Raw genomic sequence first — 57,671 nt, 5'->3', positions numbered from 1 at the left:
AACAGACTGTTTTAGTACTGTGCCAATTCCAGAAGCGTAATGCTTGAAGATAAGAAGAGAAACTAGACACGGCGTTTAAACCTCTTCTTATCTTTATGGAAGAGGTTTTTTTATTCATAAAATTATTTTAAGGGGGTATGAAAATAACAGAGATAAAGTCTGCAACTGAATTACAAAAAGCAATTCAATCTTTATTATCTGCAAATAAAAACGAAAGAAGGAATTAACATGACAAAAACATTAGTAAAAGCACCCTTTAGAGCAGACCACGTCGGAAGTTTACTACGACCAGAGAGTATTCATCAAGCAAGAGCAGATTTTAACGATGGGAAAATTTCGGCAGAAGCATTACGGGAAGTTGAAACAAAAGAAATTAAACGAATAGTTGATAAACAAATTGAAGTTGGCTTGGAATTAGTAACGGATGGCGAGTTTAGAAGAAGATTCTGGCATACTGATTTCTTGGAACATCTGAATGGGGTCGAGGGTTATGTGCCTGATCATGGCTTTAAATTTGTCGATGTAGAAACAGAGAGGTATGATGTACGCAACATAGGGAAAATTTCATTCAATCCGGATCATCCTCACGTTAAGGATTTCATTGAGTTTAAAGAAATCGTCGGCGATAGAGCAGTAGCTAAACAAACAATTCCAAGTCCAAATCAGTTATTTAATGCAGGAATTCGCGACGAAGCTATTTATCCAGATGTAGAAGAATATGCAAAAGATGTTATTCAAACATATCGTGATGCAATTAAAGCTTTTTATGATGCTGGTTGTCGCTATTTGCAATTAGATGATGTATATATCGCCGGACTAAGTGCACCTGATATTCCTTTTAATGACAGCAACCTATCACGCGAATATTTAATTGAATTGGCATTACGTGTAATTAATGGAGTACTAGAAGACAAGCCAGAAGATTTAGTTATAACGACTCATTTATGCCGTGGTAACTATCAATCTACCTGGGCTTTTGAAGGCAGCTATGAATTGATTGCACCAACATTACTTGCAAAGGAAAAAGTCGATGGATTCTTCTTGGAATATGACGACGAACGTTCAGGAGATTTCAAACCATTAGAGCATGTGCCAAACGGTGGCCCTAGCGTTGTTCTCGGTGTCGTTACGTCAAAAAATGGCGAGCTTGAAGATAAAGATGCAATTAAAGCACGAATCAAAGAAGCAGCAAAATATGTACCACATGAACAATTATGCTTAAGCCCACAATGTGGATTTGCATCAACCCATCATGGGAATAAACTAACAGAAGAACAGCAATGGGATAAATTAAAATATATTGTTGACCTTGCAAAAGAAGTTTGGTAATACCATCCATTAATGAGAACAGATTGAAGCCATGGGAAATCAGCTTTAATCTGTTTTCTCTTTCTTTTGCTTATTCAGCAACTTGATAAAGTGAGAACGAAATAGTCGCAAAGTTTATTTTTGATTCTGACAGTCGCGCATACTTAGGGCTCGATCTGTTCTCACAGGAGCTTTCTAACTGCCGCTACAACCAACAGCTTTAGAGAGGCAATACCATCACATCTTATTAAAAAAAGCCAAAAATAATAACCGCACAATCTCAGCGGAAGAAATACACGGAGACTTCTGCGGGAAGAAGAGCCTAGGTGAGACAACGAAGCGCGTTAGCGCAAGTTGGCTCACCAGCTCCCCTAAGATGCGCGTAGTGTATTTCTGGAGCGGCTGGTCCGAGAGCCCTTTGTACATTACTATAAAGTTAGCTAATTATTATTAATGAAAGCGACTTCCAAACATTAATCAGCACATCATCACAGTCACAACGAAATATGTTACTATTATACTGAATAGAAAAATAAGCTTATAGGGGTGGAATATTTATGGTAAAAAAAATGAATGTAGAGAGTTTCAACCTTGATCATACAAAAGTAAGAGCACCATATATTCGCTTAGCAGGCGTAACAGAAGGTGCAAATGGTGACGTCATTCACAAATATGACCTTCGATTTAAGCAGCCAAACAAGGCACATATGGAAATGCCCGCACTTCATTCTCTTGAGCATCTAATGGCGGAATTAATCCGAAACCATCATAATAGTGTTGTAGATTTAAGTCCGATGGGCTGCCAAACAGGCTTCTATTTAACTGTGATTAATCACGATAATTATGATGAAATATTAGAGACAGTTGAGAAAACATTACAGGATGTATTAGCAGCAACTGAAGTACCCGCTTGTAATGAAGTTCAATGCGGCTGGGCGGCAAGTCACAGTTTAGAAGGTGCGCAAGAACTCGCTCGTGAAATGCTTGCTAAAAAGGATGAATGGAAAGACGTATTTGGCGAAAATCATTAATAAAAAGAATAGATGGGAATGAACTATTCTTCCCCATCTATTCTATTAAAATTTAAATACCTTCACCCACTCTGTAAACTCATCCAGTGCATCTTTATTTATCTCATAACCAATCCCTGGACTATCTGGAACATGGATTACACCATTCTCAGCGATTACTTCTGGTTGGATAATATCCTTTTCCCAATAATTCGCTGAACCTGCAGTATCACCAGGTAAAATAAATTGCGGCAATGTCGTAAGTGCAATATTATGCGCACGACCAATTCCTGATTCCAGCATGCCGCCACACCAAACAGGGATATCGTGTTCCAAGCAGAAATCATGAATTTTCTTTGCCTCTGTTAGTCCACCGACTCGGCCAATTTTTATATTAATAATTTTACAGCTACCTAATTCGAAAGCCTTTCTCGTATCTTCAAGCGAATGAATGCTTTCATCTAAGCAAATCGGTGTATGGATTACAGCTTGCAGCTTCGCGTGGTCAACAATATCATCATGCGCTAATGGCTGCTCAATCATCATTAAATGTAATTCATCTAGTTTTTTCAGGTGGTCAATATCTTCTCGTGTATAAGCAGAATTAGCATCCGCCATGATTAATGTATCTGGAAAATGTGAACGTACTTCTTGCAAAACCTCAAGATCCCAGCCTGGCTTTATTTTTAGTTTAATCCGTTTATAGCCTGCTTCCACACTTTGGGAGATAACTTCGATTAATGCTTCAACAGAAGATTGAATACCAATGCTAATACCAACATCAATTTGTTTTTTATCCCCACCAAGTGCTTCTGCTAGGGAAATACCTTTCTGTTTTGCATAAAGGTCCCAGACTGCCCCTTCAAGTGCCGCTTTTGCCATATTATTTCCCTTTATCGGTTTAAATAGCTTCGATACTTCATCGGGATGATTCATCTTGTTTGTCTGTAATATTGGAATTAAGAAATCCTCCATCACATGCTGATTCGTTGCAACTGTTTCTTCTGTATACCATGGTGACGAAAAAGCAACCGATTCACCGAAGCCATGGTTTCCATCTACATCGATAGCTTCCGTAATAAAGAATTCCTTCTCCTGTATCGTACCGAAACTCGTTGTAAAAGGGTGCTTTAAATTCATTATTAGTTTTCTAAGCTTTAATTGTTTGATTGAAATTGTCAATGAAACGTCCTCCTATTTCTCCAGTACGTAGAAACACTGCCCTTTTTCTTGATCACGAATGATATCCACTGCTTTATAACCATCTGCAAACAATGTTTTGAAAATCGTTCTCGTCGCCAATCGCCATGTTTTAGCAAGGGCTATATTTTCACTCTTTAACGTTTGAAAATCGTCTGGGAAAGCCATAAACCAAGCGGTGTTGCTTTGATCCCCAACCGAACCGAAAGCATCAGTAATTCGTGGTGATCCGTCTGGACCTTTTTCTAATAACACTTGTGATTGATGGAAAGATACATTCCTTTCTGTATTTGAATGATTGATTTCCCACCTAATATGGATCCGGTCTGATGGCAATCCTTCATTCAGCTCACCTTTCATCACACCATAATAATTCGGTTTATATAGAACTCCTTCTGCACCTAGCTTATGTAGATTTAAGTATGCATTTACACTTTCTAAGGGATCAAAAGTCCAAGTAAGCATTTCATATCCAGCTTCCTTTGCTAAGTTAGCTTGCATGCGCTTCATTCTCTCGCCAAGACCACCTTTTCGATAGGCCGGTAAAATACCTAGTTCATGTGAACATAAATAGGCGTTTTTCCCATCGAATCCCGCAAAACTATAGAGAAAACCAATCATCTTGGTATGATCAAATGCACCAAGTATAATTCCTCCATTTTTTAAAGCAGTAAATGTTTGATGCACAGGAATAGAGTCTGCCTGCCAAACAGACTCTTCTACTTTTTGCATCTCAATTAGCTCATCCATTGTAGAAAGTGGACGAATTCCTATATTACTCATACTTTCCTTACTCCTTCTGTTCATAACAATCCGCTGTATTTATCATTGCGTTTGTAATGATCTCGATTGCTCTCGGAATAATCTCGTGATTAAATGTCATTTCCGGATGATGCAATCCTGGTGTAAGATCACAGCCAATTGCTAGCATGGTAGCTTTAAGTGATGGACGCTTTATTGTATAAAAGTGAAAATCATCACCGCCTGTTGTCGTAATAATTGGCGCAAGTTTGTCCTCACCAACACTTGTCTTGATTGCATCCTTCATAAACCAAATGGCATCATTATCAAGTACTGCTGCAGCTACATGTGCAGATACCTTTAATTCTATTTCAATTTGATGAAAGGTTGCAAGCATCTTCGCAATTTGTTCTACCTTTTCTGTTAAATGATGCATTACTTCATTCGTTTGTGCACGAACATCGATTGAAAATGTTGCATTTCCTGGAATAATATTTGGGCTCTTGTCCCCTGCATGAAAAGCCGTCATCTTCACAGAATGAGGGAACATTGGATTTATTTGAATATTACTTAAGTGTTGTAAGAATTCCGCTCCAACCTGGATAGCATTTACATTCAAATGCGGTCTTGCACCATGTGCATCTTCACCCTTGATTGTTCCTTCGATGAATTTAGCGGCACCATGCTGAATTGCAGGTGCAAATTGTCCATTTTTTAATTCTTCAATTGGTCTTAAATGCAATCCGTACAAATAATCAACATCATCGACAACCCCATTTTCAACAAACGCTAAAGCGCCAGTCCCTTTTTCCTCTGCAGGTTGAAAGATGAAGCGAAACGTCCCAATATTAGGTTGCTTCCTTTCTAGTAACGTTAGTAATGTACCAATCACAATGGTCATATGGGCATCATGTCCACAAGAATGATTCGCTTGAAACGATCCATCAATCTCCTGCCATAATGCATCCATATCTGCTCTTAACGCAATGACAGGTTTACCTGAACCAATATCAATCACAAGGCCCGTTGTGTCATTAAACGTTGTAATCTTACAGTTTTTCTTGATGAATAAGGATTTGATATAGGATGTTGTTTGAATCTCTTCCCAACTAATCTCGGGATTTTCATGTAAATGATTAAAAACAGTTTGTAAATACGGTATCAACTGGTTTACTATGCCCTTCATGTAAATACTTCCCTTCCGATGCAAAAATCTCTTGGGCAATTTAGAAAAACTTGTGTGTAATTAAGATTTTATGTGGCAACCCTAATTGCATTAATAAAGTAAAACGGTGGATTCTTTTGATTCGATTTGTTTATATCTTCCACAGTATTTATTATTCCTTGTTATATAATAGACTATGTAGCACTACATCCTGAAGTGCTTTATCCCTATTAGAATCCGCGCGAAACAAGCCTTAATTAAGATTATTAGTCTAAATTATAGATATATACGGCTAAAACAATAATCGAGACCATAATGGTAATTCCGTATACCCATAGCAAACTTGGGATATTTCTCTTTAATGATTGGCTCTCATATTCATGTGAACGCTGAAGTTCATTTTCTACGGTGTCCCCTTCAGCTTCATATTGCTTTAATTTATTTTCTTCCTTTTTTAAAATTAGTAGTGTTGCAATCAATGCAATTACTAAGATAGCAACCAATAAGACAATAATCCATATCCAAGAATTTATCATAATAACTCCCCTTAGTAACCATAGTATATATGCACACCTTTATTATAGACGATTCAGATAACTTTCTCAGTACCCATTTTACATCAGTTGTGGATATTGGCATGCAATTTTGCTAGTACAATGCATTATTTACCGCTTCAGTAGAAAAATATGACTTTTTGATAACAGCCTAATTGCTACCATTAACCTAGAAAGATTTAATTTTATATGCCAAATGATATCAACCGATTATATCTGCGCTTTATTTTTCACTATTAAAAGACTCTATTGAACTACCCCCACTTTCACTTCATTTAGAAGTGGGGGATTCCTACGAACACCAAAGTATCCTCCAGTTATCTTAGTAGGCTATCCCCGCAGTTCCTACGGTTAGAAGTCTGATCGCTTCTTTCTTAAGATTTTGTCCTGCGTTAATGTCCCTATCGTGATGTACGCCACAAGATGGGCAGTCCCATTCACGAAGGTTTAGATTCTTAACGTCTTTATTTCGATAGCCGCAATTCGAACATAATTGAGAGCTAGCGAAGGTTTTTGACACAACGACGATTTCTTTTCCATACCATTTCGCTTTGTACGCAAGCATTGTTCGAAATTGTGACCAGGATGCTTCACTGATGGCTTTTGCTAGTTTGTGATTTTTCAGCATATTGGACACCTGCAAATCTTCTATTCCGATTACATCGTGGTTTTTGATGATCGCTGTAGAAAGCTTTTGCAAATAGTCTTTTCTTGCGTTCACGATTTTTTCATGTATGCGGGCTACTTTACGTTTTTGCTTTTGAACATTCTTCGCTTCATCCAGTTTACATTTTCGTTTTAAAGCTGTATGTTGCCTTCTGGAAAGAACACGCTGTGCAACAGCTAATTTCTTTTCCAATGTTCGAAACCATCTAGGATTGCCAAATACTTCACCAGTTGAAAGAATGGCAAAGTCCTTTATTCCAACATCCACACCAACAGTTGACCCTGTTTTCGGCAGCAACTGTACCTTTGCTTCTGCAAGAATAGAAATGAAATATTTTCCACTGGGATTCCGTCTGATTGTCGCATTCATAATACGTCCTTCGAGTTCACGGCTTTTGGCAAACTTGACTAAACCAAGTTTTGGCAGCTTGATTTTGTTCCCTGTTATCGCAATATTACCGTTCGTATGCTTGGTTGTGTAGGATTGTACGTTATTCTTTTTCGCTTTAAATCGTGGCGCTTTGTTTTGTTTCTTGAAGAATCGAGTATATGAATCAGCAAGGATTTTGAGGGAGGATTGAATCGCAATGCTGTCTACTTCTTTTAACCAGACCAATTCTTTCTTTAGTTGTGTTATTGTGAAGAACAGGTGTTATAAGTTAATCCCTTCCCAGTCTCCTCATAAGCATTTTTCCATTTTGCTAAAAAATGATTGAATACAAATCGGGAACAACCAATTGTTTTTGCGATCAGAATAGCTTGTTCTTTGTTTGGGTAGATACGAAACTTGTAAGCTTTGTTCACAAGCACCTCATTCACCTCACATTACACAAACATTCGTTCCTTTTATACCACTAGGCGCAAACTTTTGGCTACCGCCAACCGCCATTCATCTCCCACCTACTCATTCGCATTCCTTGAGGAGGGAGTCTTCTGTCGGGCAATGATAAAGACTGATTGAACAAATAAGTATATTCAACATAAACTTATTGCCCAACCAGCCCTATTTCATCATATTTACAAGTTAATCCAATAATCCTTCATTTCTAAGATATTCTGCTGCAACATCCTCTGCTTTGGCTCCATCGACATTTACCTTGTAGTTCATTTCTCTCATTTCGTCATCTGTTATTTTTCCAGATAGTTTGTTTAAGGCGTCTTCAATCTCAGGATGCTCTAAAGCAGTTTCTGTTCTTAACAATGGTGCTCCTTGATATGGCGGAAATAGTTCTTGGTCATCCTCAAGTACGGTTAAATTAAATTCTCGTAGCTCACTATCCGTAGAATAAGCATCAACTAAATTGATTTCGCCTGACTCTATTGCGGTATAGCGTAATTTCGGCTCCATAGTAATTACATTTTCAAATGCAATATCATATAAATTTTGGATTCCAATATATCCATCTTCACGGTCATTGAACTCTAACGTAAATCCGGCCTTCACTTCCTGCTCAAGTGATTTTAAATCAGATATTTTCTCAACATGATGACGTCCAGCGAATTCTTCTGATACCGCCAATGTGTACGTATTATTATAATCCATTGGTTCTAACAAGGTCAGATCATAGTCCTCTTTTATTCCTGTTTTTGCTTGCTCGTATACTTCTTCCCGGTCTGTGCTAACTGCCTTTTCTTTCATAAATTCTGAAATAATGGTACCACTAAATTCAGGGTAAATATCAATATCCCCAGAATTTAATGCATTAAAGACAAAGGAAGTTTTTCCAAATCCTGGTTCCAATACAACATTCAAATCTGTTTCATCTTCAATTAATAATTTATACATATTAATCAGGATTTCCGGCTCTGCCCCAAGCTTTCCTGCAATAACGATTGTATCTTCCTCTTCATTCGTTATAAAGGGTAAGAGGATAATGAAAATGGCTGCGAGTGCAATAAAACCTGTAGACACGACCATGTTCTTAAATGATAAATGTTCTATCTTTCGTAAAATAAAATCAAAAATAATCGCTAATAATGCTGCTGGAATTGCTCCAAGTAAAATCAGAGATGTATCCAGTCGATCTATTCCTAGAAGAATAAGCTCTCCTAGTCCCCCACCACCAATAAGTGCAGCTAACGTTGCTGTACCAATGATTAACACCATCGATGTACGTATACCAGCCATCATTACTGGTAATGCCAGCGGAAGTTCTACCTTTATTAATCTTTTTCTACTGTTCATCCCCATCGCTGTCGCTGCTTCAACTATGGATTGATCCACTTCCTTAATCCCTGTATATGTATTCCTTACGATTGGTAATAATGCATAAATCACAAGTGCGATAACTGCTGGCAGCTTTCCAATTCCAACTAATGGGATTAGTAGACCAAGCAGCGCTAAAGAAGGGATTGTTTGTAGCACTGCTGTAATTCCAATAATGTATTCCGCTAATTTTGGTTTCTTCGTTAAATAAATACCAAGCGGAATTGCAATAATAACTGCTAAAAACAATGCGATAAATGAGATCTCAATATGTTCTAGCAGTGTTGCAGCTAGCTGTCCCTGTCTCTCCTGAAAAGTAGTTAGTAAATTATTCATGTGCCTGACCTCTTTCATTCAATCGATCAGATAAATATTGAATTAGTATTTCTCGATTTATCACACCGATAATTTCGCCATTTTTTTCGACTGGAAGTTGTTCCTCTGTTGCCAGTCGTTCAAGAATCAATTGGATTGTTACTGTTTCAGGAAGTGAATGTGCTAAATTTTCGATTTTCAGCTCATTGCTATATGGTTTAACGAGTTTTTCTAATTTCACACTTTCGTTATGAAGCTTTCTCCCTTCGCCAACAAAATTAAAAATAAACTCATTCGCTGGGTGATTCAGTAATTCTTCTGGTGTGCCAATCTGTTCCATTTTTCCATTTTTCATGACACAAATACGATCACCTAATTTTAATGCTTCCTTCATGTCATGAGTGACAAACACGATGGTTTTATTGATGGTGCGTTGCAGCGCTAATATGTCATCCTGTAATTTTTCTCTCGTAATCGGATCAAGTGCACTAAAGGGCTCATCCATTAAGATTATTTCGGGGTCTGCTGCAAGTGCACGTATCACGCCAATTCTTTGCTGCTCCCCACCAGATAATTCTTTTGGCTTCCGTTTACGGTAAATATCTGGATCCAATCCTACCATTTCTAAAAGCTCTGTAACGCGATTTTTAATTTTTTCTTTGTCCCACTTTATTAATTCTGGAACGACTGCGATATTTTCCTCAATAGTCATATGCGGGAAAAGTGCAATTTGCTGGAGTACATAGCCAATATTCCAGCGTAATTCATTTATGTCATAATCGCTAATTCGTTTATCTGCAATGTAAATGGTGCCATCTGATAGTGGTATTAAACGATTAATCATTTTAAGTGTTGTTGTTTTACCTGATCCACTTGGACCGATAAGAACAAAGAATTCCCCCTTTTTGATTTCTAAATTTAGCGACTTTACTGCATATGTATCATTTTGATATTGCTTTGCGACATCTTCAAATCGAATCATAGGTTAACTCCCTCATCTAGTTTCTATGTATTTAGCATTATGTTATGTATCTATTACCTTTAGATCCTTCTTCTAAACTATATGTTATATTCCAACAAATTGACCTTAAATAAACAAATCGACCTACCAAACGTTTAAGTTAATAGGTCGATTTTTAATTATCATTTAATTACTGCAGTTTATACTGTTTTCGAATGACATCAAATACATTTTCCATCAGCTCTATATTTTGCTGATTGGTCATCAACAGTATTGCTCCTTCAATCATGGATACGATTGTCTGGGCATTCTTTTTCGTGTCAATCGTTGAATCTAACAGTTTTCTATTGATCATTTCGTCTAAAATTACTACAACGGAATCCATCCATCTGTTAAAAAATCCTGCAATTTTTGTTCGAAATGCTTCATCATGTTCACTCATTTCAATTGCTAAGTTTCCCATCGCACATCCGTGTTTAATTTCCATTTCAGCGTGAGAAGTCAGTGCCCACTCCAACATACTATTTAATTTCTGAGCAGGTTCATCTGCTGATTTAAGAATTCCTTCAATCAACTGACGATCCCAATCCGTGATAAGATCTTCAACTACAGCTAAACCTAAATCATGCTTAGATGAGAAATAATGATAAAATTGTCCTTTACCTATCCCTGCTGCTTGAAGAATATCGCTGATCGATGTTGCTTGAAATCCCTTAGAATGTATGACATTTCTTGCAATTGAAATAATCTCTTGCTTTTTTGACATATACTTTCACCTAATTACTAATTCTTATTCATTGTAGCTCTCGATCATGTTTGCCATATGTGCATATGCACCGCCAGCCTTTAATGCAGAGGTAACTAATACTGCTTCCGCTATTTGCTCGCTTGTAGCGCCATTTTTTTCTGCATTCTTAGAATGTACGTCGATGCAATATGGACATTGTGTAGCAATTGCCACCGCTACTGCAATGATTTCTTTGAATTGTGTTGTTAATTTCCCTTCTTTTGTTGCTGCGGCATTAAAGCCAGAATATCCCTTAAAGCCTTCCGGAGCAAACTTACCTAAATTACCTAGTTGTTTAAGGTTTGACCTTGCATAGAGAACATCTGATGCATCTGCATCCTTCGCATTATGAATATGTGTACTATGTGTCACAGCCCCACCAGCTTCAACTGCGGCAACAACGAATACAGCTTCCGCTAATTCCCCAAGGCTTGCACCGGCAGCTTTCGCCTTTTTCGTGTGGGAATCAATGCAATAAGGGCATTCTGTAACATGGGCAATCGATACAGCAATGATTTCTTTTTCCTTCTTCGTTAGTGCGCCTTCTTGAAAAACTGCGCGATCAAATTCAGAGAAAGCTTTCATTTGTTCCGGTGCCAAATCTTTCACCATTTTTAAATGACTTGCATGTCCTTTTTCATAAAAGTTGTTTGACATATCCATTACTCCCTTTCCATTTGTAATTTTAGTTTATCCTACTTTAGTAAACAGATACTTTACCTACCATTTGGTACAAAGCAATCATACCATCTCTTTTAAGCGAATATCAATTATTATGCACTGGAAAGTTTCACTTTGTCTCATACAATGAATTCTTTATCCCTCACAACATCCTTAAATGAGCAGAAGATAAAGATATTTCCTTTCTCTTCTGCCCGCCAAAATTTGCCATTCTCTATTTTCTAACTTGCCCTGTCCCTTTAATAACATACTTAGTTGAAGTTAAAGCATGCAACCCCATTGGTCCCCTAGCATGAAGCTTTTGTGTGCTTATCCCAATCTCTGCACCATAACCAAATTCAAACCCATCGGTGAACCTAGTTGAAGCATTATGGTAAACAGCTGCTGCATCTACATTTTGTAGGAACATTGCTGCATGGCGATCATCATTCGTAATGATTGCTTCGGAATGTTTCGTGCCATATTTATTAATATGTTGAATAGCTGCCTCAACGGAGTCAACCATTTTTATACTTACGGATAGGCCAAGGTACTCTGTATACCAGTCTTCCTCTGTTGCTAAATTGGAATCTGGAAACACGCTGTGAACCGTTTCATCCCCATAAATTGCTACTCCATGCTCTCGAAGTGCTTGAAGAAGTTCTCTGCCATATTGTTCAAACCAAACCGGATGGATTAATACCGTTTCAATCGCATTACAAACAGATGGGCGTTGTAATTTGGCATTTAAGACGATTTCCTGTGCCATATTTTGTTCTGCAGATTCATCGATAAAAATATGACAGTTGCCTGCCCCTGTTTGAATGACTGGAACAGTTGCTTCACGGACAACAGTATCAATTAAATTCTTCCCGCCTCTTGGAATCAATACATCCAAGTAATCGTTCAATCTAAATAACTCTTTCGCTGTCTCACGATTGGTGTCTTCAATTAATTGAACCGCATCTACGGGAACACTACTCTTCTCCAATGCACGATGAATTGAAGCAATAAGTGTGATATTTGAGAATCGTGCCGATGAACTTCCTCTTAGAATCACCGCATTCCCGGTTTTCAATGTAAGTGCGGCTGCATCAATCGTCACATTTGGTCTTGCTTCATAAATCATTCCGATAACGCCAAGTGGAACCCGTTGCTTTTCAATATGAAGGCCATTTTCCTTTTCAATTGTTTCCAGCGTCTCACCAATTGGATCGACTAGCTTCGTTACTTGGATAACCCCCTCGGCCATTGCTTTAATGCGCGCTTCGCTTAGCATAATACGATCCAGTATCGAAGTGGAAAGTCCTTTTTCTATTCCACTCTCAATATCCTTTTTATTTTCTTCAAGGATAATTGCTTGATCTGCGACAATCTGTTCGGCAATCAATGCTAGTGCAGCATTCTTTTCTTCCGTTGATAAACCTATCATTTGATAGCTTGCCATTTTCGCTGCTTTTCCTTTTTCAAATACCTCACTCATGTCAGTTCCTCCTTCATTTTCCTTGATTCTACCCATGCATCTCGATGAATGACTTCAGTAGAAGGGATCGGTATTTCCAACGTTTTCTCTTCTCGTGAGTCAATGTCTAGCTGCAACTCATTTGAAGAACATTTTACTTGCCCCTTACCTAAAAATCCCTTGGTGCCGAATACTTCTACAACATCCCCATGATTAAAGGTACCTTTTACCCTTACAACTCCAGCTGATAAAAGACTTTTTCCATTGAATAAAATCGCTTCCTCTGCACCATCATCGATATAAAGCTTGCCAACAGATTCTGAATGTAATGCAATCCACTGTTTTCTCGTATTAATTGTACGAAAGTTATGTTTCGCGATATAGGTTCCATTTCCTTTGCCATCAAGCACTTCAATTAATTTATTCGAGCCAGTTCCAGCACCGATAAAAACAGGGACACCGAGAGAAACAGCTGTTTGCGCTGCGAGTAGCTTCGACTTCATCCCACCTGTTCCAACTTTTGATCCTGTTGCATCTGTCACAGCTATCATTTCATCCGTTATATCTTTTATAAAATCGATTTTCTTAGCGTCTGGATTTGATTTTGGATTTCCATCATAAATTCCATTGATATCTGTTAAAATAATCAGCTGATCTGCATGCACAAATCCACTAACCAGGGCGGAGAGCATATCATTATCACCAAATGTCAACTCTGCGACCGAAACCGTATCATTTTCATTAATAATCGGTAATAACCCTCGTTCTAAAAGCTCGTTAATGGTTGCAAAGGCATTTTGATACCGTTCCTGATTTGAAAAGTCTGTACGTGTTAATAAAAGTTGTGCTGGCGTAATGTTATAAGGACTGAATTTCTCAATATAGGTTTGAATAAGAAGGCTTTGTCCCACTGCGGCAGCCGCTTGCTTCCCTTTTAGGGTAACAGGTCTGGAGGAATAACCTAGACGAGCAAATCCTGCTGCCACCGCACCAGAGGAAACTAAAATAACCTCATGCTTCGCCATTTTTAGTGCAGCGATTGCTTGAACATGATCCATTAATTTAGCTTGATCGATTTCACCCTTATCATTTGTAAGTGAACTACTGCCAATTTTGACTACGATTCGTTCTTTTGCCATGATCCATTACCCCCTAATCAATATTCTTCTAAGAGGAAGAAACTCTTTCTCCAACAAGACAGTCTTAGAAAAAGAGAAACAAAAAAGCCCATTCATCCTATATTAAAGGACGAAAGAGCTTTGCTTCCGCGGTACCACCATTTTTGAATGTTTGACACATTCCACTTTACCCCATAACGCTAGGGAGCGCCCATGTATTTTGCATGGGACTCTGAAGGTAGGTTCAGCGGAGTGTTTATGGCGGAATCTTTCAGCTAATAAATTCCACTCTCTTTGCAAAACAATAACCACATACTATTCCCTCATCAACGTTCAACTATAATTGATACTATTATCGCCAGTAGTTACGAAAATGTCAATAGGTATTCAATCATTTTTCATTAGTTTAGAAAATTTTAAAAATATGACTGTAAATAACCTTTTACTCATTTTCAGCCACATCCAGCGCCCGTGCTCCTAGCGAGACTTCCCTCACGTCCGTGAGGCGCAGTCCGTACACAGCTCAAACGGGTGCTTGCGCTTTTGTTCGTTATTCGCGATATTTCAGATAGTAATTTAATTATCTATCCTAACGAATTATACGTTCCACCCATAATATAAATGTGTGGAATATCTTTTAATTCTGTCTTGCTAAATCGGTAAGATAATTAAAGAATCGATCACGATCTGCTTCATAAACTAATTGAACGGGTCTTCCATTTGCTGAAAGCTCTGTTTTACCTTGATTCGGTCCATCTGGGTGAACAATTGACTTCACTTCTTTTTTCTTTACAAGACCTTCATCACCGATTGTTGCTGTCGTTAAGACATCCCAAAGGAAGTATGTAGAATTCGTCTGGAAATGCACGAGTGGCGGAACCATTGCATAACATTGTCCTACGAAATCAATTCCTAGATCTGTTCTTTCGGAAGCCCATCTATCTCTTATATCTAATGTGAGTGGCACCATATTTGTACTTTCAAGTGCAACTAGATCAATTTGAATGTTACTATCCCAAACTACCTTAACTGCTTCAGGATCCCAAAACGCATTCCATTCTGCAGTACCATCATGTTCTGGTTCTTCCACATTCCCTTTTTCTAGGAAAGTTCCACCCATCCAAGCGAGTTTCTCAATCTTCCCTTCTATATCTGGTGCCTCTACTAATGCACGGGCAAGATCTGTTAGAGGACCAACGAAAACTAATGTCACCTTCTCTTCACTATTGCGAAGCGCTTCAATTAAATGCTGATGAGCAGGTAATGCAGACTCTTTTGTTTTCACAGGCTTAAACTCATTTAATATAGGCAGTGCATCCACTAAAAATGCATGCATACGCCAATCTTTCGGAAATGGATTCTTTCCGCGTGATGTCGATGCTGCCACTTCAATCTCCTTGCCCTTACCGAAACGATCGATAATCTTCTTACTTGCTGAAACAGCAGGCTCTAAATAGCAATCTGCAGGGATCACACCAACCCCTATTAGATCTACATCCTCCATTTGTAATAATAAGAATAAAGAAATTAAATCATCTACGCCACCATCGTGGTTTAAGTATACTTTTTTTGTCATGTACTTTCTCTCCTTCTAATACGGTAAGTGAAGCTAGTAAGTCTTCATTAGCTTATGTGCCTCTTTATGTTATAGAGATTTTAATTAGTGGTCAAGGAGAAATAAACCGGACTGTATAAGTGGTGGATTGATACAGAAGTAATAGGCAAACAGCTAAAAATCTCTGCTTGCCTATTTATCATTGACTAGAAACTTGGAAATTATATTGCATTCGTATATTCTCAATTATGAAGAAGCATGCTCTTTATGCTTCTAATTCATATCCCTTTACTTCTGCTAATCGATTCTTTGGATTCCTAAGGCCTAGATGATTGCGTAGTGTGTCACCTTCATAGTCCAAACGGAATAAACCTCTATCCTGTAATATCGGAACAACTAAATTAACAAAATCCTCCAAACCACTCGGCAGCAAAGGAAATTGAATCATAAACCCATCCGCTGCTTTTTCCGCAAACCATTTCTCCATTTCATCCGCTACTTGAGTTGGTGTTCCAATGAACTCATCCCGCTTCGCAGCGCCAAAAAACCTCGTATATAAATCGCCAACCTTTAGATCCTCTTCGTCAATAATCATCTTCATTTCATTAAATTGGCTTTGAATGCTGTTTACTTCCGGAAAATCAACTTCTTTAGCAGGAGTATCTAGGGTGTATTTTGAAAAATCCACGTTTCCCATATAGCCGGAAACAAATTTCAAACTTTCATACGGGTCGATAAGATTTTGTAAAGCTTCGTATTTTTCAAGTGCAACCGCCTCTGTCTCACCGATAATTGGCGATATTCCATGTAAAATGTGAAGTTCATCTTCATTTCTACCAAAATCCTTTAATTGCGATTTAAGGGCTTTGTAGAATTGCTTCGATTGTTCGATATTATCCCAGTGAGTAAAAACAACCTCTGCTGTGCGTGCTGCTAGTCTCTGTCCTGGAATAGACGCTCCTGCCTGAATAATAACTGGTTGCCCTTGAATCGATCTTGCAATATTTAACGGTCCTTTTACAGAGAAATACTCCCCTTTATAATGAAGTTCATGAACCTTCTCTTGATTAAAGAACTGCCCTGTTTCTTTATTGTAAACAAAGGCATCGTCCTCCCAAGAATCCCATAACCCTTGGACAACATCAACGAACTCCTCAGCACGTTCATAGCGGTGGTCATGTTCCCAGTGCTTTTCGCGACTGAAATTCAAAGCTGTTTGACCAGTTGCATCTGCGGTCGTTACAACATTCCATGCGGCACGACCGTTACTTATATGGTCAACAGAAGAAAACTGGCGTGCAAGCGTATATGGTTCACTATACGTTGTCGAAGCAGTCGCCCCTATCCCAATTTTTGTAGTGGCAGTAGCTAAAGCAGTGATTAATACAATTGGATCAAAGCGATTTAATATTTGTGGATGTGATTCATGATTAATCGCCAAACTATCAGCAACAAATGCTATATCAAATTTTCCCTTTTCAGCAATTTTGGCTTGCTTCGTTAATTCATCAATATCAATACTTGCTTTGGGATTTGAAGTTTGATGTCGCCACGAAGAAACATGCATGCCTGATCCAATTAAATACGCTGCAAGTTTTATTTGTCTATCTTGGGTCATTTTCATCTCTCCTTTACCAATCTGAATATCTACTATCTGAATTCTTTTGGAATGAACCAATATCCATCCGGATGCATAGCTTATCTATTCCCCTCAATCAGTGGAATACGTATCTTTATAGCTGCTCAATTCTTCCAGCGTTATAAAGGTTGGAAGATAGTTACCTTTATATGTTTCCTCGATGAATTCGGCAGTTTCGTCCGATTGATAGAGTTCAACCACTTTTTGGAATGTTTCATTATCCTTTTCGTCACTTCTAGTTGCAATGACATTAATATATGGTTTTGCTGTTTTACTTTCATGAATCAATGCATCTTTTAAAGTTAGACCTGCCTCTAATGCAACGCCATTATTAATGACGGAGCCAGCCGTGTCCTCCATAACACGTGGAGCATTTGCACTGTCTACAGGGATAATTTCTATATTATTTGGATTTTCTTTGATCTTATCTGCTCCACCATTACCATCGAAATCATCGACTACCGTTAATATTCCTGCTTCTTGTAAAAGCAGCAATGCTCTTCCCCAGTTAGGGGCATCGTTAGGGACTGCAATTTGCGCCCCAACTGGAATTCCATCTACGGAATCATATTTGTCAGAGTACAAGCCAAGCGGAGCAATAATCGTCGTTCCGATTGGAATAATTTCTGAATCCGTATTTTCATTAAAGGAATCCAGATATGCTACATGCTGGAAAGCATTGATATCAATATCCCCTTCCACTAACGCTTGGTTAGGATCATATGCAGATGAAAAATTGACAATTTCGATTTCTAACCCTTCTTCATTTGCGCGCTCCTTTAAATATTCCCATGTTCGTAGCTCTGAATTTCGAATACCAACCTTTACTTTTGACTGTTCTACTTCCGCACCTGTTTCATTGGAACACGCGGCTAGAAATAAACCAAAAACTAGTAATATAGGAAAAATCCATTTTTTCATCATTAGAATCCCCTTCCTGTTAATTTCTCTATTACACCCTTCTTAACTTTCTTTCAAGGGTATTTCCTAAACTTTGAATTCCTTGAACTAAAATTACTAATATAATAACGGTAACTAAAATCGTAATTGTACTAAAACGTTGATAACCATAAGTTATCGCTACATCGCCTAAGCCTCCACCGCCAATTGCTCCTGCCATCGCCGTCGCTCCAATTAAACCAATTGTTGCGGTCGTTATACTCAAAATTAATGAAGAAAAAGCTTCAGGAAATAAAAACCGGTGAATTATTTGCAATGGTGTAGCCCCCATCGCCTTAGCAGCCTCAATAATTCCTTCATCCACCTCTAATAGGGAATTTTCCACAAGTCTTGAAAAATAGGGCCCAATATGGAGCACAAGAGGAACAATCGCCGCTGTCGTGCCGATTCCAGTTCCTACAATTAACCTTGTTAAAGGGATAATAGCTACAAGTAGAATAATAAAGGGAATCGACCGAAAAATATTAACAATTGGATTGACAATCGAAAATATAAAAAGGTTTTCCAAAATATGCCCTTTCCTCGTCACAACTAACAAAACGCCTAAAAATATCCCAAGAATTCCTCCAAAGAAGAGTGAAACACTAACCATGTAGAGCGTTTCCCACAAGGCGTTCAAAATCAACTCTGTGCTGACTTCCATCCTCAAAAACCTCCCTCACTTCAATATCTTGATTAATGATAAACCGTAATGCTCGTTCAATTTCGTGATGATCACCACCTAATTCAACAATTAAATTGCCAAATGGAATCTCTTGCAGTTCCGTGATATTCCCAAACAGAACATTGATCTCTACATTATAGGTTTTCGCCGTATTAGAAACGATTGGCTGCCCTGAGTCCGTTCCGAAAAATTCAATCTTGAAGATTCGGCTATTATTCGCGTTTTCTTTTAATATTTTATATACACTTTTGGGCACTTCGTCTCGGACAACAGATTTAACAAAATTGCGTGTCGTATCAGTTTTTGGATGTGCAAAGATGTCAAAGACACTGCCCGTTTCAATAATTTGACCATTTTCCATGACCGCAACACGATTGCATATTTGTTTTATTACTTCCATTTCATGTGTAATTATCAATATCGTAATCTTGTATTCCTCATTAATTCTTTTTAATAAATCAAGTATTGATTTTGTCGTTTGTGGATCTAAAGCAGATGTTGCTTCATCACATAATAATATAGACGGGTTCGTAGCTAATGCTCGAGCAATTCCGACCCGCTGCTTTTGACCACCAGATAACTGATCTGGATAATTCTTTGCTTTATCCTCTAGTCCGACAAAGCGTAGGATTTCATGCACTCGTGCTTCAATATCTTTCTTTTTATTTTTGCTTAATATTAATGGCATTGCTACATTATCAAAAACGGTCTTTGAATTTAATAGATTAAAATGTTGAAATATCATCCCAATATTTTTCTTTGCCTCACGGATTTCCTTTTCAGACATATTAGCAAGGTTTTTCCCTTCGACAATAACATCACCTGATGTTGGATATTCCAATAAATTTACGGTACGAATGAGGGTGCTCTTTCCCGCCCCACTAAAACCAATCACACCGAAAATATCTCCTTTTTCTACGGTTAAATTAATATTCTTTAATGCTGCGACTTTATTCTCTCCGCTATCAAATACTTTTGACACTTGATGAAATTCGATCAATGTTATACCCTCCTATCCTCATAATCTATTTTATTAATATGCAGGTACTACAGCACCCTCATATTTTTCCAGAATAAAATCTTTAACCTTTTCAGTTGTTAATGCAGCAGCAAGCTTTTGAATTGATTCACTGTCTTTGTTGTCAGGACGAGATACTAATACATTGACATATGGAGAGTCAGCTCCTTCAATGATTAATGAATCTTCTAATGGTTTAAATTCTGCTTCTAACGCATAGTTTGTATTGATTGCCGATGCTTCTACATCCTCAAGTGAATGAACTAAAAGTGGGGCATCAACCGGAACGAACTCTAAATTCTTATCATTTTTAGTAATGTCTTCGATTGTATAATCACCAGATTTTGCTTCATCTAATTCGATAATTCCATTTTCCGCAAAGAGCGTGAGTGCTCTTGAAAAATTGGATGGATTATTTGGAATAGCTATTTGTGCTCCATCAGACAAGTTATCTATTGAATCAATCTTTTTAGAATACACACCAAATGGCTCAATATGAATGCCCTTGACAACAACTAAATCTAACCCGCTGTCCTTATTCACTTGTTCTAAATACGGCGTATGCTGAAAGAAGTTTGCATCTAAATCGCCATCAGCTGTCTGTTGATTTGTTTGAATACCGTCCGTAGAACTCACTATTTCCAGCTTCACACCATCCTCTTCCAAATCAGGTGCAATAAACTCCAAGATTTCTGCATGTGGTACAGAGGCAGCGCCGACCTTCAATGTCACTTCCTCATTTTCAGCAGCTTTCCCTGCTTCATTTCCGCAACCTGTTATCACAAACAATCCTATAGTTAAAAATGCTAATATAAAACCTTTTCTAATTTTCATTTTCATCTCTCCAATTTTCCACTTATATTTTTTCGTCCTATTTCACTGCAGAAGTCACAGAATATCAAACCGGTAACATTTGGATAGAATATTATTTCTCGAAAAATCCTTCGAAACATCCCTTACGAAACCAAACTTTTCATAAATTTGTATAGCATTGACCATGAAGTCGGTTGTATGCAGATACACATTAGATTTCCCAAGAACCTCGGCATTTTCTATAACTGCTTTTAATAATTCTGTAGCAACACCACGCCCCCTTGCATTAGGATGAACTGCCAGTAAACGAATAATAGGTGCTTGAATTTGAAGTTCTGGTTTTTCATATGCCGTTTCCGCTGACTGGAATAGCTGCAAGCTGCCAAGAATGTCATTATTTAGTTTGGCTACTAATATTTTATCTACATTAGGATTATCTATAGAGGAGACAATTATCTTTGAATAATCCTTCCACCCTTGTGGAGAATAATAATCCTCGTACTGTTGATAACTATCAACCAAAACACGGCGGACTATTTCAATTTCATCTTGATCTAACTCTTCGACAATAATTGGATTGCTCATTAATTTACTCATTATTCCCCCTATGCAGATGACTTTTATAGGATTTAAAGAAAAATGATTACCATTTGTCAACGCTCTTGTATTGTGTTGTTTCAATTTTTGCCGTTAACTGAAGCGGACTCATTAATTGAAAAGAACGAAAACGCTCGGTTTCTCTTTGAATTGGTGTATGCAAAATAAATTCATCTATTTGGTACGTATTATGAAGCCGTGTTAATTCCTCATTCACATATTTTTGCGTACCAGCAATTATATTCGCCTCTCTTTCTTCTATTTCAAATGGTCCTTCCGCTTGTTTTTCAAATGCCTGTACTTGGCTCTCTGATTGCACCGTTAGTGTCCGCCCATCATGAAGATGAAGCGTGAATAATTTGTGATCTTTTACTAACATCTCTGCCTCTTCTTGAGTGGGGGCTGCAAGTGCTGCCACAGCTGCAATAAAATGCCCTTCATTAAAGTTATCTCTATACGCATGGGCAGCTTCCTTTAGTACTTTCTCATCACTATTTAGGAAATTTGCAAATACAAAATTAATTCCTAAATCAGCGGCGAGTTCAGCGCTATTTGCACTTCCTCCAAGCAAATAAATTTCAGGTTTCTTTGCTGGCTTTGGTAAAGCTTGAATGCCTGATAGGGCATGATTATGTTCAACGGAATCGTCTATTAGTCTTTTCAAAAAGGTTAAACGCTCATTAAAATCTTTTCCATCAATTTTTTTCCCATTCTGTAATGCTTTTGTTGATAAAGGAAATCCTCCCGGTGCCTTGCCAATACCAAGGTCTACCCTACCAGGAGCAAGCGTTGATAAAACTTGAAAATTCTCTGCTACTTTATATGGACTATAGTGTTGGAGCATCACACCTCCTGATCCAATTTGAATAGAATTTGTTCGTGCTAACAAATGTGAAATTAATACTTCAGGTGAAGAACCTGCCACTTGTTCCATATGATGATGTTCGGATACCCAGAATCGCGAGTACCCCCACTCCTCGGCTTTTTTGGCTAAATTAATAGTAGATTGCAGTGCATCCTCAGCTGATCTTCCTTTAAAAATAGGACTCTGATCTAGGATTCCAAGTTTATAACTCATCTATTTTCCTCCAATTATTCATTCACGGATATTGTCCTTGCGATAAAGTGAACCTTCATTCAGTGGGGGTTTCCTTCATCCCCCACTTACAATTCTTGATTTTTCTCGAATTTTTGAAATGTGGGTCTTACAGCCAGTTAATTCGGGATAAATGTAAAAAGAGACATCCTCCTATCCCAAATCGAATAAGAAGATGCCTTTAGTTGTCTAATCGGCATATTTTATTAATCTAAAGTATTCAAAAAACTTAGGAGCTGATTTTCTTTGTCTTTTTCCCCTGTATCGTATACCGTTTCTTTTCCGTTGTCTCCACCTGCGTTATTTCACCGTCGTGTACTGTAATGACTAAAGAACCGTATTCAAGATTACTAATCGCTGATACAATGTCTTCAATTTTCTTATTATCAATAATCGCCAAAATAATTCCCCCTTTATTTGACTTGTATTGTATACAAAAAAACCTCTTCTCGTAATTGATAAGAAGAGGGAAAAGATCGAGTCCTGTACTCTTCTTATCTTTCAAGCATAATGCTTGCTGGAATTGGCACAGTACCGATATGGTCTGTTGCCGAGGTATCAAAGGGCCAGCCCCTCCACCTCTCTGGATAAGAATAAATTTATTTAATTGTTATTATACTATGGTACTTTCTTTTAACTGTTAACTGGTTTCTTAATTCCATATCACATTAAAATGATATGATTAATTAGTATTCATTTTCTACATATTATCTTCTGTTTCAATATCTGTCAAGAGTGAATTTTGAATAAAGTTGAACAGAATCGGGATTTTGACTTTCTGTTGATTCCCCACTTACAATTCTTGATTTTAGAGGATTTCGAACACTGAAAAGTCCGGACATTTTGATAATAAACATACAATTCAAGTATAATAAGAGAAAAAGCTAAATCAGAGGAGAATATACCGATGTGCTTAATCAATTTAAACTTTAAGGACCATCCAACATATAAACTCATCATTGCGGCGAATCGCGATGAATTTTATAAACGTCCAACCGCATCTGCTCATTTTTGGGAAGATGAACCAGCAATACTTGCAGGTCGTGATTTGGTGCAAATGGGTACTTGGCTAGGAATCTCGAGGCAAGGACGATTCGTTGCCTTAACTAATTTTCGCGATCCCAAATTAGATGAGACCGCAAAGATATCCAGGGGTGAGATTGTCCGTCAGTATTTGGCCTCCAATGCTTCACCAACAGCCTTTCTTCAAACGCTAAAAAGGGACCGTAACAACTTTTCTGGATATAATCTAATCTTCGGTAGTGCAGATGAGCTTTATCATTATAATAATATTCTAGATAAGGAAAATAAAGTAACTCCTGGGATTCACGCGTTAAGTAATCATACATTGGATACCCCTTGGCCAAAAGTAGTAAAAGGAAAAGAGATGTTACAAGATTATATAAACGGGAATAATAAAATAGAAACCGATATGCTATTTAGGATAGTTTCAAATGCAGAAATAGCAGATGATAAAGAGTTACCACAAACAGGAGTGGGAATCGAGTTGGAAAGAATGCTTTCTCCCTTATTTATTAAAACACCTGAATATGGGACACGCTCCTCAACCGTTTTACTAGTAGACCATCAAAATCATGCGACATTTATGGAACGAACGTATGCCAAAGGAGAATTTCAAAAGGAAAAAACCTTCTCCTTTCAACTGAAAGGATAGTTAAATTTTTTATCCAAATATGTTAGTAAAGGAATGAAATATGGGTAAGATCTAAATAATGGTAGAGAATAAAAGAAATCTTATCTCTGTGAGGATGATCAAGATGTTCTCTTGTTCACAATTCTTTCATCATACGTTTGCAATATTGTCATATGTAATCACGTTTATTATTGTATTTTGAGTTACAATGAAATAATTATTGTTAATTTATTCACAAATTAGTTGCAGTTAAATCGCAAATTTAGGAGGTAGACAAAACTTGTTATTTGATGATCCAGTATTTGCAAGCAGATTATTAACATTACTTACACTTTCCTTCCATATTATTTACGCGACAATTGGTGTGGGTGTCCCACTCTTTATTATGATCGCACATTGGCTTGGAATTAAGAAAAATGACTACCACTACATTATGATGGCAAAACGATGGGCGCGTGGTTATCTTGTCACTGTAGCAGTTGGTGTTGTAACTGGCACGATTATTGGTTTACAGCTCTCGTTACTATGGCCGAACTTTATGGAGCTTGCAGGTAATATTATTGCATTGCCTCTATTTATGGAAGTTTTCGCATTCTTCTTTGAAGCAATCTTCTTAGGAATTTATTCGTATACATGGGATCGATTCAATCCACGTAAGCATTTCCTACTGTTAATACCAGTTGCTATTGGTGCAGGATGTTCGGCTTTATTTATTACGATCGTAAATTCGTTTATGAATTCGCCACAAGGGTTTGATTTTATAGACGGACAACTTGTAAACGCAAATCCATTACTCGCACTGTTCACAGCCGCGATGCCAACAAAGGTATCCCATGTTCTAGCAACAGCATATATGACGGTAGCCTTTATGTTTGCCGCGATTGCGGCATATAAATTAATTAAGGGTTCGAATCACGTGTACCATAAGAAAGCACTTCATATGACAATGAAAATCGGACTTGTTTTCTCTATTGCTGCGGCAGTAATTGGTGACTTCTCCGGTAAATATTTAGCAGAATATCAACCGGAAAAACTAGCCGCGGCTGAATGGCACTTTGAAACAGAAGAAGGCGCACCACTCTTAATGTATGGAATGCTAGATGAAAATCAAGATGTGAAATACGCGATTAAAATCCCGTTTGCATTAAGTATTTTGGCACATGGAATTCCCACTTCTGAAGTAATTGGTTTAGATCAATTTCCAGAAGAGGAAACACCCCCACTCATTATTCACTATTTCTTTGATTTAATGGTTACAATTGGTGGATTTATGGTTGTATTGGCTTTAGTATATTGGCTTGGAATGAAGCTTTCATGGTCATTCGTCAAAGCAAACTGGTTCCACTGGATAATCGTTCTCGGTGGTCCACTTTCCTTCCTCGCAATTGAAGCAGGTTGGTGGATGGCTGAAGTTGGGCGTCAGCCATGGATCCTTCGCGGAATAATGACGGTGGATCAAGCAGCAACTTCAAGTGATTACGTTGGATTAATGTTTATCTTGTTTGCAGCCCTCTACCTTGTATTAGGAATCGGGACCATTGTCGTACTTCGTAGGATATTTAAAAATAATCCTGTCGAGTTAGAGCTTGAGCAATATGAAGCAAAACAGGGTGGTGAAGCGAAATGAGCTTAGAAATATTAGGTATTTCCGTACTTTGGACGTTTCTATTCGGTTACGTCATGCTTGGAGCAATTGATTTTGGAGCTGGTTTCTTCAACGCCTATAGTATCATGTCGGGTAAACAGCATATCTTATCAAAAATTATTCAAAGATACTTGTCACCTGTTTGGGAAGTGACCAATGTATTCTTCGTATTCTTCTTCGTAGGGATTGTCGGATTCTTTCCGAAATCTGCCTTTTATTTTGGAACAATCCTGCTTGTTCCAGCAAGCTTTGCGATTATCTTGATGGCAATTCGTGGTTCCTATTACGCATTCGAGACGTATGGAACAAAGGGACATAAAGGATATGCGTTTATGTATGGTATATCTGGATTACTTGTACCTGCTTCATTATCGGTTGTGCTTGCAATTACGGAAGGTGGATTTGTTTCCATTGTTGATGGAAATCCCGTTCTCGATTATTGGGCATTATTTACAAGTCCATTATCTTGGTCTGTTGTTGTATTAGCACTTGCAGCGGTTCTATATATATCAGCAGTTTTTCTTACCTGGTACGCGAACAAAGCTGGTGACTCAAGGGCAACAACATTAATGAGAAAATATGCGTTATCTTGGGCTGTTCCCTTAATTGTTGCTGCTGGTGGAATCATTTTTGAACTCCGTTTTCATATACCAGGTCACTTTGAACGTATGCTTGATTTATGGTGGATGTTCGGACTTTCAGCGATTCTTTGGGTAGCTACCGTCTGGCTCCTATGGAAACAAAAAAATTACGGTGTCGCTGTTTGGCTATTAATTGGGCAATTCGCACTCGCCTTTTATGCGTACGGAATTTCACATTATCCTTACTTACTGTACCCATATTTAACGATACATGAGGGATTCACCAATGAAGCGATGGCAATCTCTCTCGTTGTCGTATTCGTTCTAGGATTTATCCTGCTGGTCCCTTCCATCTATTTGTTATTAAAACTATTCCTCTTCGACAAGGATTACGTCGAAGGTAATAAAAAGAAAAAGGAGTGAGCTGGTTGTTAAGTGACTTTTTAATATTTGCTGCGCCCTTTATCGTTATCATCGCCGCCATTATGATTTCATTCTGGGCAGCAAAAAATGATACTCCATTTTCGGAGGATGAAAGTAAATAAGCTTATTAAAAAACAGGCAAGCGCCTAAGTCGCTTGCCTGTTTTTCAGAAAGATGGAAGTTTACCTAATCGAACCAAATGATATAAAGTACGGACTAGTTTAGTGCCTAAGGTTCTCAGACTAGCCGTTCCAGAAATACACTACGCTGGGATTGTGCTGTTGTTAATTTTTATCATTTTCTTAAAAATAGGAGTCAGCATTTCCTCTCTAAAGGTCGTTGATTGTAGCGGAGGACAGGAGACTACTGCGGGAAAAGCTCAGTTCGAGCCCTCCGGATGCGCGACTGTCCGTAGCGAAAATCAACTTTGCGCCTAACTTAGTCCGAGGTTTATCTAAATAGCGATCGACAAAGCAAGTCAATAACTAACTCACTGCCCAAAAAACACGCTCTGTTCAATCTTTTTCATCTCATAGAAATAACCTTTACGCTCCATTAATGATTCGAAGGTGCCACTCTCAATAACTTTTCCGTGATCCATGACGATAATCTGGTCCATTTTCTCTAACCCTGTCAGTCGATGGCTAACGAGCACAACTGTATCATTCTTTGCCTCCTCAAAAATATGCTGGTAGATTTTCGCCTCTGTTAATGCATCGATTGATGAGGTTGGTTCATCCAATAGCCATAATAAAGCGTTTTTCAGCATTGCTCTCGCGATTGCAAGCCGCTGTTTCTCGCCACCAGATAAATTATCACCTTTCTCAAGCACTTGATCATCAAGTGCAAAATGCTCTAAATCAACTTTTTCCAAGGTTTCTTGCATTTCCCGGTCACTTAGTCCATCTTTAGCAAGCCGTAAATTATCACGTATTGTGCCGTAAAAGAAATGATTTGCCTGTAACACGACATTCGTATTTCTCCAAATGCTTTCATCTGTCAAATCCTTAATCGGGGTTTTGTTTAATAGAATCGCTCCATCATCGACATGATAAAGATGTAATAACAACTGTAACAATGTCGATTTTCCAGATCCGCTGGGACCAACAATTGCTGTTTTTGAACCTGATTCAAGCGTTAAAGAAACATCTTCTAGCGTCTGCCGTGACTCATTTGGAAAAGTAAAATGAATGTTCTTTACTTCTATTTTTGGTGCAATATCCGTTTGAAAACTATTTTGCTTAACAAGTGCTTCCCCCTCTGATTCGTTACGAACAACGGAAGAAAGTCGTGAAGCAGCTTGCCTACTATCCTGCAAGTGGCTTGGAAAAATTGCCATCGGTGTCGTATTTTCAAAGACGGTGAGTGACACCATTATTAACATTGCCAAAAATATTCCATCAAGATCGCCATTCACAACTAAATAAGCGCCGACAGCGAGTACACAAACAGTAATCAATAAGGAGACAAATGTGTTGGTTGCTTGACTGAATAAATTATGAACACTTTCACGCTCCTGCTCCTGCAAATAAGTAGCTGCTGATTTGCTTAGCTGCTCTTCTTTAATTTCTAGTTGCTGGTAAATTTTCAAGTCGCGAAAGCCATAAAGAAATTCCGTCACTTCCGTTGATAACACTCCGCGACTCTCCCTTACTTTCCGCTCCACTTTACGTTGCCTTAAAGCGAAGTATGACGGAACAAGTACTGTCGTCAATAAGAAACCAATCAATAAAATGAGCGCAACTTCAAACGAAAAGAATGCCGTGAAAAAAATCGTACAGAAAAAGACTAATAATAGAACAATCGGGGGATAGAAAACTCGTAAAAAGAAATTTTGCAATGTCTCAACATCACCGACAATTCTGGCAAGTAGGTCGCCACTCCGATATCTTCCGAAAATCGATGGTGCCAATGGTTCGAGTTTCTCATAAAAAGAAACACGTAAATTACTTAGCATGGTGAACGTTCCACGATGGGAAAAATACCGCTCACCATACCTGCTTAATGCAGAAATAATACCAAGCAGCTTTACCGAGGCAACAAGAATCATCAATGTGTAGATTGGAGGAGCTAGCGCTGCCTTTGAAATTAAATATCCACTTGCTGAAAACAATGCTACCGCAGTTATTCCCGCAATAAAGCCACATAAAATCGAAAGCAATATATCTTTCTTTTCCACTAACAATACGTTGATGACCATCCTTAATTCCTTCATTGTACCGCACCTCCTTGCTGTACAGTAACCATTTTCCGATATGCTGACACAGATGCTAATAATTCATCATGCGTTCCAGATGCTACAAGTTCACCATTTTCAAGGTAAAGTATCTTATCTGCATTTTGAATCGTGTAGAGTCGATGTGCAACCGTAATCACCGTCGAATTTCTAGACAGCTCCTTGAGTGAGGATTGTAAAATACGCTCTGTTTGTAAATCCAGCCCTGTTGTCGGTTCATCAAAAAGGATGACAGATGGGCATTTTAGGAATGCTCTAGCAATCGCTACTCGTTGTTTCTCTCCTCCTGAGAGCCCTCTCCCAGCTTCACCGATTGGCGTATCAAATCCATGTTCAAGTGAATCAACTAGTTCCATAATCCCCGCTTTTTTCGCAGCTTGTTCGATTTCCATACGTGTTGCATCGCTCCGCCCGCCAATTGCAATATTTTCAGCAACCGTCCCGGAAAACAGGTATGGATCCTGTGATATATAGCTAAGCTGGTCAAACCAATCCTTCTCTTGATAATTCAACCGCTCCCTGCCATTAACCTTGATTTCCCCTTCCGAGAGTGAGACAAGCCCCGCAATGACATGTAGTAACGTCGTTTTCCCAGCACCAGTTTTACCAACAATTGCAACTCGTTCGTATGGTCGAATAATTACATTTACGTTCTTCAATGCAAATGCATCCACACCATAATTAAAGCTTGCAGCATGTAATTCAATTAATGGTGGCGCATCCTTACTTAAGTTCTCCTCGCCAAAAACTACAGGCTGCGCGGTTTCTTCAAGCTCACTCCCCAGCTTTTTGGCTGCTCCCATACTTCCCCGTCCAGTATGAAAAGCACTACCGAGATCCTTTAATTTTGTATAGAATTCAGGTGCTAGCACAAGCATTAAGAATCCAGTATAGAATGTAATATCTTGATAAATAATGAGCCGGATTGCAACTTCTAAGGCAACAAGCCCGATACTTAACATCGAAATAAATTCAAGTGCTAATGAATTGGAGAAGGCCGTTTTGAGCACGACCATTGTTGCATCACGAAAATCAAGGCTACTTTTTCTTATTGTCTCCTTTTGTTCCGCTGAACGTCCGAATAACTTCAGTGTTGTTATACCCTGCAGTGTATCAAGAAACGTTCCTGAAAAAGCCGCCATTTTATCCAGCTGTTCCTCTGCCCTGTCCTTTGTATTAAAGCCGATAATCATCATAAATATTGGAATAAATGGTGCAGTAATTATAATAATGATTCCAGTTGCTGCATGCTCATAAAAAATAACGATCAAAATCATTATTGGAATAATCATTGATTGAACCACTTGCGGAATGTAATTACTAAAGTAACGATCGATTTCATCTACCGTATCCATCATGACACTTACTTTTTGACCGGATTGCCCTTGAAGTGACACTTGCAGTGGATTTCTAGAAAATTTATTTAAAAGGGCACTTCGCAGATTCCCTTTGACTTTCGAGGCCATCTTTATCCCAGTTCTTCCGCTTAAATAACTAAATAATGTTCGAGCAAAAAGGGCGACTATTAGCCAAAGCAAATATGGAATAATCTCTGAAAAAGAATTTCCCTTCAAAAAAACCCGATTGACAATAATGACAAATAAATAGCTTTGTCCAATAATCGCCACGCCAGATAGCACAGCTGAAATAACGATTAGGAGCATCTTCATCCTTTGTTCTTTAGCCATCGCCATAAGTCCTGCCATTGAATTAAGACCTCCAGATCAAAAACTATAATAGTGAATTCTTTCACATAATTATATATGATGGCCATTCTCTAAGTAAAACGATTGCGTTCGAGGTAACAATATTGTCACATTACAACCCTTGCATTCGGTTCAATTGAATTTATATTCTCCATTACTAACTGGCTTTGTTTTTACTAAAAGAATAACAAAACCACAAACAACTGCACTCAATCCCATTGCAATGAAGGCTACACTGTAGTTTCCTCCAAAAGCAGTAATTAAATATCCAGTAATTGTAGGAGATAGAAAACCGCCAATCGTTGAACCCATATTAATAATAGCAATCGATGAGCCAATCACTTCTTGCCGAATCAACTTATGTGGCCAACTAAATAAGGTAACGAAAACAGCATTTGATGAAAGTGTAAAAATAAACATCATCGTAATCGACATTACTAAACTATTCGTCATAGCAAAAACGATACATGCAATTGCACATACTAGGATACTTATTAGAGCAAACCGCTTATCATTTCCTTTAAAAACTTTATCGACCATAATGCTTGAGCTAAGTGCGCCGACACTCATTAAAATCGCATTGATACTCAATGTAATGCTAATTGCTTTCAAATCAAACCCGAAATTAGTCTCATAAAATGAAGGTAACCAGGAAAGGTAGCCGTATAGAACAATATTTAGAAATAGTAGTGCAGCAAATAAAGCAAATACATTTTTTTCTTTAAATACAACACTGATTTTGACTTTATCCTCTTTTTTCTCTTGTCCCCCAATAGGATTCTTTTTCTGTTTCGGAAAGAAGAAAAAAATCATTATAATTGAAACTGCATATAATACAGCTAATCCGTAATATGCATAACGCCAGCTCATATTAATTAACGTAGAACCTAATGTAAACGCAAGAATACCACCAATACCAGAGGTTGATAAAATCAATGATTGAACAAACATCTTTTGTTTGGGCTGAATGTTATTTGCTACAACCTTTGTAGAGCTTGTTGGTATCCCTGCATGACCAAGCCCCGCTAATAATCGGATCACCATTAACAATACTAATGCGCTAACAAATCCAAAGAAAATCGTTGCTATCAGTATGGTACCCATCGAAATTAATAATACTTTTTTTGGTCCAATTTTGTCAGAAAGCCATCCACTTGGAAATTGCATCACAGTATACCCTATGAAGAACATACTCATTAATAGTCCGGATTGGCTTGCATTTAAGCTCAATTCCGTTTCTAATGGAATGATTGCAGTTGCAATCATGTTTTTGTCCATATATGTCAATGCATATCCTAGCATAATAGAGATGATTAGCATGACATTATTTTTTGGCTTCTCTCGACCCATCTATTTCACCTCAAAAATTTTCTTGTTTATCTCTATAGTAATATCCTAAGAAGATAAAAAGAAAACATTCCCCCTATCTCTTGCCGATAAATTTTTTTATAGTATAAAGGATGAGGGCGATGAGCGCATAAATGACAAATAAGACTAGAAATCCCTTTAATCCAGCTATCGCATCAGCAAATTCCATATTTCCCCGATTCGTAATTGCTTGCTGCAGTTCAATTGCAAATACGAGAACAGTCATCCCGGTAAATGTATAGATGAACGCGTAAATCGTGATACTCCATTTCATTTTTTCTATCAGTTTAAATAGAAAATAAACAATAAAGAAGGTGACCATACCAACAATCCCAATAACCCAGAAATGAAGCTCTTTATCAGTCATATGTAACCCAAACATCTCGTTTAATATGTCATGAATCTCATTTACAATTTCTGCCATAAGCATAATAAAGTCTTTCATATACGCCTCCTAGTGAAGTTATCATTTCAATTTTCTAGTTACTTATGTTTATTATTTTATTAGGAATGGATACATTTCGCAAAAGAAACGCAAGCTAAAAAAAGGCTAGAATAAGCAATATAGCCTATTCTAGCCCTTTTATTGATGGGATATGTAGGGATCGAACCTACGACCCGCTGATTAAGAGTCAGCTGCTCTACCAACTGAGCTAATATCCCGTGTCATTGAAGCGACTAGATTATAGTAACACATATTTTCGATGAGTACAATACTTTTTTAATATTTTTTATAAAAAATTGTAGATTGTTTTTTTAGCCCCCTAACAGCCAGGCATTTCATCCTTAGCTCTTAGGGTTAGAAATGATCTAGTCAAAAATTGGTTAGTATTGATTTTAAGCTCTTCAATTCTTCCTCTGTTAATGTAATCCCTTTCCCCATCTTCTCTTTATTTGGTGCCCAATCTCTCAAGTCGTATTTTGGGTCCCTTCCATTCCAACTGACAAGGTTTAACTCCTTCGTCCATCCTTTTGGTGATTCAGATAGCACACCAACTGTTTCAATAATTTCATATTTTAATTCAGCCATTATTTTTCCCTCCTATTTAGGGGTGCCTGGCACTTCCCAGTTTTTGTCTAATTTATCATAGCACTGGCGGCTTTCGGTGTTTCGTTCCTTGTTCATAGGAATAGGCAATTTCCAATAGTATTGGTTCTTGATATGCTTTTGCAGTGAATGTAATGCCTACAGGTTCACCAGTTGCAGTAAAACCAGCTGGAACATTGATTGATGGATATCCTGCCTTAGCAGTTAGCAAGGCACCTTTGTAATCTGGAAATACAATTGCATCTAATGAATACTCGTTCATTACTGCGTCGATTCCTTTTTCCCTTGAGTAAATCGCGTCATTCAATAAACTTTCTAGGTACAATGGTTCTGTTAATGTACCACTTGTCTCTTCTGCTTGCAACAAAGTACTTTGACCATATTTTAACGTCTTTTCACCAATTGCTTCATTTTTGGCAATTACGTCTTTCAAGCTCCGGATACCTAGAGATGGGTCGGTTGTTTTCAAATATGCATTGACATCACTTTTGAAATCATGAATCATGACATTTATATCATCAATTTTTTCAACGAATGGAATCACGATTGGGTCAATCACATCCGCACCCAGTTGCTGAACTTCCTCAATTGCTTGCTCCATAATCGAAACCTTTTCCTTACTTAGTTTGTCAAAGAAAGGCTCGCGAGCAATTCCAATCCGTTTTCCCCTAAGCCCATTTACTTTAAGAAAGCTAGTAAAATTAACATTGCCTAACGGATTACTGCATGTTACTGGATCATTCGGGTCCATACCCATGAGTACATTCAGTAAGATTGCCGCATCCCTTACAGTCCTTGCCATTGGTCCTGCCGTGTCTTGGTTATGGGAAATCGGAATGATGCCACTGCGACTTACTAAGCCCAATGTTGGCTTGATGCCAACAATCCCATTCTGGCTAGCTGGACTAAGGATAGAGCCAGATGTTTCCGTGCCGACTGATACGACAGCGAAGTTTGCAGCAATCGCTGCCCCTGAGCCAGAGCTAGACCCACCAACCGAGAATTGTGCACCATAAGGATTCGACGTCTTCCCACCTCGCGAACTGTAACCAGAGGGCATGTCCTCTGCAATAAAATGTGCCCATTCTGTTAAATTCGTTTTCCCAAGAATAATTGCACCTGCTTGCCTTAACTTTTCAACTAAAAATGCATCTTTACTTGCATAGGATTCTGCTAATACTAGTGAACCAGAACTCGTATGCATCTTGTCAGCTGTATCGATATTATCTTTTATTGCAACGGGAATCCCGTGCAAAATACCCCTGCTCCCTGTTGTTTTTCGTTCATAATCAAGTGCCCTTGCGATATGGATTGCTTCAGGATTTACTTCGATAAAGGAATTTATGGATGGTCCCGACTGGTCATAATTCGCTATTCGATTTAAAAGCATTCTTACAATTTCTTCAGAAGTTACCTCAAAATTCTTCAGTTTTTCTTGAAGCTCCTCAATCGTTATTTCAAGTAGCCACTCGATTTCTACATTTGGATTTTTCATTATAAATTCTCCTTGAAAATAATCTATTTCTTCTATTAATAAATATTCTATTTCCAGCATGCTTTTTCCTTCAAACTTGGATAACCTATCTAAATGCGTAAGCATATTTATTTTCTTTCATGCTTTCATAAAGTACGCTTAGATTAATTACAAAATAGATGAGGGATACTTATTGAAACAAGTATATAGTGACATTATTCAATACCGAGGCAATCATTATGATTTTGGATATATGCAAGGTGAAGAAATCAAGAATTCGCTTCTATTATCGAACCGGCAAAAACAAAAAGATGGCAGATGGCGCCATTATTTAATCAATCAAGATGAAGTAACACAGGCAATAAAGAAATTTGCCCCTGGAGTCATGGACGAGCTTTATGGACTTGGTGATGCCCTCCAATTAACCATGGAGGAGACGATTCGAGAGTTCGGGGGATATTATTTGGAATACGGCAGAAGTGGCTGTTCCATTTTCACTAGTAACGATTATTTAATTCGGAACTATGATAATGCTCCTATTACCTATGAAGGTCGGTATGCACTTTATCAACCAACAGATCAGGGGTACGCAGTGATTGGTCCCACCATGCAAATTACAGGCAGAACGGATGGCATGAATGAAAAGGGCCTTACTATGGGATATAATTTTGTCAACCGAATGAAATCTAGTAATGGATTTGTCTGCAATATGATTGGTCGAATTATTTTAGAGACATGTGCGAGCGTAGATGAAGCAATTGATTTGTTGAAAGAAATTCCCCATCGCCATACATTTAGCTATGTGCTACAAGATAAAAGCGGGAAGTCGATGATTGTCGAAGCTTCCCCTCGAATCGTTACTGCATATGCTGGTAATATTTGCACCAACCATTTCGAACAATTAACAGAGGAAAATCGTTATCGAATGGATGAATCGATTGAGAGACAGGCAGTAATGAAGCAACAACAGCATACGGTTGTTAATCCTTACACCGCCTACCAAATGATGAACGATATCGATAAACAGGTGTTTTCCAAAAAATATGGGGCATGGGCTGGAACAATCCATACTGCTGCTTACTTTCCAAAAGAGATGAAGGCATGGTTTGCATTAGGTGGCGATCGTCTGCCACTAATTTTTGATTTTAATAAATGGTTAAACGGCGAAAACCTAAATGTGACGCGAATCAAGGGAGGACTTCATTCCAGTACGGCCTTTGCGAATGTCGAGGTCGTATGAATTATTATAGTTTCTAAATGGAAATAGCCCTTCCCTTTACACTTTGATGTAAAAGGTTTATAGTTTTTAATATTAGAAAATTTATGCACTAAAAGCATCATTCCAAATGATAAGATTGTATTGATATACAGTAACAATTAGGGGGATAGCAACAATGAAAAAAACATTAACAATTGCTGGATCAGATTCTAGTGGTGGGGCTGGACAGGCTGCCGATTTGAAAACATTTCAAGAGCATGATGTATATGGTATGACCGCTTTAACTTGTGTTGTAACAATGAATCCAAAAGGTTGGCATCATAATGTTACACCAATTGAAACAGAGTTAGTTGAAAAGCAACTAGATACGATTCTTTCAGTTGGCGTTGACGCGGCGAAATCAGGAATGCTTGGCAGTGTTCCAATTATCGAGCTTGCTGCACATAAAATTGATGAATATAAATTAACTAATTATGTACTTGATCCTGTTATGGTATGTAAAGGTGAAGACGAGGTGCTTCAACCAGAAAATACGGATGCAATGCGGGAATTACTACTTCCTCGATCCCTCGTTACTACACCTAACTTATTCGAAGCAGGCCAATTAGCAGGGACTGGTCCAATCAAAACGATTGAAGGAATGAAAGAAGCAGCAGTAAAAATTCATGAGCTTGGCGCTAAGAATGTTGTAATCAAAGGCGGAAAAGCATTAGATCATGAGAAAGCTGTTGATCTATTCTATGATGGTGAGGAATTTACGCTTTTAGAAGAAGATAAAATCGATACAACCTATAATCACGGTGCAGGATGTACTTTTGCGGCAGCTATCACTGCGAATTTAGCACAAGGAAAGTCCGCTAAAGAATCTGTCATTGCTGCGAAAGCATTTGTAACTGCAGCAATTAAACATGGCTTTGCGCTTAACCAATATGTTGGTTCCGTAATGCATGGTGCATATACGAAATATGGCGTCGAAGTAAAAAATTAATAAAAGCTCGGAAGATAGGTTGTAGAACCTTTCTCCCAAGCTTTTTCTTTGTTTTCTAAACCTAGACCTCTAAGAGTAGTTTTTCTGAAAGATTGCTACCATCCAATTAATGTGCGGTGATGATAAATCGATATAAAGTGTGGACTAGTGATAATTTTAATTTCAGATCTAGACAGTAATTGCTATTCACACGTGAGTTTCATTCTTTCACTACAATTACGTCGATTGTCAGTGGCAAGTTACTCTTTTTATAAGATTTTTTCCAACCCCAGCGGAAGAAATACACGGAGACTTCTGCGGGAAGAAGAGCCTAGGTGAGACTATGAAACGCGACAGCGTGAAGTAGGCTCACCAGCTCCCCGCGAAAAGCGTAGTGTATTTCTGGAGCGAATGGTCCGAGAGCCCTTAGCATATTAAAGTAGTCCACACTTTGTCTAAATTGCAACAAAATAATCCTACCAAGAGAATTTTAAACTTCCTTGAGATCAAAGGAAATAACCCGATTTGTAGTAGGATTATAAATAACGTTTCCTTGTATTTTTAGTTTTCCTTGAGGAGAATCCAATAAAAACTCATACGTCTCTTTTCTTTGCTTGCCTGACAGGTTTGCCTTCTCAATTGTATTATATTCGGTTACTTTATAGCCAGGATATGCAGCTTGTGCGACCTCCAACAAATATTTTCCCCATTTTTCTTCTTCTAATTGTGGGGACGGGGTGATTTCAATCTCGATAATTCCAACTTCTGGATTTGCACCTAAAGCTTCAAACGCCCTTCTTTGCAAATTGATTTTATTTGCTGGATAGCTTGCAACCTGGTCCACTACAGTTACTAATATTTCTCTTGGGGTTGCAGAAGAAAGGTTTTTGATTTTAAGCGTTTGCCCACAGCGATAAGGAGAATTTCTACCAACAGCCGCTGTCATATATTCGTTAGTCGACCAGTGAATCCCACATTGTGTTACTTGTCCACCATATGTCCATGTCGCCTGCCCTCTCACCGTCTGCTTTCGTTCTTCTGAAAAAGCATTATTGGGATATGCACGTTGATGATCATAATATGCATACGTTCCATAAGGACTTCCCACATACCGGTTATCGCTTTGCATAAATGGATAGTTTGGATACATATTTTCCCCTCCAGTCTTAAAGCCTACATATCACTATATGAAAATATGTGGCCTGCTGGTTACAGAAAAGACAATATTAATTTGACTAACGATTTCATGACAAATTGCATTTTCAAGTATTAAGGAAGATTGTTACCTGCTGCAAGATAAATTTCATACCATTCTTTCCTGGTTAACTCGATCTCATTTGCTTTCGCAATATTTGATAAACGTTCCAAATTCATTGTACCGACGATTGGTTGAATTTTCGCTGGATGTCTTAATATCCAAGCTGTCGCTATAGCTGATTTATTCACGCCATACTTTTCACCAATTTCTTCTAGCTTTTCGTTAACCTCAGGAAATTGCTCATTATCGATGAACACACCACCGAAATATCCGTGTTGGAATGGTGACCATGCTTGAATTGTCATGCTATGCAATCTACTGTAATCAAGAATACTTCCATCTCGATTAATCGAATTCTCGTGTTTTGTATTTACATGAATTCCAGCATCTATCATCCCAGTATGCATGACACTAAATTGCAATTGGTTCACAATCAAATCCTGATTTATGTACTTCTTTAACAATTCAATTTGCATCGGATTTTGATTGCTTACACCGAAATGACGGACTTTTCCACTATCCTTTAAAATCGTGAATGCTTCGGCCACCTCTTCTGGTTCCATTAGTGCATCTGGGCGGTGAAGTAATAGGCTATCGACATAATCCGTTTTCAAACGTGTCAAGCTACCATCTACCGCTTCCAAAATATGCTCTTTCGAAAAGTCAAAATAGCCCTCGCGGATTCCAGCTTTTGTTTGAATGAAAATTTGCTCTCGAACAGACGGACGCATCTCTATTGCTTCTGCAAAGATTTCTTCTGACTTCCCACCGGCATAAATATCTGCATGATCAAAAAAATCAATTCCAAGTTCTAGCGCATTATGGATAACTTCAGCTGCTTCATTTACTTCTAGCTTGCCAAGGCGCATACAGCCCAACGATATGTTTGAAACCTCTAAATTACTAGTACCTAATGTTATTTTCTTCATAATGGTCACCTCTTTCCGATTATACTTGTAGTTTAGCATGGAAAGCGTTATTTTGTTAGGAATATTTTTTCTTAACTGAATAACGAAAGAGTTTTGAAAACGATAAATTACCAGGATTTTAGTGACAGCATACGTTTTTAAGCATAAAAAAACGCCTATATAAATATAGACGTTTTCGATTGTTTGTGGCGAGAGAACCATGTGTTCACATTCACATGTAGTACGTTGTTCCTCGTCTTACACAAACCAGCTCATCGCTACGTAATCATACCATCTTTCGAAGCGCATTACCATCTTTTTTTGGTAGTAAAGAAAGTATATCCGCATTTCTGACTACATAAGTGGTACTAAACCTATTCCTTTTTCCGATCAAATGGATATACTTTAAGTTCCTTGGCTTTCTCCAAATGATTGGTAATAATCTCATCTAATAGCTGCTCTGTATCTTTATTCTTTACCTCGATTCCTAGTTTATCTGCAGCTTTTAATACTTTCGCTTTTTGAATTTCCCGCGCTAGCGCTTTCGAATCTTTATCAGCTGTAAGTATCCCTAATTTCTCCGCTTCCGACCTTAGATATGTTTCCATAACTTCATTTCTTAATGTCTTCATGTCCTTGCCCTCTGTTTTTATTCCTAACTTTGCAGCCATTTGCTTAATTCTTGCTTCGTCAACCTCTTTTGCAATTGCCTTCATGTCTTTTCCTTTTGTCTGAATGCCAAATGCCTCTGCTTTTTTCATCAACATCATTTGATGTACTTCTTTCCCTAATTCTTCTAAATCTCTTCCTTCCGTCTCAATCCCAAGCTCTGCTGCCTTCTTCATCAGCATTCCTTCATGAACTTCCTTGGATAAGGCTTCCATATCCTTGCCTTCTATTTCAATTCCAAGCTCTATCGCATGAAGCTTTAATAATGCCTCGCTTTTAAAAGAGCGATCATGCGCTTCCCCTTCATGCCAGACCATTTCATCATGCACAGTACTTTCTGTATTCGCGGAAACCTGTGATGTGAATAGCAATGTGAATACGAAAGCCAATACAATCAATAAGTATTTTTTCATTTTGTATCTACCCTTCCTTTGGTTAATTTTGCATTTATTAGTATTACCAGGAAGAGGAATTTAATGAATTGAGTATTTTCCCCATATTAAAAAACTTGCCCGAGAGAAAACCATTTCCCGAACAAGTTATTTTCATTAGCTATATACTTTTGTTTTTTCAATCCAATCAATATAGTTGTCAATAACCATATCGATAAATTGAATTGTTGGCTCATCTGTTAATACACCGTTTTGATCAATCTTTTCATGCACGGATCCAACGAAGACTTCATTACCTGGTAAAGTTAATGTTGATACACCAGGTGCATTCAATATTTGACGAAGCTGCATTTGCGCCTTAACTGTTCCTAATGCCCCCATTGATGCTCCGACAATCATTGCAGGCTTATTGATCATTACCTTCTCAACTCTTGAGAACCAGTCGATTGCGTTTTTTAGTACTGCAGAAATAGATGCATTATATTCAGGTGTCGCGAATAAAATACCATCACTATTTTTGATTTTCTCTCTAATTTCTTTTACCAATGCTGGAGGATCCATTTCATCATCTTGATTATACATTGGAAGTTGGTCAATTGGTAAAATCTCAATTTCCAATTTATCTGTATATCTCTTTTGCATATACTTCACGAGATGCATATTATATGAATCTTTTCGGTTAGCTCCTACCATTGCTACTATTTTCATTCTCTGTTCCTCCATTTTGTTATGTTCTTTTTTCTACAATAGTATTATTATTACCAAAAATGAAGGTTAACTTCAAGTAATGTGATTTACTTCACAAAATGACATCGTTTTCAGAATTAGAACTTATTTAGGTGATAATACCATGTGATTCATTCACAAAATTCTTTCCGAATATTCCTATAATATTTCAACAGTATTTTATTAGAATAAACTATATGGTGGCAGTCTATATAACATATAGTAGTAAAAATAGAAAAAGAGCATTATGATTGCTCTTTTTCAGGTAGTTATTTAACTAATGCTGCTCGCAAGTTAACACCGTATTCCAAATAGCCCTTTAAGCATGTTAGCATATAAACCCAGCCTTCTTTATTATCGATCAATTGATTGATAAGCATGGGATTATTTTCATCAAAACCGTCTTCATTAATTTCAATTATGGTAGTTGAATTATCCAGCTCTGTTAGTGAAATCGCGACAAGATGACCTTCTCCATCTTGAAAAACGATTTCTTTATTTGGTTCGATTTCCTTTATTTTTATATCCCCTTGGGCGTCGTATTCGTCATATCTTAACGTAATCGTCTTCCCTTGTTCCCATCTTTCGGAACTCGATGTAAACCAAAATCCCCCAATTTTGGTAGGGTCTACAAAAGCTTCAAATACCTCATTTGCAGGCTTTAATATTTTCATTTTTGTAAGGTTATTCATACCTTTAATCATCCTTTTGTAAGTTACTATTTTTTTGTAGCTGACTATCGCTATTTTTCTACAGAATGGAACCAGCATGCAAATCATTTAGAAATCGATGATACCTTAGCGCTTTAAAATCTTCGCCTTCGATAACACCATATTCATCCTGCTCATTAATAAAATCGAATCCCTTCGCTTCATAAAAGGGAATGCCTTTTATATTTCCTTTCGTAACGTTCACCCACTGTTCCTTTGCACCATATTCAATTAATTCCTTGGTAACGGCATCGAGAATCATGCTGCCAATTCCTTCTTTTCTTCTGTCTGGATTTGCGTATAGGACAAATAATTCACCGTGATTTTCGCTAATCATCCCACCAACGCCTGCACCAATGACTTTTCCACCTTCAACAGCAACAATCCAACCATTCCAAAATCTCGAAGTTGTCATCACTTCTTCTAGTAAACGCTCTGGTGTGTAAAATTCCTGAATCATGCGTTCGATGTATTTCGTCGAAAGTAAATCACCATAAGTCGCCCAATAGCTAGCAATGCAAACCTTCGCAATGCCATGAATATGCTCATGATTAGCCTTTTGAATGGTTATCAATGAAGACTTTCTCCCTTCAAATTTAATTTTTAGTTGTCTTTTATGCAAAAACTACTTGAACATCATAAATAAAAGGAGTAACATGTTTATTGTACTTTATTTTTCAATTGCTGATGTAGCACAGTCGGTAGTGCGCTTCACTCGTAATGAAGAGGTCGGGGGTTCGATTCCTCTCATCAGCATCACAAGATGTATCTCAACAGTAATCATTATATCATCCATTTACAATCACTTCCTGATATTAGGGGAGTGATTTTTTTGTTGCTTAGCAAACAAAAAGACGAAATCACGATAGATTTCGTCTTTTCCTCCCTATAATGACTCGCTTATCACACGCTTACTATATAACACGGACAGCATTCCAAAAATAGAATAAAGCAATGTATAAAGCACCATCACGATAATCATCGGCGTCCATAGTTCTGTTCCAAAAAAGAACCAGCCGGATTTCACTGCAAAGTAACTATGACAAAGTCCGAGTAATAATGGAATACCAAAGTTAATCATTTGCTTTACTTTGATTCCGTTTAGTAAATCTTCTTTTGTAAAGCCCAGTTTTCGTAATATTGTATAGCTTCCCTTCTCCTCTTCACTTTCATCCATTTGTTTGAAATAAAGAATACAGCCAGAGGTGATTAAAAAGGCTACACCTAGAAAGCCAACAACAAACAGACCAATCCCTAAAATTTGTTTCTGCAATTGAACATATTCAATTCGTGATTCATGTCCCGCCCATTCACTTATACCTCGTTCTTGGAAAATGCTGTCTGCTTTTTTTACTTCCCGTTCATCATTAATATCAATGCCAACATGGATAGAGAATTCTCCTTGAATCGAGGCTTCTGCATCCTTTGCTAAATGCTGATAGACAGCATCATCAACAACGGCTACAGGGAGTCCGCCATTTGTTAATCTCATTGGCAATACATTTTTATCTTTTAATCCAATAAAATTCAATTCAACTGTATTATTTTTCCCAGCTAAAGTAATTTTTCCCGTTTCTTTAAAGGACATAAAGGCTTGTAGCGCATGATTATTATTGACAAATAAGGTCTCATTTTCGGCAAGGTCAATATCTTCTGCAAAGCTCTCAGGAATAACGACCATTGGTGCGAGAAGGTCTTCATCTTTTAAGTTTAAATCTTCAAGTCCTCCGGCGATTTCCGATATATCAGCATTCACATTTAAAAGGTCTATTTCCGTACGTGTATATTCAATTTGCTCCTCATCTAGTGCTTCTGTAAATTGTGCAGCATGCTCTAGATTAGGAATTGAGAAATGGTGGACGATATTGCTGTCCGCATTTTTCTCTATTGAATAATAAGAAATATATGTTAACGATAATAATCCGATAGCAAGCGCGGAGATCGTTGTTATTACTGTTAAAAGAAAGGAATTCGATTTCATCCGGAACATGATGGACGAGAGTGACAGTACTTTATTTACCGTTAAGTAGCCTGCATTCTTTTTCCGGATCAGATTGAATATAAAGCTCACCGACCCTTTATAAAAAAGATAGGATCCGATAATGACAGATGCTAGAATGATCACCATCACGATAAACAATTGCTCCATCATCATAAACTCTCCGCCGAAAAGCCTTGTCGATAAATAATAGCCTAACCCGATGAGTGCTAATCCAATAATACCGACAATCATTTCTATAATTGACACCCGACGCCTTTTCCCTTCCCTTGAGGATGTCCGATTAAACAACGATATAATACGCTGCCTTTTAATGAAGATTGCATTCATTAATAAGATGACAACGTAGATTCCTGCAAAAACAATGACTGTCTGAATCAATGCTTCTAATGAAAATCGCAGAACAGCAGTCTCTTCCACACCTAAAATTTTTATAAGAATCATCATAATTAATTTGGATGAACTAAAACCAAGGAATATACCAATTAGCATTGATCCAAAATAAAGCATGATATTTTCAATACTGAGAATTTGAAATATCTTCCCCTTCGTCAATCCAACTAATTGCAATAGTCCGATTTCTTTACTTCTTCTTTTTATAAACAAATTGTTTGCATAGATGAGAAACACTGTTACAATTGCGATTAAAAGGATAGAACCAACGCGAATAGCTGCTGCGCCTTTTATTCCCCCTTCCACTTCATCCATCGATGGATCATACTGCAATGTAACAAAGGCGAAATATAAAGCAACACTAAAGATGAGTGCGAAAACATATAGGTAGTAATTCCTAATATTTTTCCGTAAGTTTCGGAAAATAAGTTGATTAATACTCATACTGCACCCCGCCAAGCACACCTTGGGTTTTAATAATATCATTGAAAAAGCTTTGCCTATCCTCTTGCCCTTTATTTAAGTGCGTAAAAATCTGCCCATCCTTAATAAACACAACCCTACTACAATAACTTGCAGCAAGGGGATCATGGGTAACCATCACAATCGTTGCTTCGAGCTTTTCATTTAAATCACTTAATTTATTTAGTAAGTTGGATGCCGCTTTCGAGTCAAGGGCACCTGTTGGTTCATCCGCAAATATGATGCTTGGCTGATGAACAAAGGCACGTGCAGCAGATGTACGCTGCTTCTGTCCTCCAGATATTTCATTCGGATATTTATCCCCGATATCCGCAATCCCTAATTCATTTACAATCGATTTATATAATTGCTGTGCTTTATCTTTAGAAACCTTTTTCACCGTTAATGGCAGCATAATATTTTCCTTCACTGTTAACGTATCTAATAGATTATAGTCTTGAAAAATAAATCCTAAGTGGTGCTTACGAAATTCAGCTAACTGCTTATCCTTCATTCTCGTAAATTCTTTTCCTTCTATTTTTATTGTTCCCTGACTAACACGATCAATTGAGGAAAGAACATTTAACAGCGTTGTCTTCCCCGAACCGGATGGGCCCATAATACCAACGAACTCCCCCTTTTCCACTTGAATATCGATACCTTTTAGTACTTCCTGTCGGTTAAATTTATTCCCATAGCTTTTATGAAGTTTCTGTGCTTCCAACATATTCATTATGTTTCATCTCCTTTTCTCTACTACTATCGTAACCTTAGTTAGCTGATTCTTCCCGCGAATCAACGAACAAAATAGGAAAGCATGTGACATTATCGTCACATGCTTGTTAGCTTGAGAAATTCATTCTTTTTTGCAAAAATTAACGTAAATGTCGTTCCTTCATTTAATTTTGACTCGACATCAATATGTATATTTAATTCTGTTGCAACTTTTTTCGTTAAATAGAGCCCCATCCCAGTAGATACACCGTCTTTATGATTTGTTGTCGAAGTAAAGCCTTTATCAAAAATACGTGATAAATCTTTCGCATCGATTCCACGACCAGCATCATGAATCCTTAATTGAGTAATTCCATCACTTATAAAACTATGAATCTCAATATCGGCATTTTCACTATATTTAATAGCATTCGTAAGTAGTTGACGGATGATAAAACCCAACCATTTCGCGTCGGATAGAACCTCTGTTACTTTAAATGAAACATCAAACCCAAGTCCTTTCTCGAAACACCATGATTGTAGGGCCTTTATTTCATTAAAAACGAGAGATTCTAAATCTACTTTTTCTACAAATAAATCATTTTTCATAAAAGGAATCCGTTTTAGATGCAATTGTTGATCTAGTAATAAGTGTATTCGAAGCCATTCGATCATCAATTGCGATTTTAGCACCTGATTCTCTATTCGATCAATCATTAATTGTATTGTCGTTAACGGCGTTTTCACTTCATGAATCCAGGTTAGTAACTCATCTTTTTCTTGTTCGACATCTATTAAATAATGATTGATTTCCTGTCGATACGATTCTGTTTGGAGTTTCAGCACTTGATCTACTATTTTTTCTAGTGGTGTTTCCGCTTCCTTGATGTTTGTAATTTCAATGCCTGGCTGCCATTCGTCTATACTTTTATAAAAAGCAATTTCTCGATGATAACGGATAATAATAAACAGGACAAAGATGATGCAAGATAAAAAGACAATATACAGGATCGATGAAAAATGTAGCGTTGAATCCATATAACCAATTAAAAGAAGCAGTAATTGCAAACAGGAAAATATCAGTATCCAACTTTTTCTTTCTACAAGATATTTTCTAAACATGATCAACATCCGCTTCTAACGCCATATACCCTTGACCAACGATCGTTTCAATCCAATTATTTAAATCGAGTTCTTCTAATCGTTTCCTTAAACGATTCACATTGACCGTCAGCGTATTATCACTTACAAAGCGCTCATCTTCCCAAAGACTTTTCATAATTTCCTCACGACTAACAATATGATTTTTATGTTCTACGAGAATTTTTAATATGTATATTTCATTTTTAGTCAACATAATATTGCCCTTCTCATTACTAACCGTGTTTTTCAAGTAATCGATTGTTGCCCCATTCCATGTTCGTAAAGCAGTTTCCTCATGAATATTATAATTGTAGGTACGCCTAAGAATCGCTTGGATTTTGGCAATTAGTACATCAAAATGAAAAGGTTTTTGAATAAAATCATCAGCACCAAGCTGCATCGACATGACCATATCTGTCGGGTGGTCCCGAGAGGATAGAAAAATAATTGGCACATTCGAGTGGGTACGTATCATTCTACACCAATGGAAGCCATCAAACTTTGGCAGTTGAATATCAATAATAACTAAATCAGGTTTCACCTTAGAGAATACCTCCATAACCAGATGAAAATTATCAACGCCATAGACATCATAGGACCATTGCGTTAGTCTCTTCTTTATTTCATTGAAAAGACTGGCATCATCTTCTATTAACATAATTTTAAACATCGCAATCACCGTTCTTCGAAAAGTCTATTTTATTTTACACTGTGCATTTTAGTCGTACAATACCTCATCCTTTTCTTTTAGCCTCTGCCTTCTTCGCATTCTCGTCAACTTTATATTTCACTATTTTTCGTATTAATTCAGTTGGGAGTGGCTCCTCAATTGGAATTTGCACCGCACCCTTTGATGTTTTGTATCCTTTTAGCTCCTTTTGAAAAGCAGCAACACCACTTGCACCAGGATATAATCCGATATGATGTTTATATGCTGCAAAGTGGATGAGATTCCCATTCCATGCAAATGTGGGCATCTGATAGCTTATCTTTTCTTGCGCATCTGGTGCTGCTTCTTTAATAATCTTCCGTAACGTATGTAATTTTTCTTGAACCTCCAGTGGAAATTGGTGTATGTATTCATCAGTCGTTTGAAATGTTTGTTTTTCTTCCATGTATGTACAACCTCTTTTTTATGTATTTTTCGATTTTAGCTTGATAGTTTTACATCGACTAACCGCTCATTTAATAGTAGTCTTTCATTTTCCAAATGGACAAATAGTAATAGGAGGTATATAATTGTTTATTGTTATAAATCCTAAATGGAGCATGATAGTAATCCATTCACATAATCTGTCTTTGGAGAAGTACCCAAGCCCGGTTGAAGGGGATGCACTCGAAATGCATTAGGGCGGGTAACCGTCGCGTGGGTTCAAATCCCACCTTCTCCGCTTTGATATTTTTTTTAATTTAAAAGTAAGCTAAAAAGCATAAAACCAATGGTTTAAGCATATTATAGTATTTTGTAATAAGTGTATTATTTTATTAGTATGTTACCATAGATGTTACCACAAAAAAAAGAGAGAAGGGATTTATTCCCCTCTCTCCATACCTTTTTTAATATCTTTCAACTCATCTTTTAAATCTCGTATTAATGTTATTTGAACTTCATTCAAATATTTCTTTTCACTTAATAATTTAATGATTTCTGCAAACCCAAACATCATTATCCCACTAATAACTCCTGCAGCTATCCAAGTAATTAATACAGTATAGTCTTTTTCTGTTAGATATTGATAACCATCTAATGGTATTTGATATGCTACAAATCCATTTACGATTCCACCGATGATTGCTAAAACTCCGATCACGTATAAAGATATTGCTATTTTATTCAATACTTCATCCCCTAATCATTTTTACCTACATATTACCATATATTACATACTTAACTCCGATTTTGTCACAAACTTCTTTTAATTTACCCCTGCGAATATCCGATAAGGTGTACCAGATTAGTGTAGGCGTATGGTTATATTGTTGAAATATAGCAGGTGATAACTCTTTATATTTCTTAATTTTTTCTATATTCGTTTTCATGGTCTGCTGATTATCTATTTCAATAAAATGATGTTCCCCTTTTATCATACAAGATGCATCTGGTATTAAGAATACTTCTCCATTCACTTTAATCGGTTTCTCTTTTTTCCAATCGCTTGGTTGACCTAATAAAATATAAAGGTCATTCCTCATTAATGTATGGACTAATTGCGACTTTTTCAACTCTCCCTGTGATGATCCGATGCGTTCTTTTCCACGATTAGATAAATAATATATTTTTTGTTCCGTTCGTAAGCTGCTTATTAAATTGTCCTTTTCCATTTCGTGAAGTATCCTGTGGGCATTTCTATCTCCGCCTAAATTGTTTATTATCTGAAGTTGTTTTCGTGTGGCATAGGTTAGAATTTCAAAGCTCAACAATATCTGTTCTTCTCTCTGCTGTCGTTTCATTTGTTGGACTAACATTGTTATACCTCCCTATTCTTTCCCATATTTCTTCTTTGCTGATAAAAGGCGTTTGTACCAGGTGTTCATCCACAGTTTTGTATATGGCTCTCCCTTTGTATTCCAATTTTTCCGCACCTGGTTGATCTATGGCAACCCCAGACTGCACAGAAGTAGCTAAACGAAAAGCTACCCTAGCTATCGCATTAGCCTTAATTTGTGGGTCAAGAACTTCTTTAGTTGGGTACTGCGTTCCGAATATCATTTTATATCCAACTTGCCCAGCCACCCTGGCAATATAACTCATTACGCTCTGGCAATCCCTCGCATACTCTCTATCTTCATCGGACATGCTTTTCTCTGGCTTCAATTCCCCAGCTTCATCAATGATAATAAATTTTCTTGTCTTTATATTTCCTTCTTTGGCATTTTCAGCATCAATTGATAACAGATAATCAATGTCTTTTTTAATATCTCGTTTAACCATCTTTAAAACTTTTGCTGATTCTTTATGATCTCCGACAATAGCCTTAACTTGTTTTAAATTACGATAACGATTAAATGCTAAACGTCCTTTTAAATCCAAAATATAAAACTCCACACCATCTGGATTGTTTTCGATTAAGTGTGTCATGAACATTCGCATAAATACAGTTTTCCCCCAGGTAGTAGATCCGGAAACAATCATGTGCGGTATCTGCTCGAAATCGTGATATATGATCCCATCCTGCGACATTCCGATTGGTATAGACCAATGACCCTTCGAAGCAAAAACATTGTAAGGATATTCCTTATTTAATTTCTGCTGGTACACCTTTATATGAAGCTTCTGATTAGTGAAGGATATTTTAACAGGTCTGTTGAGTACCTTTTCTAATACTTGCAGCTTAGGATCATCCACAAGCCCATATGGAACGTTATATGTGTATGTGGTATAAACATCGGTTTTATAAGTTTTAATTAATGCAGGCGACTGATCTTTAACCTTGTAATCCAAATTATTAAATACGTGTACAATCTTTTTCTTGTCATTCGTTTGCCAGTTAGCTGCTGCATAAATTGTGAGGGCAGCAATCCCTCCCCCTATAAGCATTTCCATATTCATTCCCCTATTCAAAACAGAATTCAAGCGATTCCATATGCATTTGTATATTCATTATTAGTAGTATCATAGGTTTATAGATTGTGGACAAGGATGTACTTCCCAATCATAAAGAGAGGGAACGAGTGAAATGAGTGAGTGAACGGGCGATTTGAAAATATGGTGACCCCGCTAGTGGTGTGTGGTATATGCGTTTCTATGTGCGGTTGTTTATTCGCTTGTAATAATAGTATATCCATTCATTCGGATTATATACCTAATTATATAAATTAATTTAAAGTAATTGTATAAAGGTATTAAAAGTAATTTGTGGAATACTATAATAGGTGATTATTATGGAATTAAAAAGTAGGATAGGTTATTGGATTGAAATAAGAGGATATAAAAAGATGTGGGTCGCTAAACAAATAGGTGTAAGTCATGTGGTATTATCAAGATGGATTAATGATGTAAGCATCCCATCTGTTGTAAATTTATTTAAACTAGCCGTTTTATTAGATTGCAAAGTAGATGAACTATACGAAAGGAGTGATTAATAATGATGGATCCAAAACCACCGATGAAAGACCCTAAACCGCCACTTAATTTAATGTAAGTAAAACAAGCCCTCACAACAGTGAGGGCTTACAATCAAACTTTATTCTGCTCTATCGACATTCCACCCTTAACAACTGTTGAAACATTCCCCTGCGTATCCGTGACCTCTGCTTCATACTTGTGAAATCCACCTTTATCTTCTGTATCCGATGGATCTAATTTAACAATGAATATATTTCCTTTCAGCGTCCCATTCTTAACCACATCGTCAAATCCGAATTTTAAAGTTGCACCATTTAAAGCTGCTGCATCTTCATTTAATTCTATTTCAATGTATTTCGTATCTCCTGCGGTCATGGAAAAATTCATTTAATCACACCCTTCAATCTTATCGTGAGATTACGGTTACCTTTCAGATAAATATGCAAATTGCGGTTACCCTTTAATTTAATCGTGTGGATTAGTGAAGTATCTGGATTAAATATAGTTTGCCTTGTATCGTAATTCACTGAAAAATCTTTATAGAGACTTTGCAACGTACCAAAATTAGTCTGTCTATCCGCATGAATTACAAGGCTTATATCTCCCTCTGACTGCGTTAGTTTGTAGATTGTTTGTATTAGGTTGTAATCATCTGAAACGTCTTTATACTGGCTTATTTCCATATCGTGTAGACGTTGTTTATCAGCATAGATGGATAGGCTTAAATCATATTCGTATTGTCGTAATATGCCTGTATTGAATATCTCTTGTAAAGTATCAAAAATAATATTTACTGTTTTATAAATTTGTTGTTCTGTGGTGTATTGATTCGTGATGTTTTTATATAGAAATTGTTTTGTATCGAATGACCGATTGATAGCTTGATAAAGTGATTGATGCATATCATGTTGTTTTATGCGATTGGCGTAAATTGATTGTTTTGTTTCATATGTTTGGGTTACTGGTGTTCCTATTGGTTCTTCTGTTAGGGATTCGACTAGGAAGTCGTCGTATCTAACGTTAGATGGCAGATGTTGCCTTAAACCATGTTTTGTTGCCTTTTGATTGTGGGTATCAGTTATTGAAAACTCCAAAACATCATTAATGAAACACTCAATAGAAGAACCTTTAGCCACAATCTTAAATATATAATCACCGTTACTCCATGCTCTGAGATTCTTTGTAGCAACCAATGAAGCTGTACCATTAACAAATTTGTAAAGTTGTAAATCATCACCCAATTTTCTAAAAAGCCAATAATTTTTGTCATCAGATACTCTGAACATCATAGCACCTGCCAGATAACCTTGAACATACCCTTTACTTACCAAGCTAACGATAATGTCAGAATGATTAGATTCCCAAGTGACTAGCGCATTTCCGCCACCTACATAATAAGCTTGGTTATTATCTATTCCCCAAACACCTGACAATACTTGCGTTGTTTGACCGGTATCGGCACTAGGCAATCCAGTTGTACTATTTGCCCCTGTAAAGGTATGTTTAATTAATATAGCCATTTACTCACCCACAAACCATTTCGTGACATCATCAACGTCTAATCCCCTACTCTCACACGCTTGATATAAATCTGTGATATGTTCTAATCCTTCCACAATATCACTTGAAGCCATGATATAAGTACCACATGTAGGGCAACGATTATCTGACCACACAAATGGCGCACCTTCGGGAATATCGGGTCTAAACTCATTACCTTCTGAACCATCACCAATCATGTTTACTTTGTAGTATTTCACACCGCAAACTCCGTACCAACTACAGATAATTTAATATCCGTTTTATTTTGAGTATCAGCCACACTTGGAGTAGTCACACGTACATAAAAAAGATGCCCCACTGTATCTTTAATTTCCGCAAAATTAATTGTGTCTGTAAACGTTGTTCCGTTTGTAGATAGCTTCACCCAATTCGATTCGTCTGGTCCTGTTGTATCTATTGCATTAACAGTAACGGATTCATATCGTTTTGTGGCATCATCATTAAATAAATATACTTGTATGGTTTCTGTACTTCCACTAATAGGATGTTGGCTTGAAATCGGATTTCCTGCTGATACAATATCTGTAAGCCCTACATTTTTACTGATTTTTAACATGCTATCACTCCTTATATAAAATACCCCTAACCAATCGGCTAGGGGGTTAGTTTTATCCTCTTAACTTTTTAAGCAACTGGCTATTTTGTGATGCAGTACCCGTGTAATTCTTAATACCGTGTTTGTCAGCTAACTTTTTACGATTAGCAAAATTTGAATCAGCACCAATTGATTTAAGGTAATCTACTACAGATGTAGTCGTTTGATTACCTTTTTTTGCAGTCTGTTTAGGTGTACCTGCTCTTAACTTGTTTAACAATTGAGTATTTTGTTCAGCAGTACCGCTATAATTATTTATGCCATGTTGCTTAGCTAATTTAGCTCGGTTTGGGTAGCTTGAATCCATTTTATTAGCATTCATCCAATCTACAATGCTATCTGTCATGACTGTGGATGTCTTAACCGCTTGTTTAGGTGCCAATAAAACTTTTTCGTCTTTGACCAACGCAACAAAATCACCCCATGTAATACCATCTTTTCCTGCTCTGATTTGTGCAGGGCAATTCTTACCAGACCAATCGTGATGCTGTTTAACTTGATTAATGGATAAATTATGCTTGTCCATTAAATGTTTTACCAATTCAGCACCATTCTGTATTGTCTTTTTATAATCTCCATCTGAATTAATACATAACTCAATGTGAATAGAACGCAGATTACCTGGACCTCGCCCATCACCCGCTGCCCAACATTGCGCTGTATCTTTAAACGATTGAATAGCGTGTTTATCATCGACTTGATAATGCCAACTAGCTTGTCTTGGATTTAATTTAGTTTGTATATTTGCGTGTGCTTGTGCATCTGCGCCTTTATTCGTGTTACCTGTTTGGTGTACTGTAATAGTATTAATTGGATTGCTATTTCCGTATGTTCTTTGATTTGCGATACTGTCTGAAACAATCTGATCTATGATTTTTACCATTATTTTAACCCCTCCTTCTTCAATACTTCATTTTGTTCCTGTGCTTTTTTACCGGAGTAATGATTCTTATAAATCGTGTAAAACGTCAAAACTAAAGGCGCTAAAGCAACTAAAAATAAATAAAGGCTATCCACAAATTCTTGTGTTAGCCAGTCGAATTTAACACCTAATAACGCGAGTACAGGAATCAATGCTGATAACATCCCTGTAAACTGCATGATTAAACCTGTTTTAGCTTCCTGTTTGACTTCCTTTTCAACTGTTAAATTAGTTTTGAACATTTAATTACCTCCCATTATCGTAATCCCAATGAAACCAATATAAAGGCTATAATAATAGCCGCTGCAACTTGCCATATCATTGATTTATATTTTCTAAGCTGTTCATCTTTGTCGCTATCTAGTTTTACATCAAGTTCTTTAAAATTCGATTTTAAATCCGATAGTGTTTCTAGGATGTGTGATACGTTTTGATTGGTTAATTGTTGGTTCGATTTCACATCGGATACGTCACCTTTCAACTTGTCGATCTCCTTTTTCATTTCCCTTATGTCTTGCGTATTGTTTTTAACGCTTTGTTCAATGAGCTGCACTGCTGGTTCACCCACTCTCAATCCCCCTTTATAGGGCTTATTACCCCGGTTACAAACTATCGGTTCGGGTATACAATTAAATAACCCACGCTGTCACCCCGGCAACGTGGGCAGGGAGATAGTTGTGGCTATCTCCTGTTTTTGTGCATAAAAATACGCCTATTCAGCGCTTTTGACTAACTCATTATCAATAACTTTAAATTTTTCTGGATATGTTAGCATCTCTTCATCTTCGGTAATAAAAAAATATCTAAATTCTTTACTCGGTATTATCCTTTTTCCGATTTCCGCATCAGTTATTACCCCATTTTCATCGACATCTACATAAACTAAAATTCTATCATCAGAGTATATATCCATACTATCCCTCCTGCCAAATTTCCCTCACCCTTGCGTAGGCAAAAATAGATGCGGATGTTGTTCTTAATTGTAGGTAAAAAGCCCTTCGATTGTATGTCGGTACTCCTAAATCAATTGTTAGCACTTCACCGTATACTGCGTTATCACTATTGCTTCCGGTGTTTGTTATAGTTTTAGTTAAAAGGATTGGTTCTCCGGATTCAGTTCCGACGACATAAACATTACCTTGTATGCCTTCCGCATTATTTGAAACAAAATAAGCTAGATGTACCTTTAAATATCTTCCCTCGTGTCTAAGAGCATACTGGTCAAAAGATTGCCTGGTCGTTTCTCTTGTGCGATAAAACACCCCGTCAATCTCCACAAATTGATTCTTAAAATCTGGGGAATGTCGGAAAACGCTATAGTTTAAATTTGCAAGACCATCAAGCATAAATTTTCTGCCGTCTTTACCTTCAATTGTAATAGCACCTTTTGCAATATACAGACCATCACTATTTAACTTTACATACTTATTCGGATCATTCGCATCGATTGCAATTAAATAATTTCCATCCCAATAAAATAAATCATTGTTTCCAATGATTTGAATGTTGTTTGTATATATTTGCCCAGCAGTTAAAAGGCTTGTGGTTACTCCTAAATGTGTGATAGCTTCGTCAAATGTTAATCCACCATCGGAAGTTATTCCTATTCCACTAGAACGAAAGGCAACAAATCTGTTTTCGTTCTCTGGATCTCTTGCAATTATTCCCATACCAGGAGGGTATTCCAATTCTGTTAGTGAATTATTCAACGCTTCAGTTGCTCTTTGAACAGCTTCATCATAAACGTTATATCTTAATTTTCCGCTGTTCTCATCCCAAATCTTATCGAGCAAGGATTTTTGATAATCAATTAGTTGGTTAGTATACGTTTTTTTATAATTTGCGAGTGTTACTTTTGGCGACCTGTTTTTATTAAAAGGATATTGTTCAATTTCCATTATTCGTAAATCCACATCAACATTAATCTGCTCAAGTATTGTTGGTATTACATCACCTCTTTCGGGTATCGGTTTCGTATATCCAGCATCTTGTAGAACAGTAAATTCCAATTCAAAATAGACATCTGGCACATCTTGAATGGCTGTCTGTAAATGTTTTCGTAAGGTGTCTTTGTGTATGATTGTTTCATTCGAATAAGGTGGTGCATCCTTATACTCTATATTGCCATCATCATCTGTGTACAGGTGTGCATTTGGGCTAATATATATATCAGATACAATTGGCGTTCCATCTTCATTTAACTTACCCGTACCTTTGATTCGTGTAGAGAGATTAGATGTATCAATATTTCTTTTAAATGTCTTTATATTGTGGTTATATCGAAACTGCATATCAACATAACTTCCTTGTGGCTTAGTTATTCTTACTTCCTTACCGATGATTACAAATTCAGCTTCGAATCGTTCAATGACTTTATTAAATAGGCTTAGACAATTATCATTTCCAAAGTTTTCGAACTCCAAAGTGCCGAATGAATCTATAACACTAAAATTCCAACGTGTCCCTGTGAATATAAAAGATAGTAATTGATTTATCGTTTTAGCTCCAGTTGTGAGGGTTGTATCTCTATTTGTGTCTAGCAAGTCATAAAATCGATGCCTGGCATTTGTAATAAACTTAATGGGAGTTTCACCTTTAATTGTTTCGTACATTTCTTTTATTCTGTACTCGTGATTATCCCACAATATAAAATTCTCATTATCAACTATCGGATAGGCGTATTCGTTTTCTTTTGTTTTAGGCAGCACAAAGGTAATTGGATCGTATTTGTTAACTCCATTTTTAACTACAAAGTTTTTAACAGCATACAATGGTTCTTCATCTTTGCTTAATCTATCTTTAATTATTAATTTTTCTCTCGCTATGATGTTCACCTCATTTCTTTTAATTAAAAAAGCACCCTATTGGGTGCTTTACTGTGCATGATACCTTCTGTGCGCTTGCTTCTTACGTTCTTCTGATACAATTGCATAAATTTGAGTTGTTTCTGGGCGATCGTGGCCTAGTAAATGTTGAACATCTGTAATGCTGGCGCCGTTTTCCATACTTAAAGTCGCAAAAGTGTGCCGGAACACATGAGGAGTTAATTTCTTGCTTATATTAGCGCGCTCCTCAATCTTATTTACAACCCTTTCAATACCACTTGTTGTCATTTCTCTAAACGGTCTGCGTTCTCCGATAAAAACATAATCACTCTTTCCAAAACGACTTTCTTTTCTATTTTTTAAATATTTATTGAGATGGTGCATCGCTTTGAAGGAGAGGTAAACGATTCTCTCTTTGTCACCCTTGCCGATGATGTCAATACTCATATTTCTAAAGTCAATGTCACTAATTTTCATATTTGCTAATTCACTAACTCTCGCACCAGTCGAATAGGCAACCTCAATAAGTGCCCTTTCCCTAATTGTTTTGCACGACTCTCTAACGATTTCCAATTCTTCTACACTTAAACCCCTTGGAAGCCTTTTCGGCTTCTTAGGTGGCTTTATTTTTGATGCTGGGTTTCTTAATTGAATCTCTTCTCCGACCAACCAGCCATAAAAGCTTTTTATTTTAGATAACTTGCTATCTACTGTACTCGCCATCCATGTATCATTGGAAGCAAGATATTTTCTAATGTCAGAGGTATTTACCTGGACAGTAGGCTTATCTACAAATCTAGCAAACAACCTTAATTCGATATAATAGCCTTGCAAAGTAATATCGGATAAACCCTCAACCCTTTTCGCATCGATATACATCTTAATATTTTCTTCAAAATCATTTTCGAGATCAGCTGTTGTTTTTCTATGAATCTCATAGTTGCTTAATATTTCTTCCATTCGAATCATTAATTTTGTTTCGTCCACATCTGGAGACAAGATACCAGTAACAACGTTCACATCATTCATAAGCCTAGCTGTATCGTTAATCATAATATTCTCTCCCCTATAATTTAATACGAATAACGTATTGATAATTAGAGTATAATATAATACGATTAACGTATCAAGGGAAAAGAGGTAATTTATGAAAATAATTATAAAACTAGATCAATTGCTTAACAAATTAGATATGTCCCAGCATGAATTATCAAGATTAACCGGAATACGACAGCCATCGATAAATGAAATGTGTAGAAATCAAACGGTAAGATTGCCACTACAAAATCTAGCAAAAATATGTGAAGTTCTTGAATGCGAAATATCCGATATTTTGGAATTAGAAAAAGAGCAAACCAACTAAAATTGGCTGCTCTTCTCTTTTGTTAATTTTAAGTTATCTTTAATTCAGTTAGTTCGCACTTTCGTCCATTTATGGATTAAATAAGATTATAATGCTTAAGCGCATCACTATGTCTCATTATCCTAATACCTCTAGAAAATGCCCCAT

The 57,671-nt window shown here is 37.2% G+C and carries 59 protein-coding genes, 3 tRNA genes, 1 pseudogene, 2 riboswitches and 1 other annotated feature (1 of these 66 running past the window's edge); of the genes and pseudogenes, 12 read left to right on the top strand and 51 right to left on the bottom strand.

Going from position 1 to position 57,671, the window contains the following annotated elements; genetic code table 11:
* Positions 1-56, top strand: a riboswitch (SAM riboswitch) (it extends 45 nt beyond the left edge of the window).
* Between the two features lie 172 nt (positions 57-228).
* Entirely contained in the window at positions 229-1,329 is a 1,101-nt protein-coding gene (locus CWR48_RS10945) for a 5-methyltetrahydropteroyltriglutamate--homocysteine S-methyltransferase (RefSeq protein WP_115773279.1), read from the top strand.
* A gap of 536 nt (positions 1,330-1,865) precedes the next feature.
* On the top strand, positions 1,866-2,339 hold the full coding sequence (locus tag CWR48_RS10940) for an S-ribosylhomocysteine lyase (protein WP_115773278.1): 474 nt from the start codon (positions 1,866-1,868) through the stop codon (positions 2,337-2,339).
* A gap of 45 nt (positions 2,340-2,384) precedes the next feature.
* On the opposite strand, the gene menC is transcribed toward CWR48_RS10940, so the two are convergent.
* The 20 genes and pseudogenes from menC to CWR48_RS10840 form a co-directional block, all read right to left on the bottom strand.
* Positions 2,385-3,494 carry an o-succinylbenzoate synthase gene (gene menC / locus CWR48_RS10935; RefSeq protein ID WP_115773678.1) on the bottom strand — a complete coding sequence of 370 codons (1,110 nt, stop codon included), beginning with the start codon at positions 3,492-3,494 and terminating at the stop codon, positions 2,385-2,387.
* An 18-nt stretch (positions 3,495-3,512) separates the two neighbouring features.
* The gene (locus CWR48_RS10930; RefSeq protein WP_170140745.1) at positions 3,513-4,301 is read right to left on the bottom strand and encodes a GNAT family N-acetyltransferase; all 789 of its coding nucleotides are present in this window, start codon (positions 4,299-4,301) and stop codon (positions 3,513-3,515) included.
* Positions 4,302-4,308: 7 nt separating this feature from the next.
* Complete coding sequence (locus CWR48_RS10925; RefSeq protein WP_115773276.1) at positions 4,309-5,445, bottom strand: M20 peptidase aminoacylase family protein; 1,137 nt, start codon at positions 5,443-5,445, stop codon at positions 4,309-4,311.
* Positions 5,446-5,690: 245 nt separating this feature from the next.
* A complete protein-coding gene (locus CWR48_RS10920) occupies positions 5,691-5,960 on the bottom strand; it encodes a hypothetical protein (RefSeq protein WP_115773275.1) in 270 nt (89 codons plus the stop codon).
* A gap of 340 nt (positions 5,961-6,300) precedes the next feature.
* A pseudogene (gene tnpB, locus CWR48_RS10915) lies at positions 6,301-7,454 on the bottom strand (IS200/IS605 family element RNA-guided endonuclease TnpB).
* A 214-nt stretch (positions 7,455-7,668) separates the two neighbouring features.
* On the bottom strand, positions 7,669-9,186 hold the full coding sequence (gene opuFB, locus CWR48_RS10910) for an osmoprotectant update ABC transporter permease/substrate-binding subunit OpuFB (protein ID WP_115773274.1): 1,518 nt from the start codon (positions 9,184-9,186) through the stop codon (positions 7,669-7,671).
* Positions 9,179-10,147: an ABC transporter ATP-binding protein gene (locus CWR48_RS10905; RefSeq protein WP_115773273.1), complete on the bottom strand. Its 969-nt coding sequence runs from the start codon at positions 10,145-10,147 to the stop codon at positions 9,179-9,181. Before CWR48_RS10905 ends, opuFB begins: the two co-directional genes overlap by 8 nt.
* A gap of 169 nt (positions 10,148-10,316) precedes the next feature.
* Positions 10,317-10,892 carry a TetR/AcrR family transcriptional regulator gene (locus CWR48_RS10900; protein ID WP_115773272.1) on the bottom strand — a complete coding sequence of 192 codons (576 nt, stop codon included), beginning with the start codon at positions 10,890-10,892 and terminating at the stop codon, positions 10,317-10,319.
* Positions 10,893-10,916: 24 nt separating this feature from the next.
* Positions 10,917-11,570 (bottom strand): carboxymuconolactone decarboxylase family protein, encoded by a 654-nt coding sequence (locus CWR48_RS10895; protein ID WP_115773271.1) that lies wholly within the window; start codon positions 11,568-11,570, stop codon positions 10,917-10,919.
* A gap of 238 nt (positions 11,571-11,808) precedes the next feature.
* Entirely contained in the window at positions 11,809-13,056 is a 1,248-nt protein-coding gene (locus CWR48_RS10890) for a glutamate-5-semialdehyde dehydrogenase (protein WP_115773270.1), read from the bottom strand.
* Positions 13,053-14,174, bottom strand: a complete 1,122-nt coding sequence (proB, locus tag CWR48_RS10885; RefSeq protein ID WP_115773269.1) for a glutamate 5-kinase — start codon at positions 14,172-14,174, stop codon at positions 13,053-13,055. The genes CWR48_RS10890 and proB overlap by 4 nt, the downstream gene beginning before the upstream one ends.
* A gap of 102 nt (positions 14,175-14,276) precedes the next feature.
* Positions 14,277-14,492, bottom strand: a binding site (T-box leader).
* Between the two features lie 298 nt (positions 14,493-14,790).
* The gene (locus CWR48_RS10880; RefSeq protein ID WP_115773268.1) at positions 14,791-15,729 is read right to left on the bottom strand and encodes a nucleoside hydrolase; all 939 of its coding nucleotides are present in this window, start codon (positions 15,727-15,729) and stop codon (positions 14,791-14,793) included.
* Positions 15,730-15,973: 244 nt separating this feature from the next.
* A complete protein-coding gene (locus CWR48_RS10875; protein WP_115773267.1) occupies positions 15,974-17,326 on the bottom strand; it encodes an LLM class flavin-dependent oxidoreductase in 1,353 nt (450 codons plus the stop codon).
* 93 nt (positions 17,327-17,419) lie between these two features.
* The gene (locus CWR48_RS10870; protein ID WP_211316740.1) at positions 17,420-18,268 is read right to left on the bottom strand and encodes a MetQ/NlpA family ABC transporter substrate-binding protein; all 849 of its coding nucleotides are present in this window, start codon (positions 18,266-18,268) and stop codon (positions 17,420-17,422) included.
* Between the two features lie 31 nt (positions 18,269-18,299).
* On the bottom strand, positions 18,300-18,950 hold the full coding sequence (locus CWR48_RS10865; RefSeq protein WP_115773265.1) for a methionine ABC transporter permease: 651 nt from the start codon (positions 18,948-18,950) through the stop codon (positions 18,300-18,302).
* Entirely contained in the window at positions 18,892-19,971 is a 1,080-nt protein-coding gene (locus CWR48_RS10860) for a methionine ABC transporter ATP-binding protein (protein ID WP_115773264.1), read from the bottom strand. Before CWR48_RS10860 ends, CWR48_RS10865 begins: the two co-directional genes overlap by 59 nt.
* A 33-nt stretch (positions 19,972-20,004) precedes the next feature.
* On the bottom strand, positions 20,005-20,823 hold the full coding sequence (locus CWR48_RS10855) for a MetQ/NlpA family ABC transporter substrate-binding protein (RefSeq protein ID WP_342772452.1): 819 nt from the start codon (positions 20,821-20,823) through the stop codon (positions 20,005-20,007).
* 54 nt (positions 20,824-20,877) lie between these two features.
* Entirely contained in the window at positions 20,878-21,399 is a 522-nt protein-coding gene (locus CWR48_RS10850; RefSeq protein WP_245976783.1) for a GNAT family N-acetyltransferase, read from the bottom strand.
* Between the two features lie 46 nt (positions 21,400-21,445).
* Entirely contained in the window at positions 21,446-22,477 is a 1,032-nt protein-coding gene (locus CWR48_RS10845) for an LLM class flavin-dependent oxidoreductase (protein WP_115773262.1), read from the bottom strand.
* A gap of 247 nt (positions 22,478-22,724) precedes the next feature.
* Positions 22,725-22,895 (bottom strand): DUF2292 domain-containing protein, encoded by a 171-nt coding sequence (locus tag CWR48_RS10840; protein ID WP_342772451.1) that lies wholly within the window; start codon positions 22,893-22,895, stop codon positions 22,725-22,727.
* A gap of 91 nt (positions 22,896-22,986) precedes the next feature.
* A riboswitch (SAM riboswitch) is annotated at positions 22,987-23,089 on the bottom strand.
* Between the two features lie 313 nt (positions 23,090-23,402).
* On the opposite strand from CWR48_RS10840, the gene CWR48_RS10835 reads away from it, so the two are divergent.
* The 4 genes from CWR48_RS10835 (at position 23,403) to cydS (ending at position 26,920) form a co-directional block, all read left to right on the top strand.
* On the top strand, positions 23,403-24,170 hold the full coding sequence (locus CWR48_RS10835; RefSeq protein ID WP_115773261.1) for an NRDE family protein: 768 nt from the start codon (positions 23,403-23,405) through the stop codon (positions 24,168-24,170).
* A gap of 259 nt (positions 24,171-24,429) precedes the next feature.
* The gene (locus tag CWR48_RS10830; protein WP_115773260.1) at positions 24,430-25,776 is read left to right on the top strand and encodes a cytochrome ubiquinol oxidase subunit I; all 1,347 of its coding nucleotides are present in this window, start codon (positions 24,430-24,432) and stop codon (positions 25,774-25,776) included.
* Positions 25,773-26,798 (top strand): cytochrome d ubiquinol oxidase subunit II, encoded by a 1,026-nt coding sequence (locus tag CWR48_RS10825; protein ID WP_115773259.1) that lies wholly within the window; start codon positions 25,773-25,775, stop codon positions 26,796-26,798. Before CWR48_RS10830 ends, CWR48_RS10825 begins: the two co-directional genes overlap by 4 nt.
* A 5-nt stretch (positions 26,799-26,803) precedes the next feature.
* Positions 26,804-26,920 carry a cytochrome bd oxidase small subunit CydS family protein gene (gene cydS, locus CWR48_RS21200; protein WP_425453891.1) on the top strand — a complete coding sequence of 39 codons (117 nt, stop codon included), beginning with the start codon at positions 26,804-26,806 and terminating at the stop codon, positions 26,918-26,920.
* A gap of 368 nt (positions 26,921-27,288) precedes the next feature.
* Here cydS and cydC read toward each other — a convergent pair whose 3' ends face one another.
* The 7 genes from cydC to CWR48_RS10790 form a co-directional block, all read right to left on the bottom strand.
* Positions 27,289-29,013, bottom strand: coding sequence for a thiol reductant ABC exporter subunit CydC (cydC, locus tag CWR48_RS10820; RefSeq protein ID WP_115773258.1), 1,725 nt, complete (start codon positions 29,011-29,013; stop codon positions 27,289-27,291).
* Positions 29,010-30,740 carry a thiol reductant ABC exporter subunit CydD gene (gene cydD / locus CWR48_RS10815; RefSeq protein ID WP_115773257.1) on the bottom strand — a complete coding sequence of 577 codons (1,731 nt, stop codon included), beginning with the start codon at positions 30,738-30,740 and terminating at the stop codon, positions 29,010-29,012. Before cydD ends, cydC begins: the two co-directional genes overlap by 4 nt.
* Before the next feature lie 132 nt (positions 30,741-30,872).
* A complete protein-coding gene (locus tag CWR48_RS10810; RefSeq protein ID WP_115773256.1) occupies positions 30,873-32,090 on the bottom strand; it encodes an MFS transporter in 1,218 nt (405 codons plus the stop codon).
* A 73-nt stretch (positions 32,091-32,163) separates the two neighbouring features.
* The gene (locus CWR48_RS10805; RefSeq protein ID WP_115773255.1) at positions 32,164-32,553 is read right to left on the bottom strand and encodes a hypothetical protein; all 390 of its coding nucleotides are present in this window, start codon (positions 32,551-32,553) and stop codon (positions 32,164-32,166) included.
* Between the two features lie 145 nt (positions 32,554-32,698).
* Positions 32,699-32,771: transfer RNA gene (locus CWR48_RS10800), tRNA-Lys, on the bottom strand.
* Between the two features lie 151 nt (positions 32,772-32,922).
* Positions 32,923-33,138, bottom strand: coding sequence for a YdbC family protein (locus tag CWR48_RS10795; protein WP_115773254.1), 216 nt, complete (start codon positions 33,136-33,138; stop codon positions 32,923-32,925).
* A 55-nt stretch (positions 33,139-33,193) separates the two neighbouring features.
* Positions 33,194-34,651 (bottom strand): amidase family protein, encoded by a 1,458-nt coding sequence (locus CWR48_RS10790; RefSeq protein ID WP_115773675.1) that lies wholly within the window; start codon positions 34,649-34,651, stop codon positions 33,194-33,196.
* A gap of 172 nt (positions 34,652-34,823) precedes the next feature.
* Between CWR48_RS10790 and CWR48_RS10785 the strand changes: the two genes are divergently transcribed.
* Positions 34,824-35,870 (top strand): C45 family autoproteolytic acyltransferase/hydrolase, encoded by a 1,047-nt coding sequence (locus CWR48_RS10785; protein ID WP_115773253.1) that lies wholly within the window; start codon positions 34,824-34,826, stop codon positions 35,868-35,870.
* A gap of 154 nt (positions 35,871-36,024) precedes the next feature.
* A complete protein-coding gene (gene pdxK, locus CWR48_RS10780; RefSeq protein ID WP_115773252.1) occupies positions 36,025-36,837 on the top strand; it encodes a pyridoxine/pyridoxal/pyridoxamine kinase in 813 nt (270 codons plus the stop codon).
* A gap of 469 nt (positions 36,838-37,306) precedes the next feature.
* Here pdxK and CWR48_RS10775 read toward each other — a convergent pair whose 3' ends face one another.
* The 6 genes from CWR48_RS10775 to CWR48_RS10750 all read right to left on the bottom strand — a co-directional run bounded on the left by CWR48_RS10775 (position 37,307) and on the right by CWR48_RS10750 (position 42,053).
* The gene (locus CWR48_RS10775; protein WP_115773251.1) at positions 37,307-37,966 is read right to left on the bottom strand and encodes a DUF3889 domain-containing protein; all 660 of its coding nucleotides are present in this window, start codon (positions 37,964-37,966) and stop codon (positions 37,307-37,309) included.
* 119 nt (positions 37,967-38,085) lie between these two features.
* Positions 38,086-39,003 carry an aldo/keto reductase gene (locus tag CWR48_RS10770; RefSeq protein WP_115773250.1) on the bottom strand — a complete coding sequence of 306 codons (918 nt, stop codon included), beginning with the start codon at positions 39,001-39,003 and terminating at the stop codon, positions 38,086-38,088.
* 353 nt (positions 39,004-39,356) lie between these two features.
* Positions 39,357-40,064 (bottom strand): hypothetical protein, encoded by a 708-nt coding sequence (locus CWR48_RS10765; protein ID WP_115773249.1) that lies wholly within the window; start codon positions 40,062-40,064, stop codon positions 39,357-39,359.
* Between the two features lie 135 nt (positions 40,065-40,199).
* Entirely contained in the window at positions 40,200-40,751 is a 552-nt protein-coding gene (locus CWR48_RS10760; RefSeq protein ID WP_115773248.1) for an NADPH-dependent FMN reductase, read from the bottom strand.
* A 287-nt stretch (positions 40,752-41,038) separates the two neighbouring features.
* Positions 41,039-41,461, bottom strand: a complete 423-nt coding sequence (locus CWR48_RS10755; protein ID WP_115773247.1) for an SRPBCC family protein — start codon at positions 41,459-41,461, stop codon at positions 41,039-41,041.
* A gap of 58 nt (positions 41,462-41,519) precedes the next feature.
* Entirely contained in the window at positions 41,520-42,053 is a 534-nt protein-coding gene (locus CWR48_RS10750; RefSeq protein WP_115773246.1) for a GNAT family N-acetyltransferase, read from the bottom strand.
* Positions 42,054-42,162: 109 nt separating this feature from the next.
* Between CWR48_RS10750 and CWR48_RS10745 the strand changes: the two genes are divergently transcribed.
* Positions 42,163-42,235: transfer RNA gene (locus CWR48_RS10745), tRNA-Thr, on the top strand.
* Positions 42,236-42,365: 130 nt separating this feature from the next.
* Here CWR48_RS10745 and CWR48_RS10740 read toward each other — a convergent pair.
* The 5 genes from CWR48_RS10740 to CWR48_RS10720 all read right to left on the bottom strand — a co-directional run bounded on the left by CWR48_RS10740 (position 42,366) and on the right by CWR48_RS10720 (position 47,305).
* Complete coding sequence (locus tag CWR48_RS10740; protein ID WP_115773245.1) at positions 42,366-44,315, bottom strand: FtsX-like permease family protein; 1,950 nt, start codon at positions 44,313-44,315, stop codon at positions 42,366-42,368.
* On the bottom strand, positions 44,305-45,066 hold the full coding sequence (locus CWR48_RS10735; protein ID WP_115773244.1) for an ABC transporter ATP-binding protein: 762 nt from the start codon (positions 45,064-45,066) through the stop codon (positions 44,305-44,307). Before CWR48_RS10735 ends, CWR48_RS10740 begins: the two co-directional genes overlap by 11 nt.
* A gap of 98 nt (positions 45,067-45,164) precedes the next feature.
* Positions 45,165-46,169, bottom strand: coding sequence for a sensor histidine kinase (locus tag CWR48_RS10730; RefSeq protein ID WP_115773243.1), 1,005 nt, complete (start codon positions 46,167-46,169; stop codon positions 45,165-45,167).
* Positions 46,162-46,860 (bottom strand): response regulator transcription factor, encoded by a 699-nt coding sequence (locus CWR48_RS10725; RefSeq protein ID WP_115773242.1) that lies wholly within the window; start codon positions 46,858-46,860, stop codon positions 46,162-46,164. Before CWR48_RS10725 ends, CWR48_RS10730 begins: the two co-directional genes overlap by 8 nt.
* A 64-nt stretch (positions 46,861-46,924) precedes the next feature.
* Positions 46,925-47,305, bottom strand: a complete 381-nt coding sequence (locus CWR48_RS10720) for an iron chaperone (protein WP_115773241.1) — start codon at positions 47,303-47,305, stop codon at positions 46,925-46,927.
* Positions 47,306-47,491: 186 nt separating this feature from the next.
* On the opposite strand from CWR48_RS10720, the gene CWR48_RS10715 reads away from it, so the two are divergent.
* Positions 47,492-47,581, top strand: a tRNA-Ser gene (locus CWR48_RS10715).
* Between the two features lie 141 nt (positions 47,582-47,722).
* Here CWR48_RS10715 and CWR48_RS10710 read toward each other — a convergent pair.
* The 3 genes from CWR48_RS10710 to CWR48_RS10700 are packed head-to-tail and all read right to left on the bottom strand — an operon-like array spanning position 47,723 to position 49,734.
* Positions 47,723-48,028 (bottom strand): hypothetical protein, encoded by a 306-nt coding sequence (locus CWR48_RS10710; RefSeq protein ID WP_115773240.1) that lies wholly within the window; start codon positions 48,026-48,028, stop codon positions 47,723-47,725.
* Between the two features lie 25 nt (positions 48,029-48,053).
* Positions 48,054-48,656 carry a replication-relaxation family protein gene (locus CWR48_RS10705; RefSeq protein ID WP_115773239.1) on the bottom strand — a complete coding sequence of 201 codons (603 nt, stop codon included), beginning with the start codon at positions 48,654-48,656 and terminating at the stop codon, positions 48,054-48,056.
* Positions 48,598-49,734, bottom strand: a complete 1,137-nt coding sequence (locus CWR48_RS10700; RefSeq protein WP_115773238.1) for an FtsK/SpoIIIE domain-containing protein — start codon at positions 49,732-49,734, stop codon at positions 48,598-48,600. The genes CWR48_RS10705 and CWR48_RS10700 overlap by 59 nt, the downstream gene beginning before the upstream one ends.
* 338 nt (positions 49,735-50,072) lie before the next feature.
* Here CWR48_RS10700 and CWR48_RS10695 point away from each other — a divergent pair, with 338 nt between their 5' ends.
* A complete protein-coding gene (locus tag CWR48_RS10695; RefSeq protein WP_115773237.1) occupies positions 50,073-50,273 on the top strand; it encodes a helix-turn-helix domain-containing protein in 201 nt (66 codons plus the stop codon).
* A gap of 94 nt (positions 50,274-50,367) precedes the next feature.
* On the opposite strand, the gene CWR48_RS10690 is transcribed toward CWR48_RS10695, so the two are convergent.
* The 10 genes from CWR48_RS10690 to xerA form a co-directional block, all read right to left on the bottom strand.
* Entirely contained in the window at positions 50,368-50,643 is a 276-nt protein-coding gene (locus tag CWR48_RS10690; protein ID WP_115773236.1) for a hypothetical protein, read from the bottom strand.
* A complete protein-coding gene (locus CWR48_RS10685; RefSeq protein WP_115773235.1) occupies positions 50,640-51,776 on the bottom strand; it encodes a hypothetical protein in 1,137 nt (378 codons plus the stop codon). Before CWR48_RS10685 ends, CWR48_RS10690 begins: the two co-directional genes overlap by 4 nt.
* Positions 51,777-52,016: a hypothetical protein gene (locus tag CWR48_RS10680; RefSeq protein ID WP_115773234.1), complete on the bottom strand. Its 240-nt coding sequence runs from the start codon at positions 52,014-52,016 to the stop codon at positions 51,777-51,779.
* The gene (locus CWR48_RS10675) at positions 52,013-52,375 is read right to left on the bottom strand and encodes a hypothetical protein (RefSeq protein ID WP_115773233.1); all 363 of its coding nucleotides are present in this window, start codon (positions 52,373-52,375) and stop codon (positions 52,013-52,015) included. The genes CWR48_RS10680 and CWR48_RS10675 overlap by 4 nt, the downstream gene beginning before the upstream one ends.
* A 52-nt stretch (positions 52,376-52,427) precedes the next feature.
* On the bottom strand, positions 52,428-53,297 hold the full coding sequence (locus tag CWR48_RS10670) for an N-acetylmuramoyl-L-alanine amidase (RefSeq protein ID WP_115773232.1): 870 nt from the start codon (positions 53,295-53,297) through the stop codon (positions 52,428-52,430).
* The gene (locus tag CWR48_RS10665; protein WP_115773231.1) at positions 53,297-53,578 is read right to left on the bottom strand and encodes a phage holin; all 282 of its coding nucleotides are present in this window, start codon (positions 53,576-53,578) and stop codon (positions 53,297-53,299) included. Before CWR48_RS10665 ends, CWR48_RS10670 begins: the two co-directional genes overlap by 1 nt.
* A 14-nt stretch (positions 53,579-53,592) precedes the next feature.
* A complete protein-coding gene (locus tag CWR48_RS10660) occupies positions 53,593-53,904 on the bottom strand; it encodes a hypothetical protein (RefSeq protein WP_115773230.1) in 312 nt (103 codons plus the stop codon).
* Positions 53,905-54,048: 144 nt separating this feature from the next.
* Complete coding sequence (locus tag CWR48_RS10655; RefSeq protein WP_115773229.1) at positions 54,049-54,249, bottom strand: hypothetical protein; 201 nt, start codon at positions 54,247-54,249, stop codon at positions 54,049-54,051.
* A 1-nt stretch (position 54,250) separates the two neighbouring features.
* Positions 54,251-56,170: a phage tail protein gene (locus tag CWR48_RS10650; RefSeq protein WP_170140744.1), complete on the bottom strand. Its 1,920-nt coding sequence runs from the start codon at positions 56,168-56,170 to the stop codon at positions 54,251-54,253.
* Positions 56,171-56,209: 39 nt separating this feature from the next.
* Positions 56,210-57,214, bottom strand: coding sequence for a site-specific tyrosine recombinase/integron integrase (xerA, locus tag CWR48_RS10645; protein WP_211316734.1), 1,005 nt, complete (start codon positions 57,212-57,214; stop codon positions 56,210-56,212).
* Between the two features lie 94 nt (positions 57,215-57,308).
* Between xerA and CWR48_RS10640 the strand changes: the two genes are divergently transcribed.
* Entirely contained in the window at positions 57,309-57,524 is a 216-nt protein-coding gene (locus CWR48_RS10640; protein ID WP_115773227.1) for a helix-turn-helix domain-containing protein, read from the top strand.
* Positions 57,525-57,671: the final 147 nt, after the last annotated feature.

The organism is Oceanobacillus arenosus (assembly GCF_003369575.1).
GTDB classification, from domain to species: Bacteria; Bacillota; Bacilli; order Bacillales; family Amphibacillaceae; genus Oceanobacillus; species Oceanobacillus arenosus.
This window is presented reverse-complemented; position numbering and strand designations above follow the sequence as displayed.

What these genes read in the sequence shown, in the direction of transcription:
- CWR48_RS10930 (WP_170140745.1), bottom strand. Translation starts at nt 4,301, where the DNA reads ATGAGTAATATAGGAATTCGTCCACTTTCTACAATGGATGAGCTAATT.
- CWR48_RS10735 (WP_115773244.1), bottom strand. Translation starts at nt 45,066, where the DNA reads ATGAATATGTTGGAAGCACAGAAACTTCATAAAAGCTATGGGAATAAA.
- CWR48_RS10770 (WP_115773250.1), bottom strand. Translation starts at nt 39,003, where the DNA reads ATGAAGAAAATAACATTAGGTACTAGTAATTTAGAGGTTTCAAACATA.
- CWR48_RS10855 (WP_342772452.1), bottom strand. Translation starts at nt 20,823, where the DNA reads ATGAAAATTAGAAAAGGTTTTATATTAGCATTTTTAACTATAGGATTG.
- CWR48_RS10655 (WP_115773229.1), bottom strand. Translation starts at nt 54,249, where the DNA reads ATGGATATATACTCTGATGATAGAATTTTAGTTTATGTAGATGTCGAT.
- CWR48_RS10945 (WP_115773279.1), top strand. Translation starts at nt 229, where the DNA reads ATGACAAAAACATTAGTAAAAGCACCCTTTAGAGCAGACCACGTCGGA.
- CWR48_RS10685 (WP_115773235.1), bottom strand. Translation starts at nt 51,776, where the DNA reads ATGGCTATATTAATTAAACATACCTTTACAGGGGCAAATAGTACAACT.
- CWR48_RS10795 (WP_115773254.1), bottom strand. Translation starts at nt 33,138, where the DNA reads ATGGCTGAATTAAAATATGAAATTATTGAAACAGTTGGTGTGCTATCT.
- CWR48_RS10670 (WP_115773232.1), bottom strand. Translation starts at nt 53,297, where the DNA reads ATGGTAAAAATCATAGATCAGATTGTTTCAGACAGTATCGCAAATCAA.
- CWR48_RS10725 (WP_115773242.1), bottom strand. Translation starts at nt 46,860, where the DNA reads ATGTTTAAAATTATGTTAATAGAAGATGATGCCAGTCTTTTCAATGAA.
- CWR48_RS10695 (WP_115773237.1), top strand. Translation starts at nt 50,073, where the DNA reads ATGGAATTAAAAAGTAGGATAGGTTATTGGATTGAAATAAGAGGATAT.
- CWR48_RS10705 (WP_115773239.1), bottom strand. Translation starts at nt 48,656, where the DNA reads ATGTTAGTCCAACAAATGAAACGACAGCAGAGAGAAGAACAGATATTG.
- CWR48_RS10850 (WP_245976783.1), bottom strand. Translation starts at nt 21,399, where the DNA reads ATGAGTAAATTAATGAGCAATCCAATTATTGTCGAAGAGTTAGATCAA.
- CWR48_RS10875 (WP_115773267.1), bottom strand. Translation starts at nt 17,326, where the DNA reads ATGACCCAAGATAGACAAATAAAACTTGCAGCGTATTTAATTGGATCA.
- CWR48_RS10700 (WP_115773238.1), bottom strand. Translation starts at nt 49,734, where the DNA reads ATGGAAATGCTTATAGGGGGAGGGATTGCTGCCCTCACAATTTATGCA.
- CWR48_RS10730 (WP_115773243.1), bottom strand. Translation starts at nt 46,169, where the DNA reads ATGTTTAGAAAATATCTTGTAGAAAGAAAAAGTTGGATACTGATATTT.
- cydD (WP_115773257.1), bottom strand. Translation starts at nt 30,740, where the DNA reads ATGGCAGGACTTATGGCGATGGCTAAAGAACAAAGGATGAAGATGCTC.
- CWR48_RS10880 (WP_115773268.1), bottom strand. Translation starts at nt 15,729, where the DNA reads ATGACAAAAAAAGTATACTTAAACCACGATGGTGGCGTAGATGATTTA.
- CWR48_RS10940 (WP_115773278.1), top strand. Translation starts at nt 1,866, where the DNA reads ATGGTAAAAAAAATGAATGTAGAGAGTTTCAACCTTGATCATACAAAA.
- CWR48_RS10920 (WP_115773275.1), bottom strand. Translation starts at nt 5,960, where the DNA reads ATGATAAATTCTTGGATATGGATTATTGTCTTATTGGTTGCTATCTTA.
- CWR48_RS10865 (WP_115773265.1), bottom strand. Translation starts at nt 18,950, where the DNA reads ATGGAAGTCAGCACAGAGTTGATTTTGAACGCCTTGTGGGAAACGCTC.
- CWR48_RS10900 (WP_115773272.1), bottom strand. Translation starts at nt 10,892, where the DNA reads ATGTCAAAAAAGCAAGAGATTATTTCAATTGCAAGAAATGTCATACAT.
- CWR48_RS10640 (WP_115773227.1), top strand. Translation starts at nt 57,309, where the DNA reads ATGAAAATAATTATAAAACTAGATCAATTGCTTAACAAATTAGATATG.
- CWR48_RS10905 (WP_115773273.1), bottom strand. Translation starts at nt 10,147, where the DNA reads ATGATTCGATTTGAAGATGTCGCAAAGCAATATCAAAATGATACATAT.
- CWR48_RS10870 (WP_211316740.1), bottom strand. Translation starts at nt 18,268, where the DNA reads ATGAAAAAATGGATTTTTCCTATATTACTAGTTTTTGGTTTATTTCTA.
- CWR48_RS10690 (WP_115773236.1), bottom strand. Translation starts at nt 50,643, where the DNA reads ATGAATTTTTCCATGACCGCAGGAGATACGAAATACATTGAAATAGAA.
- CWR48_RS10890 (WP_115773270.1), bottom strand. Translation starts at nt 13,056, where the DNA reads ATGAGTGAGGTATTTGAAAAAGGAAAAGCAGCGAAAATGGCAAGCTAT.
- CWR48_RS10825 (WP_115773259.1), top strand. Translation starts at nt 25,773, where the DNA reads ATGAGCTTAGAAATATTAGGTATTTCCGTACTTTGGACGTTTCTATTC.
- CWR48_RS10755 (WP_115773247.1), bottom strand. Translation starts at nt 41,461, where the DNA reads ATGAATAACCTTACAAAAATGAAAATATTAAAGCCTGCAAATGAGGTA.
- proB (WP_115773269.1), bottom strand. Translation starts at nt 14,174, where the DNA reads ATGGCAAAAGAACGAATCGTAGTCAAAATTGGCAGTAGTTCACTTACA.
- CWR48_RS10790 (WP_115773675.1), bottom strand. Translation starts at nt 34,651, where the DNA reads ATGAAAAATCCAAATGTAGAAATCGAGTGGCTACTTGAAATAACGATT.
- CWR48_RS10720 (WP_115773241.1), bottom strand. Translation starts at nt 47,305, where the DNA reads ATGGAAGAAAAACAAACATTTCAAACGACTGATGAATACATACACCAA.
- CWR48_RS10895 (WP_115773271.1), bottom strand. Translation starts at nt 11,570, where the DNA reads ATGTCAAACAACTTTTATGAAAAAGGACATGCAAGTCATTTAAAAATG.
- pdxK (WP_115773252.1), top strand. Translation starts at nt 36,025, where the DNA reads ATGAAAAAAACATTAACAATTGCTGGATCAGATTCTAGTGGTGGGGCT.
- CWR48_RS10925 (WP_115773276.1), bottom strand. Translation starts at nt 5,445, where the DNA reads ATGAAGGGCATAGTAAACCAGTTGATACCGTATTTACAAACTGTTTTT.
- CWR48_RS10665 (WP_115773231.1), bottom strand. Translation starts at nt 53,578, where the DNA reads ATGTTCAAAACTAATTTAACAGTTGAAAAGGAAGTCAAACAGGAAGCT.
- xerA (WP_211316734.1), bottom strand. Translation starts at nt 57,214, where the DNA reads ATGATTAACGATACAGCTAGGCTTATGAATGATGTGAACGTTGTTACT.
- CWR48_RS10675 (WP_115773233.1), bottom strand. Translation starts at nt 52,375, where the DNA reads ATGTTAAAAATCAGTAAAAATGTAGGGCTTACAGATATTGTATCAGCA.
- CWR48_RS10760 (WP_115773248.1), bottom strand. Translation starts at nt 40,751, where the DNA reads ATGAAAATAGTAGCAATGGTAGGAGCTAACCGAAAAGATTCATATAAT.
- CWR48_RS10775 (WP_115773251.1), bottom strand. Translation starts at nt 37,966, where the DNA reads ATGTATCCAAACTATCCATTTATGCAAAGCGATAACCGGTATGTGGGA.
- CWR48_RS10805 (WP_115773255.1), bottom strand. Translation starts at nt 32,553, where the DNA reads ATGAAAGACTTTATTATGCTTATGGCAGAAATTGTAAATGAGATTCAT.
- CWR48_RS10835 (WP_115773261.1), top strand. Translation starts at nt 23,403, where the DNA reads ATGTGCTTAATCAATTTAAACTTTAAGGACCATCCAACATATAAACTC.
- CWR48_RS10765 (WP_115773249.1), bottom strand. Translation starts at nt 40,064, where the DNA reads ATGAAAAAATACTTATTGATTGTATTGGCTTTCGTATTCACATTGCTA.
- CWR48_RS10845 (WP_115773262.1), bottom strand. Translation starts at nt 22,477, where the DNA reads ATGAGTTATAAACTTGGAATCCTAGATCAGAGTCCTATTTTTAAAGGA.
- opuFB (WP_115773274.1), bottom strand. Translation starts at nt 9,186, where the DNA reads ATGAATAATTTACTAACTACTTTTCAGGAGAGACAGGGACAGCTAGCT.
- CWR48_RS10740 (WP_115773245.1), bottom strand. Translation starts at nt 44,315, where the DNA reads ATGAGTATTAATCAACTTATTTTCCGAAACTTACGGAAAAATATTAGG.
- cydC (WP_115773258.1), bottom strand. Translation starts at nt 29,013, where the DNA reads ATGAAGGAATTAAGGATGGTCATCAACGTATTGTTAGTGGAAAAGAAA.
- CWR48_RS10810 (WP_115773256.1), bottom strand. Translation starts at nt 32,090, where the DNA reads ATGGGTCGAGAGAAGCCAAAAAATAATGTCATGCTAATCATCTCTATT.